At 45.1% G+C, this 57,671-nt stretch carries 47 protein-coding genes and 2 pseudogenes (1 of these 49 running past the window's edge); 26 read left to right on the top strand and 23 right to left on the bottom strand.

What is annotated here, in order from left to right; genetic code table 11:
• Positions 1-250: 250 nt before the first annotated feature.
• Both HPS56_RS08195 and HPS56_RS08200 read left to right on the top strand, forming a co-directional pair.
• Positions 251-826, top strand: a complete 576-nt coding sequence (locus tag HPS56_RS08195) for a phage integrase SAM-like domain-containing protein (protein WP_172275669.1) — start codon at positions 251-253, stop codon at positions 824-826.
• Positions 827-873: 47 nt separating this feature from the next.
• On the top strand, positions 874-1,410 hold the full coding sequence (locus HPS56_RS08200) for a site-specific integrase (protein WP_172275670.1): 537 nt from the start codon (positions 874-876) through the stop codon (positions 1,408-1,410).
• A 169-nt stretch (positions 1,411-1,579) separates the two neighbouring features.
• On the opposite strand, the gene HPS56_RS08205 is transcribed toward HPS56_RS08200, so the two are convergent.
• Entirely contained in the window at positions 1,580-1,828 is a 249-nt protein-coding gene (locus HPS56_RS08205) for a hypothetical protein (protein WP_172275671.1), read from the bottom strand.
• Between the two features lie 62 nt (positions 1,829-1,890).
• Positions 1,891-2,124, bottom strand: a complete 234-nt coding sequence (locus tag HPS56_RS08210; RefSeq protein ID WP_172275672.1) for an antA/AntB antirepressor family protein — start codon at positions 2,122-2,124, stop codon at positions 1,891-1,893.
• Between the two features lie 326 nt (positions 2,125-2,450).
• On the opposite strand from HPS56_RS08210, the gene HPS56_RS08215 reads away from it, so the two are divergent.
• The 4 genes and pseudogenes from HPS56_RS08215 (at position 2,451) to HPS56_RS08230 (ending at position 3,849) form a co-directional block, all read left to right on the top strand.
• Positions 2,451-2,777 (top strand): type II toxin-antitoxin system RelE/ParE family toxin, encoded by a 327-nt coding sequence (locus HPS56_RS08215; RefSeq protein ID WP_172275673.1) that lies wholly within the window; start codon positions 2,451-2,453, stop codon positions 2,775-2,777.
• Complete coding sequence (locus HPS56_RS08220; protein ID WP_172275674.1) at positions 2,764-3,069, top strand: helix-turn-helix domain-containing protein; 306 nt, start codon at positions 2,764-2,766, stop codon at positions 3,067-3,069. The genes HPS56_RS08215 and HPS56_RS08220 overlap by 14 nt, the downstream gene beginning before the upstream one ends.
• Before the next feature lie 158 nt (positions 3,070-3,227).
• Positions 3,228-3,557 (top strand): type II toxin-antitoxin system RelE/ParE family toxin, encoded by a 330-nt coding sequence (locus tag HPS56_RS08225; RefSeq protein ID WP_369800290.1) that lies wholly within the window; start codon positions 3,228-3,230, stop codon positions 3,555-3,557.
• 2 nt (positions 3,558-3,559) lie between these two features.
• Positions 3,560-3,849, top strand: a pseudogene (locus tag HPS56_RS08230) (helix-turn-helix domain-containing protein).
• Positions 3,850-4,175: 326 nt separating this feature from the next.
• Here the strand turns inward: HPS56_RS08230 and HPS56_RS08235 are convergent.
• Positions 4,176-4,979 (bottom strand): hypothetical protein, encoded by an 804-nt coding sequence (locus HPS56_RS08235; protein ID WP_172275675.1) that lies wholly within the window; start codon positions 4,977-4,979, stop codon positions 4,176-4,178.
• 60 nt (positions 4,980-5,039) lie between these two features.
• On the bottom strand, positions 5,040-5,375 hold the full coding sequence (locus HPS56_RS08240; protein ID WP_172275676.1) for a hypothetical protein: 336 nt from the start codon (positions 5,373-5,375) through the stop codon (positions 5,040-5,042).
• Between the two features lie 1,194 nt (positions 5,376-6,569).
• On the opposite strand from HPS56_RS08240, the gene HPS56_RS08245 reads away from it, so the two are divergent.
• The 3 genes from HPS56_RS08245 to HPS56_RS08255 all read left to right on the top strand — a co-directional run bounded on the left by HPS56_RS08245 (position 6,570) and on the right by HPS56_RS08255 (position 10,491).
• Positions 6,570-8,273 carry a sigma-70 family RNA polymerase sigma factor gene (locus HPS56_RS08245; protein ID WP_172275677.1) on the top strand — a complete coding sequence of 568 codons (1,704 nt, stop codon included), beginning with the start codon at positions 6,570-6,572 and terminating at the stop codon, positions 8,271-8,273.
• A 74-nt stretch (positions 8,274-8,347) separates the two neighbouring features.
• Complete coding sequence (locus HPS56_RS08250; protein WP_172275678.1) at positions 8,348-9,412, top strand: radical SAM/SPASM domain-containing protein; 1,065 nt, start codon at positions 8,348-8,350, stop codon at positions 9,410-9,412.
• Positions 9,413-9,432: 20 nt separating this feature from the next.
• A complete protein-coding gene (locus HPS56_RS08255) occupies positions 9,433-10,491 on the top strand; it encodes a Gfo/Idh/MocA family protein (RefSeq protein ID WP_253952424.1) in 1,059 nt (352 codons plus the stop codon).
• Between the two features lie 515 nt (positions 10,492-11,006).
• Here the strand turns inward: HPS56_RS08255 and HPS56_RS08260 are convergent.
• Complete coding sequence (locus HPS56_RS08260) at positions 11,007-13,574, bottom strand: ATP-dependent Clp protease ATP-binding subunit (RefSeq protein WP_172275680.1); 2,568 nt, start codon at positions 13,572-13,574, stop codon at positions 11,007-11,009.
• A 242-nt stretch (positions 13,575-13,816) separates the two neighbouring features.
• Here HPS56_RS08260 and pheT point away from each other — a divergent pair, with 242 nt between their 5' ends.
• Together pheT and HPS56_RS08270 are read left to right on the top strand one after the other, a co-directional pair.
• A complete protein-coding gene (gene pheT, locus HPS56_RS08265) occupies positions 13,817-16,279 on the top strand; it encodes a phenylalanine--tRNA ligase subunit beta (RefSeq protein WP_172275681.1) in 2,463 nt (820 codons plus the stop codon).
• Positions 16,280-16,291: 12 nt separating this feature from the next.
• The gene (locus HPS56_RS08270) at positions 16,292-17,023 is read left to right on the top strand and encodes a YebC/PmpR family DNA-binding transcriptional regulator (RefSeq protein ID WP_172275682.1); all 732 of its coding nucleotides are present in this window, start codon (positions 16,292-16,294) and stop codon (positions 17,021-17,023) included.
• 82 nt (positions 17,024-17,105) lie between these two features.
• Here HPS56_RS08270 and HPS56_RS08275 read toward each other — a convergent pair whose 3' ends face one another.
• The 4 genes from HPS56_RS08275 to HPS56_RS08290 all read right to left on the bottom strand — a co-directional run bounded on the left by HPS56_RS08275 (position 17,106) and on the right by HPS56_RS08290 (position 22,309).
• Positions 17,106-17,783, bottom strand: a complete 678-nt coding sequence (locus HPS56_RS08275) for an endonuclease/exonuclease/phosphatase family protein (protein ID WP_172275683.1) — start codon at positions 17,781-17,783, stop codon at positions 17,106-17,108.
• A 205-nt stretch (positions 17,784-17,988) separates the two neighbouring features.
• A complete protein-coding gene (locus HPS56_RS08280) occupies positions 17,989-19,347 on the bottom strand; it encodes a DUF4419 domain-containing protein (RefSeq protein WP_172275684.1) in 1,359 nt (452 codons plus the stop codon).
• 32 nt (positions 19,348-19,379) lie between these two features.
• Entirely contained in the window at positions 19,380-19,637 is a 258-nt protein-coding gene (locus tag HPS56_RS08285; protein WP_172275685.1) for a TIGR03905 family TSCPD domain-containing protein, read from the bottom strand.
• Between the two features lie 32 nt (positions 19,638-19,669).
• A complete protein-coding gene (locus HPS56_RS08290) occupies positions 19,670-22,309 on the bottom strand; it encodes a valine--tRNA ligase (protein WP_172275686.1) in 2,640 nt (879 codons plus the stop codon).
• 99 nt (positions 22,310-22,408) lie between these two features.
• Here HPS56_RS08290 and mazG point away from each other — a divergent pair, with 99 nt between their 5' ends.
• The 8 genes from mazG to HPS56_RS08330 all read left to right on the top strand — a co-directional run bounded on the left by mazG (position 22,409) and on the right by HPS56_RS08330 (position 30,534).
• Entirely contained in the window at positions 22,409-23,266 is an 858-nt protein-coding gene (mazG, locus tag HPS56_RS08295) for a nucleoside triphosphate pyrophosphohydrolase (protein WP_172275687.1), read from the top strand.
• Positions 23,253-23,918, top strand: coding sequence for a lipocalin family protein (locus tag HPS56_RS08300; RefSeq protein WP_172275688.1), 666 nt, complete (start codon positions 23,253-23,255; stop codon positions 23,916-23,918). The genes mazG and HPS56_RS08300 overlap by 14 nt, the downstream gene beginning before the upstream one ends.
• A 42-nt stretch (positions 23,919-23,960) precedes the next feature.
• Positions 23,961-24,878 (top strand): ribonuclease Z, encoded by a 918-nt coding sequence (locus HPS56_RS08305; RefSeq protein ID WP_172275689.1) that lies wholly within the window; start codon positions 23,961-23,963, stop codon positions 24,876-24,878.
• 167 nt (positions 24,879-25,045) lie between these two features.
• On the top strand, positions 25,046-26,140 hold the full coding sequence (locus HPS56_RS08310; RefSeq protein ID WP_172275690.1) for a UDP-N-acetyl glucosamine 2-epimerase: 1,095 nt from the start codon (positions 25,046-25,048) through the stop codon (positions 26,138-26,140).
• 43 nt (positions 26,141-26,183) lie between these two features.
• Complete coding sequence (locus tag HPS56_RS08315; protein WP_253952425.1) at positions 26,184-27,350, top strand: ABC transporter substrate-binding protein; 1,167 nt, start codon at positions 26,184-26,186, stop codon at positions 27,348-27,350.
• Positions 27,351-27,367: 17 nt separating this feature from the next.
• The gene (locus tag HPS56_RS08320; protein ID WP_172275763.1) at positions 27,368-28,378 is read left to right on the top strand and encodes an iron chelate uptake ABC transporter family permease subunit; all 1,011 of its coding nucleotides are present in this window, start codon (positions 27,368-27,370) and stop codon (positions 28,376-28,378) included.
• Between the two features lie 21 nt (positions 28,379-28,399).
• Positions 28,400-29,089: a two-component system response regulator PhoB gene (gene phoB, locus HPS56_RS08325; protein WP_172275691.1), complete on the top strand. Its 690-nt coding sequence runs from the start codon at positions 28,400-28,402 to the stop codon at positions 29,087-29,089.
• Positions 29,090-29,094: 5 nt separating this feature from the next.
• Positions 29,095-30,534 (top strand): sensor histidine kinase, encoded by a 1,440-nt coding sequence (locus HPS56_RS08330; protein ID WP_172275692.1) that lies wholly within the window; start codon positions 29,095-29,097, stop codon positions 30,532-30,534.
• 630 nt (positions 30,535-31,164) lie between these two features.
• Here the strand turns inward: HPS56_RS08330 and HPS56_RS08335 are convergent.
• Entirely contained in the window at positions 31,165-33,423 is a 2,259-nt protein-coding gene (locus HPS56_RS08335) for an inorganic phosphate transporter (protein ID WP_172275693.1), read from the bottom strand.
• A 388-nt stretch (positions 33,424-33,811) separates the two neighbouring features.
• Complete coding sequence (locus HPS56_RS08340; RefSeq protein WP_172275694.1) at positions 33,812-34,402, bottom strand: HdeD family acid-resistance protein; 591 nt, start codon at positions 34,400-34,402, stop codon at positions 33,812-33,814.
• Positions 34,403-34,536: 134 nt separating this feature from the next.
• Here HPS56_RS08340 and HPS56_RS08345 point away from each other — a divergent pair, with 134 nt between their 5' ends.
• On the top strand, positions 34,537-35,043 hold the full coding sequence (locus tag HPS56_RS08345; RefSeq protein WP_172275695.1) for a histidine phosphatase family protein: 507 nt from the start codon (positions 34,537-34,539) through the stop codon (positions 35,041-35,043).
• Positions 35,044-35,134: 91 nt separating this feature from the next.
• Here HPS56_RS08345 and HPS56_RS08350 read toward each other — a convergent pair whose 3' ends face one another.
• The 4 genes and pseudogenes from HPS56_RS08350 to HPS56_RS08360 form a co-directional block, all read right to left on the bottom strand.
• Positions 35,135-36,235 carry a hypothetical protein gene (locus tag HPS56_RS08350; RefSeq protein WP_216655780.1) on the bottom strand — a complete coding sequence of 367 codons (1,101 nt, stop codon included), beginning with the start codon at positions 36,233-36,235 and terminating at the stop codon, positions 35,135-35,137.
• Positions 36,236-36,447: 212 nt separating this feature from the next.
• Positions 36,448-36,717 carry a DUF4982 domain-containing protein gene (locus tag HPS56_RS13480; RefSeq protein WP_349665785.1) on the bottom strand — a complete coding sequence of 90 codons (270 nt, stop codon included), beginning with the start codon at positions 36,715-36,717 and terminating at the stop codon, positions 36,448-36,450.
• A 42-nt stretch (positions 36,718-36,759) separates the two neighbouring features.
• Positions 36,760-38,514, bottom strand: a pseudogene (locus HPS56_RS13365) (glycoside hydrolase family 2 protein); the annotation flags it as partial.
• Positions 38,515-38,525: 11 nt separating this feature from the next.
• Positions 38,526-39,752 carry a glycoside hydrolase family 28 protein gene (locus tag HPS56_RS08360; protein WP_253952428.1) on the bottom strand — a complete coding sequence of 409 codons (1,227 nt, stop codon included), beginning with the start codon at positions 39,750-39,752 and terminating at the stop codon, positions 38,526-38,528.
• Positions 39,753-40,135: 383 nt separating this feature from the next.
• On the opposite strand from HPS56_RS08360, the gene HPS56_RS08365 reads away from it, so the two are divergent.
• Positions 40,136-41,725, top strand: a complete 1,590-nt coding sequence (locus HPS56_RS08365) for a capsule assembly Wzi family protein (RefSeq protein WP_172275764.1) — start codon at positions 40,136-40,138, stop codon at positions 41,723-41,725.
• Complete coding sequence (locus tag HPS56_RS08370) at positions 41,722-42,153, top strand: lipocalin-like domain-containing protein (RefSeq protein ID WP_172275697.1); 432 nt, start codon at positions 41,722-41,724, stop codon at positions 42,151-42,153. Before HPS56_RS08365 ends, HPS56_RS08370 begins: the two co-directional genes overlap by 4 nt.
• Positions 42,154-42,207: 54 nt before the next feature.
• Here HPS56_RS08370 and HPS56_RS08375 read toward each other — a convergent pair whose 3' ends face one another.
• Positions 42,208-42,789 (bottom strand): sugar transferase, encoded by a 582-nt coding sequence (locus HPS56_RS08375; protein WP_172275698.1) that lies wholly within the window; start codon positions 42,787-42,789, stop codon positions 42,208-42,210.
• Positions 42,790-42,803: 14 nt separating this feature from the next.
• Positions 42,804-43,937 carry an MraY family glycosyltransferase gene (locus HPS56_RS08380; RefSeq protein ID WP_172275699.1) on the bottom strand — a complete coding sequence of 378 codons (1,134 nt, stop codon included), beginning with the start codon at positions 43,935-43,937 and terminating at the stop codon, positions 42,804-42,806.
• A 294-nt stretch (positions 43,938-44,231) separates the two neighbouring features.
• Here HPS56_RS08380 and HPS56_RS08385 point away from each other — a divergent pair, with 294 nt between their 5' ends.
• A complete protein-coding gene (locus HPS56_RS08385; RefSeq protein WP_172275700.1) occupies positions 44,232-45,383 on the top strand; it encodes an OmpA family protein in 1,152 nt (383 codons plus the stop codon).
• A gap of 163 nt (positions 45,384-45,546) precedes the next feature.
• Here the strand turns inward: HPS56_RS08385 and HPS56_RS08390 are convergent, their stop codons facing one another.
• The 5 genes from HPS56_RS08390 to HPS56_RS08410 all read right to left on the bottom strand — a co-directional run bounded on the left by HPS56_RS08390 (position 45,547) and on the right by HPS56_RS08410 (position 52,198).
• Positions 45,547-46,341, bottom strand: a complete 795-nt coding sequence (locus tag HPS56_RS08390; protein WP_172275701.1) for a prephenate dehydrogenase/arogenate dehydrogenase family protein — start codon at positions 46,339-46,341, stop codon at positions 45,547-45,549.
• Positions 46,342-46,354: 13 nt separating this feature from the next.
• Positions 46,355-47,419 carry a bifunctional 3-deoxy-7-phosphoheptulonate synthase/chorismate mutase type II gene (locus tag HPS56_RS08395; RefSeq protein WP_172275702.1) on the bottom strand — a complete coding sequence of 355 codons (1,065 nt, stop codon included), beginning with the start codon at positions 47,417-47,419 and terminating at the stop codon, positions 46,355-46,357.
• A gap of 53 nt (positions 47,420-47,472) precedes the next feature.
• Positions 47,473-48,663 carry a pyridoxal phosphate-dependent aminotransferase gene (locus tag HPS56_RS08400; protein ID WP_172275703.1) on the bottom strand — a complete coding sequence of 397 codons (1,191 nt, stop codon included), beginning with the start codon at positions 48,661-48,663 and terminating at the stop codon, positions 47,473-47,475.
• Complete coding sequence (locus HPS56_RS08405) at positions 48,644-49,486, bottom strand: prephenate dehydratase (RefSeq protein ID WP_172275704.1); 843 nt, start codon at positions 49,484-49,486, stop codon at positions 48,644-48,646. Before HPS56_RS08405 ends, HPS56_RS08400 begins: the two co-directional genes overlap by 20 nt.
• Before the next feature lie 303 nt (positions 49,487-49,789).
• A complete protein-coding gene (locus HPS56_RS08410) occupies positions 49,790-52,198 on the bottom strand; it encodes a glycoside hydrolase family 2 TIM barrel-domain containing protein (protein ID WP_172275705.1) in 2,409 nt (802 codons plus the stop codon).
• A gap of 450 nt (positions 52,199-52,648) precedes the next feature.
• Between HPS56_RS08410 and HPS56_RS08415 the strand changes: the two genes are divergently transcribed.
• Both HPS56_RS08415 and HPS56_RS08420 read left to right on the top strand, forming a co-directional pair.
• On the top strand, positions 52,649-53,356 hold the full coding sequence (locus tag HPS56_RS08415) for a hypothetical protein (protein ID WP_172275706.1): 708 nt from the start codon (positions 52,649-52,651) through the stop codon (positions 53,354-53,356).
• 135 nt (positions 53,357-53,491) lie between these two features.
• Positions 53,492-54,238 (top strand): polyprenol monophosphomannose synthase, encoded by a 747-nt coding sequence (locus HPS56_RS08420; RefSeq protein WP_172275707.1) that lies wholly within the window; start codon positions 53,492-53,494, stop codon positions 54,236-54,238.
• Between the two features lie 76 nt (positions 54,239-54,314).
• Here HPS56_RS08420 and HPS56_RS08425 read toward each other — a convergent pair whose 3' ends face one another.
• Positions 54,315-54,530, bottom strand: a complete 216-nt coding sequence (locus HPS56_RS08425) for a hypothetical protein (protein ID WP_172275708.1) — start codon at positions 54,528-54,530, stop codon at positions 54,315-54,317.
• Between the two features lie 236 nt (positions 54,531-54,766).
• On the opposite strand from HPS56_RS08425, the gene mfd reads away from it, so the two are divergent.
• A protein-coding gene (gene mfd, locus HPS56_RS08430; RefSeq protein WP_172275709.1) for a transcription-repair coupling factor crosses the window boundary here: on the top strand, positions 54,767-57,671 show its 5' portion. It continues 503 nt past the right edge of the window; 2,905 of the gene's 3,408 nt are visible here — the first part of the coding sequence; its start codon is at positions 54,767-54,769; its stop codon lies off the right edge, out of view.

The following is a 57,671-nucleotide window of genomic DNA, read 5'->3' on the forward strand; positions in this document are numbered from 1 at the left end:
TTCAAAATTCGAAAGTATTTCAGATGGCAGAATTAATTGTGCCAATGCCAATAGTCCTTGAGTGTTCATGATGCAAAGGTAGCACTTTTCGGATAAATAAAAGAAACTCCCCCATGGTTTGTCGGGTGAGCCGACTTTATTGCTGTTTGTGTAGTATCGCATTTTCCTTAATATTAATGTTTTTTAACCCGTTTTTATGCGGTTTTATACCAATATGTGATACCAACGTGTGATACCAAAAACAAACGTTATGATCAAGTACCCTACAACAAGAATCGTCTTCGACAGGAAGAAAACCGCGACACAGTCAAAAACAGGGCTCGTACAGGTAGAGATAATGTTCGAACGGAAGAGGAAATACATATCTTCCGGAGTAAAGGTTTTCAAGGGACAGTGGAACGAAAGGGGCGGAGTTTGCAACAGAATAGACATGCTGGCACTGAACTCACGGATAAACGCTGTGAAGGAGAAGGTGGATGGCTATATAAGAAGTCTGATTGAGAAAAATGTCGCCTTCGATTGGAAGGGCTTTGGAAGATACATCTCCTTTTCTGACAAGGATACTATCAGTTTCGTTGAATGGCTGGAAGAAAGGATAAACAGCCGTACGGATATCCGGGAGACGACACGCAGAGTGCACCGGAAGCTTATATATGCAATGCACGACTTTAGAAAGATAAGTTTTTTTGGGGATTTGACTAAAGCCAATGTCATGGCCTTTGATGACTATCTTCATGCGAGAGGACAGAGGCAGACAACTGTATATTCATATCATAAGATGTTAAAGACATATATTTATGACGCGCAATGCGCAGAGATTTGTTGAGGGACAATCCTTATAAAAGTCTCCGTTTCAAGCGTGGGGAAAGCAAAATGGGAAGATTCTTGACTGAAGATGAGATTAAAATGATAGAAGAGGCCACTATGCCGACTGACAGTATCAACAAAGTTCGTGATCTTTTCCTTTTGCAGTGTTTTACCGGCATGGCTTATGGAGACCTCATGGATTTTGACTTTAAAAAAGTTGTGGAAAGTAAGTCTCAGTATATCCTTTATGGGAAGAGAAGAAAAACTGGAGTTGATTTTGTTGTGGTGCTCCTTCCCAAGGCTATGGAAATTCTGAAGAAATATGACTACAAGCTTCCGCGCATCACAAATGAACAATATAATATGTGGCTAAAAATAGTTGCTGATGCATCCGGAGTAAACAAGCCCATTGCATCGCACTATGAACGTAGGACATGTGGAATGTATCTTCTCAATCACGGATTCCCGATAGAGGTTGTCGTCAAAGTGCTTAGGCACGCATCAATGAAGACAACAGAGTCCGTATACGCAAAATCATGGGTAAGACTGTTGAGGATGCTTTCAGCAAGCTTATCGGGGATGTCAAAGAAAAGTGAAATATGAGAACTGAAGCGTCTCAAAAGAATCTGCTGACGATTCTGTTCCAGCAGATTCTTTTTTTATGATATACCATTTTGGCGTCATTCCTTTATTATCTCATTGAAGTGCCTGCCCACGTATATGCCCATGATGTAGGCCGCAAGGGTGGATATTATCATTATCACCGTCATAATCATTCCGTTTCAACAATGTATGTCAACACCTCACTATAAAATGAAATGGCGTCAAAATACTCCCTGAACTGCCTGTTCGCGTCCGGGTCGTTCAGGTTGGACAGCTCGCAGGATATCTGTGTCAGTATCTCGAGGAAGATTCTCTCGTGCGAGGTGCCTTCCTTTGCCATTTCCCTCAATGCCTGTATTCTTCTCTGCGCCTTGTCACTCAGTGTTATGGCTGGTGCTATATTGTCGTTCGTTGTCATGTCTTTTTGTTTTAAGTTTGTTATTTGTTTGATTTTGTTATTGTTGTCAAGGTTATCAGGGTTTAATAATTGACTCTCCTGCGCCTTAGTTCCGCTTCAATGGCCTCTCTTATAATTTTAATGTCATTTTTGCTGTTGTACACGTCCTTTTCCAAATTTTCAATAAACTCGTACTTGTAAATACGGTCTTTAATCCAATTAGAAAAATCTCTTTTGCTTCCAAGGAAAGCGTGTAGGTCTCTTGCGTTAACGGCTTTCTTACCGTTCTTCTCGCAGATTGGGATTAGTTCATTCATATCTGTAGCATTTAAAGATATGTTATAGGCAAATAAAAAGCGGTCGCCATATACGCTGCTACAGATAATGGTTCCACTCAGCAGAGCGAAAAATCTACGTATAGGCAACCGCCAAATATCTTTAAAGTGTGAGCACAAAAAATGCTCAACTTTTATTGAGCAATTAATCGCTGCCCCACGTGACATTAAAGTTTGTCGAACTGTTAGCGTTGCAAGGTTACGAATGTTTTTCATACAAGCAAAGAAAAACGTAGAGAAAGTTGTCACAAAAAGAAATTTTCCCATTATTAGTTGTTATATAAAGAAACTTTTATTATCTTTGCATCATGAAACGTAAGATAAGAACGTATGGTGGGTATTTTGAAGCGTTTATAGCGACCTTGACGAAGAAAGAGCAAGAAAAGGTGCAATATGGTTTGCTTCTACTAAAGACCCAAGACAGACTTCCCACGAAGTTTGTAAAACTGATTAGGGATGGGTTGTACGAGTTGAGGACAGAATACAATGGAAACATTTACCGTGTGTTCTTCATCTTTGATGACGGGGCGATAGTGGTATTATTCAACGGATTTCAAAAGAAAACACAAAAGACACCAACGTCAGAAATAGAAAAAGCATTAAAAATAATGGAGGCATATTATGGAGACAAATAATCATCAGATTGTGGACTATGATGCAGTATTGGACGCAAAATTCGGAAAAGAGGGAACTCCCGAACGTGCGAAAGCTGAAAACGAGGCATACGTTTTCTATACCAGCCAAATACTTGTCGAAGCGAGGAAGATTGCGAAAATGACGCAAGGTGAACTTGCGAAGAAAGTGGGAACGAACAAGTCCTATATATCAAAGATTGAACATGGACTAATCGAGCCAGGAGTAGGGCTGTTCATGCGCATCATTAATGCATTAGGTCTAAAAATCGACATCGTAAATCCTATAATGTAAAAAGTCGCGCTACGTGTTGTCTAAGGTTTGTTATGCAAAACCTCTGTGGACATTTCTGCTTCACGACACGGCGTAGTATTTTGATAAATACTTTTCTCGTAAGTTGGTAGGTACAATAAACGCATCCTATTAAGGTGCGGCATCATATCGCATAACAAATTTTAGACGTTACTTTCATAGATTTTGTGAAGTCGCTTTCCGAAAAGATGCAGGATAAGGTAGTGAAAACCATACAATATGTAGAAACGCTTCAGATTGTCCAGGAGAAATACTTGAAGCATATTGAAGATACAAGGGGGCTTTATGAAATTAGAGTGAAATTCGTAAGTGACATAATACGTGTTTTTTGCTTCTTTGATGGTGAAAAAATGGTTATCCTATTGAGCGGCTTTCAAAAGAAAACGCAAAAGACACCGAAAAACAAGATAGATCGGGCTGTCAGGCTCATGCAAGAATATTTTAACGAAAAGGAAAAAGAAAGGAAATAATTATGGAAACTTACACTATAGAAGATATAAAGAATGAAGTTTATGGAAAAACCGGCACTCCGCGTCGAGACAAAATTGAAACCGAGCTTTCCAATCTTCGTGTCGGGCTTCAGATACGCAATGCCCGTGAAGCAAGGAAAATGACCCAAAACGAACTTGCTGGAAAGATAGGGAAAGAACGCTTTTTATCTCTAAAGTTGAAAGGGAAGGAAGCAATCTTACTCTTTCCACGCTTTATGACATTGTAACAAAAGGGCTGGGAGGAAAGCTTGACATACAGGTTCAACTTTAATTATGTATCTTTGCAGTAAAACCTGCGGATTTTCTAAAGTGGTCAAATTTGACCACTTTAGAATTTGGGTTATCCATCATTTTAAAGGCGTCGGTCAATCTAAAAAGACCCTTATTCCTGCCATTCCTTTAGGATGTCCTTACATAACCACGTTTGACATTATATCATTTATACTACTTATCAACAGTGTTTGTGCCTGCAATTCTTTCAATATTGGTGTATTATCACTTACAGGTATATTCAATGCACTTCCAAGACGCTTCATAAGCAATGATCTTATGGCAGATATGTCTGATGTCTGCTGTGAGACAAAGAATCTTATACTATTAAGCAGGGCCTCCAAAGCATTTGCCGTCTGCTCTGTAATTCCTTGTATTCCTTGTTGAAGTTTCGACAGGCTGGTGTTTGCATCGCGCCCCATCTTGAAGTTGCTCTGCAATCTGCTTCATGGTTTCATTAAACAACTCTAAAGTTTCAGGCGCGTCTTCCCTTATCTTTTCCAAAGCTTCTCCTATACTGTCTAAATTTGCAGAAGTTCCGTCTTTATTTATTAGAGCGGTTTCAAGCGGTTTCAATAAATTTCCAATAATCATGTCTCCGACCCGCAATGAAATTTGTTTTTTCAACATTGTATCAAACAAATCGTCAAGTTGTTCCTGTAGTGCCTGAAGAGTATTGCTGCCTTGATTAAAAGCGACCCAAGCGTCTGCAAAAGCCTGTGCGGCTGTTTTATAATTGCTTTCAGAACCGAAGCAGCCAAGAGATTCAAGAAACTCTTCTTCAAGTGCTTTTATGACCTTGTTGTTCTCTTGTATTTGGTTTTCCCATTGTCGTATTTGGCCGTCATTGGAATTTTTCTTGTCACGTTCTGCTGCTATCGATGCTTGTAAGGCTGCATTTTGAGCTTTTAGATTCGCTATTGATTCATTTTTGAATTTCTCCAAATTGGCTATATCCCAAGCGTCATCCATTGATTGCTTCAAGTTTTCGCATGCTATTTGTAGATTCTCTATATGACGTTGATGATTTTCTATTTCTCTTTGCAGTTTTTTGTCTTTATTTCCAAATCCAAAGATTGAACCAATAGTATTTCCTATTCCTGCAAGTGTCTTCATTCTTCCTGCCAGCATGCCAACAGGGTCTTTTTAAGCATACGCATCCATAAACTGCGACGCTCCTTCAAATCCTTGTTAAAGACCGTTTAATGCTCCGCTGACTTTTTCAAGTCCATCTGTATTTATGCCGAGATTACCAAGCATTCCATACAGTTCAGAAAAGCCGGAGTTCAAATCCCCTATCTTCTGTGCTATTCGGTCTAATGATTCTCCGAGTTTGGTAATAGCTTTTGCCTTATCATCAGGATTCTCAGCATTGACCAGTTCTTTCCATGACCTTAAAAAGGCTTTTATTGGATTCCTATCCCAAAGTTCTTTGTCAAGAGTTTCCATTTGCCGTACAATCTCCTTTAGCTGTTCCGGTGACAGTCTTTTTAAGGATGAACGAAGCTCAGAAAGCCTGTCTCTCATTTTTTCAAGGGTAACATTAGAAGTATAGTCAAGGTTTTCAAATATTCTGATATAACAGTCAGAATATTTGAATTCTTTACATTTCAACTCAATATATGTTCTCTGAAATACTGATACAAAAACCGAATGGGAAAAGTTATGCGGTAATGTTTCTACTAAGCCATAAAGCCGGTAGGGAAATAGACCATAAAAAAACAGGGTAAACGAATTACCCTGTAAAAGTCCCGGAAAGCCCGGGCGTAATATCGGAATATATCACCGATGCTTAAAAACGTTTCTGTATGGTTTTACTTCTTGTAATATTCGTATGGCGGCTACATCGTAATTTAATCGATTAAAGCCGTGTGGTGTTGGTGCCTGCCACATCAACACCGCAAAACGTTTTTATTAAGTGTAAATATAACGCTATTCTTTTGATGTTGATTACTTTGTTAACATCATTTAGGAAAATAGCGTTATAAGCCCGCAACGAGCTACATTGTAGCAGCGTAACCTGTGGTGCAATTCCATGGCGGGCACTATTATTGACAATTAAATTATGAACTATGAAATCATTTAAAACAGTGCAAGGCGCATTTAACCACATTAAGAATAATGCGCAAACAGGAGAAGAAAATTGTCTTAACAGGGTATTAATGTTCGGTATGGGTATATATACATGTTCAGACGTTGCAACATATTCAGGCGTAAAGAATTATAGCGCTTCAAGCGAATGTATGTATCACTTTGCTAATGACAACGAAGTAATATGTTTTGTCGAATGGCTACAAAAAAACTGACAGTTATTTGATTGTTGAATAAAAAAGGATGTTTTGTCGGACATACCGCTACAATGAATATGGATAAGTTACCGTTATTTTCGGAATTTGTCAAGTAATAAAAGCGGCAAAGCCTTTGAAGTTAAGCATTATATCACGTTTGTACCGTGGCAAAGGCACAAATTAATTAATAACTTAAATAAAGTAGATATGAAGCAATTTATATCATGATTTCCGGTGACTGGAATAAGGCATCCGTTTGAATCATATTTTTGTTAAACATCCGTTTTTTATATGTCGCCAATTGGAAATATGGATATTGTTGACAGAATACACCTTAATATTATAATGAGTTAAGATTGTTTAACAAAAGGCTATGCAGTGTTTCCGGTGCGGTCTTATCATTATGAAATAAAGTAAAAGCTATAGGAAAGAAATGGATTTGAAAGAGCTTGTGGAAAAGGCCGTTGACGGTGATGCCGGTGCATTTGGAGAGCTGTATAAACGCTATGCTCCCCAGATGAGGTATATCTGCAGCGGTATCCTGAAAAATGACAGAGATGCTGTGGATGACATTGTTCATGATGCCTTCATCCTGGCCTTTGCCTCTCTTAAGAACCTGAGGAATCCGGATCGTTTTCCGCTATGGATGTCTGCCATCATAAAGAATGCGTCGTTGAAATATCTGAGGATGAAGAAATCCTCTCCTGTATCTTTGTCGTTATTGCCGGATGATTGTCTTTGTGATATTGAAACACCGAATGTCTGCGATAACGAGTTGCTGCGCGCGGATATATTTTCGGCTATAGAAAGCCTTCCGGAGGGCTATGGGAAAGTGTTCCGTCTTTCCGTCATGGAAGGGTTTTCGCATAAAGAGATTTCAGAAATTCTTGGAATCGAGCCTCATAGCTCGTCTTCCCAGTTGTCGAGGGCGAAGGCGATGCTCAGAAAGAAACTTTATGTGTACAGAGCGTTGGCGATGGTCTTTCTTGCTTTTGTGGCCGGTCCGTTATACCGGTTTCTTGTCACGGGGGATCAACGCTGTGCGGAAAAGCGTTTTCCGGGCATGAGGCATTATGGCATGATTTCACTTGCGGATACAGCAAAGACGGACACCGTGAATGTGGGTTCCGATGGCAGGACTATCTCTTCAGCGTGTGAGAACCTTATCGCCGGGACAAAGAAAGAATATGATGATACGTGTATCGTGTCTGTTTCAGACACATTGTATATGGCTGATAGCAGTGTCTCTTTTTCCGATACGATTGATGCCGTTTTGGCAGATTACGATTCAGTCTTGATGACAGATGTCTTTATTCCTGACACATTCCTTTCCTCTGACATTCCTGTGCGGAACAGCGTTGCGACGGATGTGAGGCCGAAGAAACCGATGTGGAAAATGGTGCTTGCCGGCTCTGTCGGTCCGGCATTGGCCCGGAATGTATATAAATTGTTGGCTACCGGTGCGGATATGACAGAGCCTGACGGTCCGGATCAGCCGTCTTTCATTCCGAAATATGTCGGAACGTGGGAGGAATACTATTCATATCTTTCAGAAAACAACAGCGGCATGTCACCGGATACGCTGACACTGATGGACATAGCCAAGAACAATACGGGACCGATAACCGAATATGAGCGTCATGAGAAGCCTCTCACTGTGGGACTGTCGTTCTCAAGACGGCTTTCCGGTAGATGGAGTATAGAGACAGGATTGCAGTATTCTGTTCTTAAATCCGTGTTTTCCATGGGAGGCAGTTCCGATAATATAAGGCGTACTCAGAAAATACATTATGCGGGACTGCCGTTGCGCATGTCGTATAATATCGTTTCAGGCGATAAACTGTCCCTATACGGCTCGGCCGGTGTTGTTATGAACATTCCTGTATACGGAAGTTCCGACAGATACCTTGTTACCGATTCAGTGCCCGTGCGTTTCGACAGCAAGCATGTGGGAATGCCCCTGCAGTGGTCGGTGAACATAGGCACAGGTCTGCAGTATAAGCTGTCAGGCGGTGTCGGACTATACCTCGAGCCTACATTAAACTGGCATATCCCGTCAGGCGGACGTTCCCATACCGTATGGACAGAGCATCCGTTTACCTTCACCGTACCTTTCGGTGTACGGTTTACGTGGTAGAAAACGATTTTTCTCATGCAGTCTTTCCGATGTTGCGGTATCTGTATCGGCAGAAACCATAAAAAAAAGGAAAGATGTATAGTATTGGCGATTACATCCGCAACGGATGTGTTTATCTTAATAATATTGTCAGGCCGCGGCATAAGACGCTTGGCTCGCTGATGATATATTCTACGACACGCTGCCAGTCGAGATGCAGGCATTGTTCTATATGGAAGAAAAGGGAAGAGAACCTCAGTCTTGACGATATAAAGCGGATAATGCGCAGCAAGTGTGTGACGTCAGGGACCGTTGTCGGGCTTGAAGGCGGTGAGTTCGTGCTTCATCCTCAGATGGAAGAGATAATGGATTGGTTTATGAGGCATCATCCCAACTATACTCTTCTCTCAAACTGTCTTGCTCCGAAAAAGGTGATAGATGTTGTAAGGAAATACCGTCCGGCTCATCTTTATGTGTCACTTGACGGTGGCAGGGACACATATAAGTATATGCGCGGAAGAGACGGGTATGACAAGGTGATAGAGGTCGTGGAGGCCGTCAGGGATATTGTGCCGGTGTCGCTGATGTTCTGTCTGTCGCCATGGAACACTTTCGCCGACATGGAGTTTGTCATCAATGTCGCCGGACGCTACGGTGTGGACGTGCGTATCGGCATTTACGGCACAATGGAATACTTTGATGTCAGCGAAGGGATGCTTGCCACCGATAAGGGGGACTATGTCCGGCAGATACCGGCCAATATTCATGGCACGGACGAGAACTATGATTTTGTGGCGCTTTATGACGAATGGCGTAACGGCAATCTCGTGCTCCCGTGCCACAGTATATTCAGTGAGCTTGTGATACATGCTGACGGCAATGTGCCGTTATGTCAGAATCTGGATGTGATATTGGGAAACATTCATGACAGGTCTCTCGACGAGATATTCAACTCACCGGAGGCCTGCCGGATGCAATGCCGTTATTCGAAGCGGTGCAACGGGTGCTGGATAAACTTCCACAGAAAGTATGACATAATTCTTTTGCGCAACATGGAGAGGGTGCTGCCGAAGAAAGCCGTAGAATGGTTTTTCGGCAAGTATCAATGGTCGTCGGATACCGGCGGGACATACAGACAATACTTTAATAAAATCAAATAAAAAACGGAATGTGGAATAATATGAACAACCTGATCAGACGTTATAAGGATATAAGGAACCGGAAACGGCTTGGCAATGTATATGACGGAGAGTATGCCTTTGTCGGGATAGGGGGACACAGCCTGGATAACCTCTATCCTGTTCTCGGCTATCTTAATGTGAGGTTAAAGTATATCTGTTGTAAGTCACCGGACAAGATTCCTGTGATCGAGAATAAATACATGGGTGTCAGGGCCACTGCCGACATCGGTGATATACTGGGAGACGATAATATAAGAGGGGTGTTTGTCTCTGCGGCTCCTGCCTCGCATTTCGGCATAGCGGTGGAAATATTAAGGAGCGGAAAGTCTCTTTTTATAGAAAAGCCTCCGTGTGCGTCGTTGGAAGAGCTTTGCCGGCTCATTGATATGGAAAAGATGTATGGCTCTCCTGTGGTGGTTGCCGGTCTGCAGAAGCGTTATTCTCCTGCCGTATCGGTTCTCAGGAAAAAGCTCAGAGGCTGCTGCAAGGCAACAGGATACAGCCTGAAATATCTTACCGGACTCTATCCGGAGGGTGATGCGCTGACAGATCTGTTTATTCATCCGTTGGACTTGGTCTGTTTCCTTTTCGGACCGCCGTCAATACAGGGGATTGACATTATAAGAAGCAAAGACGGAGGACAGACCTTTATGCTTATACTTAAACATCCGCAGGTCACGGGAATGCTTGAGCTTTCCACGTCATATACATGGGCCGATGGCTGCGAGACGATTACGGTGAACACCGAAAAGGGAGTGTTTGTATTGACACAGATGAGGAATCTTGTTTTCAAACCCAGGTATGGATCCGTATTCGGGGTGCCGGTCGAGAAAATAGTACGGTGCAGTCCGTCGGCGGTTACACTGTTCTCTGAAAACGGCTTTGTTCCGACAATCGCAAACAATCAGCTTTACACTCATGGATATTTTAATGAGCTGAAGACCTTTGTCGATTCCGTTGAGGGCAGGCGTTCCGAAAACATGTCAGGGCTAAGTTCGTTGACAGACACGTACAGACTGCTTGGCGATATATGTCGTGCAGATAAGAGGGGAATGTGAAGATGTAAATAATTAATATGGATTGCAAAATGTGCTTATGCTATTCATGAAGTGTATGTAGCCTACATACACTCTGTATTTAGCCTACATACACTCTGTATTTAGGCTACATACACTCTGTATTTAGGCTACATACACTTTTAACATTTGCAATCCGTTTTTTAGTTGTAATATACTCTTATTCACTAAAGCCTTCAGGGATAAATCACCGTAGCCCTATTTATTCTTTCATTTTTCATATTTGCCTCTGTCATTGCTATGGAAATGCCATGTTTTATATCCGGCAACTTCATCCATACTGGCTTTATTCGACCCATATCGGAGTTTTAATACAGGCTATATAGTAATAAGAAAGATGTACCGTAAAGAATGGGTTTGCTGCATTCATCCTCCATGTAGGGACGTGCCTTTGGCACGTGTCATTGGTATTTGAATATCAGGCCTTTTTATGCATCGCATAGCGATGCCCCTGCTTGGTCCATTCGTTTCACTGCGACCGGTCGTAAAACAGTTCTTTATTCTTCATGGGCAGGCATGCCTCTGTCTGTCCTGAATGTCAGTTTGGCGGTGGTCTCGTCTTTGTCCACGTATACGCTGTCGCCCGGTTTGAGCTCTTCGTTTATGATTTTCTCGCACAACACATCTTCTATGTATTTCTGTATTGCACGTTTCAGAGGACGGGCACCGAACTGCACGTCGTATCCCTTTGTGGCAATCAGTTCCTTTGCGTTTTCTGATAATGTCAGTGTATATCCGAGCGGCTCTATGCGTTTGCATAGGGCGTTCGTTTCGAGATTCACAATCTTCTTTACTGCATCGAGGTCGAGCTGGTCGAAAGTGATTATCTCGTCGAGACGGTTGAGAAATTCAGGTGCAAACTGTTTGCTGAGGGCTTTCTGTATGACGCTCCTTGCATACTCCTTGTCTTTCTCGTTGAGTGCCATTCCCCCTCTGCCTGCATTGAATCCCACTCCGCGTGAAAACTCTTTCAGCTGACGCGTTCCGGTGTTGCTCGTCATTATTATCACGGTGTTGCGGAAATCAATGTTCCTTCCGTTGCCGTCGGTGAGCCGTCCTTCGTCGAGCACTTGGAGCAGAAGGTTGTATATGCTGCTGTGAGCCTTTTCAATCTCATCGAGAAGCACAATGGAGTAGGGATGTGTGCGCACTTTTTCCGTAAGCTGTCCGCCTTCGTCATATCCTACGTATCCGGGAGGGGCTCCAATCATGCGTGACGCGTTGAACTGTTCCGAATACTCACTCATGTCAATCCTTATAAGCGCATCGGATGAGCCGAACATAAACTCGGCAAGTTTCTTTGCGAGATATGTCTTTCCCACACCGGTCGGACCGAGAAACATGAACGCTCCGATTGGATGGTTCGGTGAGTTGAGGCCCACACGGTTGCGTTGTATTGCCTTTACTGTCATTTCAATGGCCTTGTCCTGCGCAATCACGGCATTCTTCAGTTTTTCTGCCATTCCCTTAAGGCGTATGCCCTCGTTTTCCGCTATCCGGCTTACGGGAACTCCGGCCATCACTGACACAACTTCTGCCACGTTGTCTTCTGTGACTTCCTGTCGTCTGCTGTTCTCGCTGATGCTCCAATCCCTCCTGAGCATGGTTATTTCTGCTTCCAGATGCGTCTGTTTGTCGCGGAAGGCAGCGGCAAGTTCGAAGTTCTGGTTGCGCACCGCGTTTTGCTTTTTCTCTTTCACCGCTTCAAGTTTTTTCTCCTTCTCTTCTATTTCCGGAGGTACGGCGGCTGTTGAGAAATGGACTTTCGAGCCTGCTTCATCAAGTGCGTCTATGGCCTTGTCGGGGAAGTTGCGGTCGGTGATGTATCTGTCCGTAAGGCTCACGCATGCGGCTATGGCCTCAGGAGTATAGCTTACATGGTGATGCTGTTCGTAACGGTCTTTGATGTTGTTGAGTATTATCAGCGTGTCTTCCTTTGTGGTAGGCTCGACGGTAATTTTTTGGAAGCGGCGTTCCAAAGCCCCGTCTTTTTCTATATTCTTGCGGTATTCGTCTATGGTTGTTGCGCCTATACACTGTATGGTGCCTCGGGCGAGGGCCGGCTTCAGGATGTTTGCCGCATCCATAGTGCCCGGGGTGGAACCGGCTCCTATGATAGTGTGTATCTCATCGATAAATACAATGATGTCGGGATTGGCTTCCAATTCCTTTATCAGTGCAAGTATACGCTCCTCAAACTGTCCGCGATATTTCGTTCCTGCCACAATGGCAGTCATATTGAGGCTTACCAGCTTTTTGCCGGTCATCACCGGTGATATTCGTTTGGCGATAATGTCGGCAAGTCCTTCGACGATTGCACTTTTGCCTACGCCCGGCTCACCTATTAATATAGGGTTGTTTTTCTTGCGGCGGCCAAGGATTTCCATGACACGGTTTATTTCCTTTTTCCTGCCTACGACTCTGTCAAGCTTTCCGTCAAGGGCAGCTTTAGTCAGGTCTGTGCTGAAATTGTCGAGCACGGGTGTTTTAGACTGTACGGCCTGTGTATGTGTTCTATACTGGCTGTTTTGCTGCTGATTGCCTTTTTGCGGTTCAAGGTCGTCAAGCATATCATCGAAATTATCTGCCGAAAGTCCTGAATTTGTAGCCGGAGCCGTAGATGCATTGTCCTGTGATTGCAGGAGGGTCTTTACGTCTTCATAGATTATCCCGTTGTCATACAGCACGTTCTTTGCCCCATTGTTTACCCGGTCGTGCAGTATGGCCAGAAGCAGATGTGCCTCATCCACTCTTTGTGTATGCTGTATGCGTGCTTCGAGTACTGCAAGTTTGAGTATGTTGTTTGCTTTCTCGTTGAGCACAGGCTCCTTTGTGTCTATAGGTCTGTTTATGTCGTTGTCCATTACCTGTCTTTCAAGTTCAGACTTTATGGTTGGTATATCGATTCTCAGTCTTGTGAAAACGTCTGTCACAGGACTTTTGCCGAGCCGCAGCATTCCGAGAAGCAGATGCTCCGGTCCTACGGACGTGCTTGCAAGCCGTGCGGCCTCTTCCCGGCTGAGAGCCAGGATTTTTGATACTATCGGTGAAAATTGACTGGTCATATCTTATTATCCTTTCTTTTCTTTTGAATAATCTTTAGATGTGGACTAAAGATGTATATTGAATATGCAAAGGGTGTGCCACATTTATCGGATAGTTTCTGACAGGGTTGAAAAGTTTTTTATAATGTATTGTGTCAAAGGCCTGCATGATGTGTCTGCAATTATTTATTGATAAATTTGTATAAGTGATGGAAAAATAGTACTTTTGCGGTTAAATTCGAATATAATAAAGACTCATTATAATGAATATATCTTACAAATGGCTTAAAGAGTATGTCGATTTCGACCTTACGCCGCAGGCTGTGTGCGATGCCCTTACGTCTACAGGGCTTGAAGTCGGCTCTCTTGAGGAAGTTCAGAGTATTAAAGGCGGTTTGAAAGGACTGTATGTGGGAAAGGTCCTTACGTGCGATGTTCATCCCAATTCCGACCATCTTCATGTCACTACAGTAGATTTAGGGCATGAAAATCCTTCACAGATTGTTTGCGGTGCTCCCAATGTTGCCGCAGGACAGAAGGTTATCGTTGCCGACCTTGGCTGTGTGCTGTATGACGGTGATAAGGAATTTGTCATAAAAAAATCCAAACTTAGGGGGGTGGAGAGTAACGGAATGATTTGTGCGGAGGATGAAATAGGCGTCGGCACAAGTCATGACGGTATCATTGTGTTGCCGGAGGATGCTGTGGTCGGCACTCCTGCCGCTGAATACTATAATCTTGAAAGCGACTGGCTTATTGAGGTTGACATTACGGCCAACCGTGCCGATGCCCTCTCTCATTGGGGCGTGGCCCGTGACTTGTATGCATGGCTGAAGCGCAACGGCTATCAGACCTCGCTTCACCGTCCTGACTGTTCGGCCTTTTCTGTGGACAACGAGGACTTGCCGATAGATGTCGAGATAGAGAATACCGAGGCCTGCAAACGTTATGCGTGTGTGAGCATTACGGGATGTGAGGTAAGGGAAAGTCCGGAGTGGCTTCAGAACAAGTTGAAGGTGATAGGCCTGCGTCCTATCAATAATATTGTGGACATAACAAACTATGTTATGATGGCATACGGCCAGCCGATGCACTGTTTTGATGCCGATATGGTGGAAGGCCGTAAAATCGTTGTCCGCACCCAGCCGGAAGGAACTAAGTTTGTAACTCTTGACGGTGAGGAGCATACCCTTGGACTTCATGACCTGAGCATTTGTAATGCTGTTGCCCCGATGTGTATTGCCGGAATTTTCGGCGGCAAGGGTAGCGGCACTTATGAGACAACCGTCAATGTGGTGCTTGAGAGTGCGTATTTCCATCCCACATGGATACGCAAGAGCGCGCGCCGTCACGGCCTGAGCACAGACGCCTCGTTCCGCTTTGAGCGCGGTATAGACCCTAACGGAATTGTATATGCCTTGAAGCAGGCTGCGATAATGTGTAGGGAACTGGCCGGAGGAAAAGTGTCGATGCATATAAAGGATGTTTATCCCGAACCGGTGGAAAATGCAGAAGTGCGGCTTGAATACGGTTATGTGAGAAGTATCATAGGCAAGGATATTGAAAGCGAAATGATAAAATCCATCTGCGAGAGCCTGGAAATGAAAGTTACAGGCGAGACAGAGGCGTGGGTGGATTTGGAGATTCCTGCATATCGTGTGGATGTTCAGCGTCCGTGTGATGTAGTGGAGGACATACTACGTATCTACGGATATAATAATGTGGAGATACCCACTCAGTTGAAAGGCTGTCTTGTGGTTAAGGGCGATGAGGATAAGAAGCATAAGCTCGGGAATCTTGTAAGCGAACAGCTTGTAGGATGCGGCTTCAACGAGATACTCAACAATTCGCTTACAAAGGGCGCATACTATAGCGCACACAACGCATATCCGGAGGAAAACTGTGTGAGGATAATGAATCCGCTCAGTTCTGACCTGAATGTGATGCGGCAGACATTGCTGTTCGGAGGACTCGAGAGCATTGAGCACAACTCAAAGCGCAAGAACCAGAATCTGCGTTTCTTTGAATTCGGAAACGTATATCATCTTAGTCCGGAAAAGCGGAATCATGACAATCCGATGATGGCATATACGGAAAATTGTCATCTTGGTATATGGGTGACGGGAAAGCGTGTTGAAGGCAGCTGGGCCCATGCCGATGAGGACAGCAGCTATTATGAGCTTGAGGCATACGTGCAGAACATCCTCACCCGTATAGGGGTGAAGCCGGGAATGACAGTCCGAAAGAAGAGCATTAACGATGTGTTTGCCGAAGGAGTGATGATAGAGAACCGCGGTGGAAAGAAGCTCATAGAGATGGGTATATTAAGCAAGAAGACTCTCAAGGCTGCCGATATAGACAGTCCGGTATACTATGCGGAGTTGAACTGGACGGCACTTATGAAGATGGTGCGCAAGAACACCGTGCTTTATACCGAGATAAGCAAGTATCCGGCTGTGAGCCGCGACCTTGCCCTGCTGATTGATAAAGGCGTTGAGTTTGCCGCTATAGAGGAGATTGCCCGTCAGACAGAGAAGAAGTTGCTTAAGAAGGTGGAACTGTTTGACGTATATGAAGGTAAGAATCTGCCGGAAGGCAAGAAGAGCTATGCCGTAAACTTTATTCTTCAGGATGAGACAAAGACCCTTAACGACAAGCAGATTGAGGCGATAATGAACAAACTGATTACAAATTTAAAAAATAAATTGGGAGCGGAGCTCCGTTAATATTAAACTTCTATGGGAAGAGCATTTGAATATCGTAAAGCAGCAAAGCTGAAGAGATGGGGGCACATGGCCCGTACATTTACAAAGATTGGTAAACAGATTGCTATCGCGGTAAAGGCCGGCGGACCGGATCCTGAGAACAACCCTCACTTGCGTGCCATCATGCAGACGGCAAAGCGTGAGAATATGCCTAATGCCAATGTCGAGCGTGCCATAAAGAACGCAATGGGTAAGGATCAGAAGGATTTTAAGGAAATTACCTATGAGGGATATGGCCCTCACGGAATTGCTATCTTTGTCGATGCGGCTACAGACAATAACACCCGTACGGTGGCAAACGTGCGTGCCGTATTCAACAAGTTCAGCGGAAACATGGGTACACAGGGATCGCTTTCATTCCTCTTTGACCACAAGTGTGTGTTCACTTTCAAGAAAAAAGACGGTGTCGACATGGACGACCTTATACTCGAGCTTATAGACCTCGGTGTAGACGACGAGTTTGACGAGGACGAGGAAAGCGGAGAGATTACTCTTTACGGAGAGCCTACAAGTTTCAGCGAGATACAGAAATATCTCGAAGGCAATGGCTTTGAGGTGACAGGTGCGGAGTTTACACGTATCCCCAATGACCTGAAAGAGGTTACCCAGGAACAGCGTGAGACAATCGAGAAGATGGTCGACCTGCTTGAGGATGACGAGGACGTACAGAACGTTTATACGAACATGAAGCCGGCTGAGGATTAACCTTTTTCCGGATTGACAGTATACGATTCAGGAGGTTGTGCCAATCAGGCACAACCTTTTTTATGCGCAAATTCCAGATTCACTATAAAACAATCATTTGAGGACAATGGTCACTCATTTCTTTATTCCATCTGCCTAATTCGTACGCAAATGTTTGGATATTGGTGAAAGCGAAGTCTATAAAAAAAGGTTTGTCTTCTTTGAAAAGATGATAGTATGTAGCCTTGCTTTCCTTGCCAAACTCTTCTCCGTTACGTTCGTGATACAGACTGAATAGTCTTTTTTCCTGAAGGAATTCTATACATTGTTCAAATGTTCCGGTCTTCTTGCTTACACCAGACTGCCCTATGAAACAATTGAAGTCACCGCAAATCAAAGTAGGATAAGTTACAATATACTTTTCATACTCTTTAAGAGCGCTAAGCAGAATTTGAGGATATGTATTCTTTCTTGTAGGTATAATAGTTGGCCATGTAGCAAACAACAAAAAACTTCTGTCAACGATAAGAGGAAGTATGTATTTATGTTCATTATTATACCAGGGGGCAATGACAACTTCATGTTGATTACGCCATATTACCCCAAGACCTTTCCAAAGTACGGAGTTGTTGCCAATCCATTCCATGGAAACCCCTTTTGGAAGTTTGATTTGGTCGTATCTTGCACACTCTGGAAGAACCATTATATCTGCATCCATAGAAAGAACATAATCAATCTTCTTTTGCGTGCATTTGTTTATATTATAAGAAAGTATCTTCATAATCAGATGACACTTTTGAAGTAATCTTAATAGCTATCGATGGCAAAGAAGTAGTCTGAGGCAATGCGACAGACCGCTTCCCATGTTCCTTTGGCAAGTATCAGGGCTTTTAGTGTAAACTGTTATACGTCTGTGTGATGTTCAGTTTTTAGTAAGTAATAAAAAGGATTTTGCGCACATTCTTGTCATGTAAGCCGCATACATATTATGGTGTAATCAAAGCGTCAGGGAAACGCTTCTTTATCTCTATCTTTTCTTTTGCAGAAACCTTGCCCCTGATAATGAGCTCCCCAATGTTAATATTGTCCATCCATGAAGGAAGGCTTACTTCATCTATAAAACGAAGTTCCAGCCTTTTGATTTCTTTCAGCTTGGACAAAACCTGAGGTACTTCCTTTATGCGTATTGAGATGCCTTTTTTAGACATTTCGGTCATGTTTTTCAACATCTTCTCTTCTTTGTTTGTGTCGGTCATGCACACTGCCCATCCTATTTTCGGTGTGAGTGCATGTGTGGTTGCGTCTTCTTCAATACCGATGAATCCGGCCTGTAGCCCCATGGGCAATTCTTTTGTCCCGGTGCTTTTTGCAATGATATACCTGAAGCTTACTTTCACCATTTCCGGCAGCATCTTTGTAATATTATGTTCCACCTTCTTTATGCGTTTGCCGTATTTGTCGTATGGAAACAGTTTCAGAAACCATCCGTCCAGTACAGTGGGCTTTTCGCAGATTCCCCCACGTAGCCTGTCAGGGCGGTCCTTCATGACAATGTCTTTCCAGAATTGTCTGTTTGGCCTGCCTTCCGATGCCTTGATGAATTCGTGAAGAACCGGTTTCAGATCCTTTATCCACTGGTCCATGCCATATCCTTCCAGAGCCGTGGTCTTTTCCATAACCTTCTTCCAGTCATCGGGCGTTCCTGTAAGTGTTATTTCGGGAATTCCACATCCTATTAGTATTACCACATATTCGAAATAAGGTTCCATTGTTTTCATAAGTGTGATGCCGGATGCTATACGTTCGTTCACACCGGTTGTGCTGAAGTCTGCCGTGATGGTTTTGGCTATGTTGCCTTTTGTGTTACGGTCTATCTGATTTATGAAGCTGTCCATGATTTGAGGCCAGTCGGCATTTTCAGACAACAGTTCTTTTTCCGAGCTCACAACGAGGCTTATTTTTCCATCATGGCCGACAAACTTGTCACGCATTGTTTTTGCATCCGTACTTATGTGATGTCCGAATACCTGGCAAATGTCAAGCCATATCATGTCCGGTGACAGAACCAGCGGCTTATGCTCGGCATACGCCTTGATCATGCACCTGAACAAAACATCCTGGCCGATATCCTGCAGCGAGTCGTTAGCGAAACTTGATGCAATATATCTGCTGTCTGCTTTTATTATCTTCTTATTCTTGTTTTCGGGAGACGGTAGATTCTCGTCAACGGCAAACGTTATGCCTTTATCTGTCTTCCTTATGATGCCATAATCGGTTTTCTGTGCATGTATATGGATTGTGGACGATATCACCATATACAATAATAGTATAACAGCATGTTTCATGGCTTGTGGATTTTTATTAAACATTTTCTTTCTTATTTCTTCTCTTTCAGTATTTTGAGAGCTTCTGAAAGTTGGTCAGGACAGCTTGTAGACTTATATCCGCATGTTATGCCTGACACTTTGTCTATCACATCGTCAATATTCCTGCCTGTTATAAGCGATGCTATGCCTTTAAGATTGCCGTTGCATCCGCCTTCAAAATACACTTCCCTTATGATGTTGTCGTCATCTGCAGCCACATGTATCATGCGGCTGCAGGTTCCGGTTGTCTGATAGTCAATGGTTTTCATTGTTGTTTATGTTTCTCTCTTGAGGATATACGTTATTTCCCCTTCAGTGCGGCGATACTCTCTTTCAGTGCGGCGATTTTCTCTTCACTGTCGCTCTGTTTCTTACGCTCGAGTGCCACAACAGCCTCAGGTGCGTTGGCAACAAATTTCTCGTTGGAAAGTTTTTTGTTTATGCCTGCAAGGAAACCTTCGAGATGCTTCAGCTGTGCCTCCTGCTTTTCAATCTCAGCCTGAACGTCAATCTTGTCACCGAGAGGCACTGCAAACTCGTCTGTGCCGACCATGAATGCGGACGCTGATGAATCCTTGCTTTCAACGGTATTGACAGCACTGAGGTTTGCCATCTTGACGATGACGCTTGTGAACCCGGAGTAATTGTTCGTGCCTACGGTCTGAAGTTCAAGCGCGTCTTTCTGTGCTATGTTCTTCTGGTTGCGTATCATTCGCACACTGCTTACAATCTGCTTGACGTTTTCCATCGCGTCTGTCAGTTTCTCATCCTCTTCTGTCGCGGCAGGAATATCCAGTCTGTCGCGCATGATTGACTCGCCTTTGTTGCGGTCGTAGATGTGCTGCCACAGCTCTTCCGTGATAAACGGCATGAACGGATGCAACATTTTGAGCAATGTCTCAAAGAATCCTAATGTGGCATTGTATGTGGTGCTGTCGATAGGCTGTCCGTATGCAGGCTTTATCATTTCGAGATACCAGCTTGAGAATTCGTCCCAAAACAGCTTGTAGACAGTCATCAATGCTTCGGATATGCGGTATTTTCTGAATAGCCCGTTGATTTCTCCGTTTGCCTTACGCAGTTTTGCGTCGAGCCATTCCGTTGCGATTCTGCTTGTCTCCGGCTGCGGGACATCGGCTGTCTGCCATCCTTTCACGAGGCGGAAGGCGTTCCATATCTTGTTGTTGAATGCACGTCCCTGCTCGCAGAGTGCCTCATCAAACAGGATGTCGTTTCCGGCCGGTGCGGCGAGCATCATGCCCATACGCACTCCGTCGGCTCCGTATCTGTCTATGAGCAGAAGTGGGTCGGGGGAGTTGCCGAGGCTCTTTGACATTTTGCGGCCGAGCTTGTCGCGGACGATACCCGTGAAGTATACATGCTTGAAAGGCATCTTGCCGCGATATTCGTATCCTGCCATAATCATTCGTGCCACCCAGAAGAAGATGATATCTGGACCGGTAACGAGGTCGCTTGTAGGATAGTAGTAGTTTATCTCTTCATTGTCGGGGTTGTTCACACCGTCGAATACAGAGATCGGCCATAGCCAGCTTGAGAACCATGTATCGAGGCAGTCGCTGTCCTGTTCCATATCCTCGGCTGTTATACCGGGGGCGTTCTTTTTTGCCAGTTCAAGAGCTTCTTCCTGTGTTTCGGCAACGACAAAGTCTTTTTTGCCTTCGGCTGTTGTATAGTAGTATGCAGGAATGCGGTGACCCCACCATAGCTGACGGCTGATACACCAGTCTTTGATGTTCTCGAGCCAGTGGCGGTAGGTGTTCTTGTATTTAGATGGGTAGAACATGATGTCGTCATCCATAACGGGAGCCAGTGCTATATCGGCAAAATGTTTCATGGATAGGAACCACTGTGTTGACAGTTTTGGCTCGATAGGCACGCTGGTACGTTCGGAGTATCCCACCTTATTGGTGTAGTCCTCGACTTTCTCCATCAGTCCGGCGTCAGTGAGGTCTTTCTCTATCTGCTTGCGCACTTCCATTCTGTCCATGCCGACATACATTCCGGCAGCCTCGCTCAGGGTGCCGTCGTCATTGAAAATGTCAATGGTCTCAAGGCCGTGCTTCAGTCCGAGTGCATGGTCGTTGATGTCGTGTGCGGGAGTCACCTTCAGGCATCCTGTTCCGAATTCAATGTCGACGTATTCGTCCTCGATTACCGGTATTTCGCGTCCTACGAGCGGCACTATCACGTGCTTTCCGCGCAGCCATGCGTTCTTTGGGTCGTTAGGATTTATACACATTGCGGTGTCACCCATGATTGTCTCGGGGCGTGTGGTTGCAACAACGGCATATTTTCCAGGCTCTTCAACGACCATATAGCGCAGGTGGTAGAGTTTTGAATGCTCCTCCTTATATATCACTTCCTCGTCTGAAAGGGCTGTCTTGGCTTTAGGATCCCAATTAACCATTCTTACGCCGCGGTATATGAGTCCCTTGTTGTAAAGGTCGCAGAAGACTTTCAATACCCCTTTGGAGCGTGTTTCGTCCATAGTGAATGCCGTGCGGTCCCAATCGCAGCTTGCCCCGAGTCTGCGCAGCTGTTTAAGAATAATGCCTCCGTGTTCGTTTGTCCAGTCCCATGCGTGCCTGAGGAACTCGTCGCGAGTGAGATCGGTTTTCTGTATGCCCTGTTGTGCAAGTCTGTTTACGACTTTAGCTTCCGTGGCTATTGACGCATGGTCTGTACCCGGAACCCAACATGCGTTCTTGCCTTCCATGCGTGCCCTGCGCACGAGAATGTCCTGGATGGTGTTGTTTAGCATGTGCCCCATGTGCAGCACACCGGTCACGTTAGGCGGAGGGATGACAATTGTGTAAGGTTCACGGCCGTCGGGCTTGCTGCTGAACAGTTTATTGTCAAGCCAGTACTGATACCATTTTGATTCCACTGCTTGCGGGTCGTATTTGCTTGCTAATTCCATATACTTGTATTTATTATATTTAATTTCTTTATAAAACGGTGCAAAATTACTAAAAATCCGTGGAATTTTATTACTTTTGCATAATTAAAATAATTTACCATGCATACAAAACAAGAAAAAATGGAGGCTTTCGGACGTCTGCTTGATGTGCTGGATACACTCAGGGATAAATGTCCGTGGGACAGAAAGCAGACAAATCAAAGTCTGCGTCCCAACACTATAGAGGAGACATACGAGCTTTGCGATGCGCTTATGAAAGATGACGTACATGACATTTGCAAAGAACTTGGCGATGTGCTGCTGCATGTTTGTTTTTATGCGAAGATAGGAGCCGAGAAAGGACAGTTCGATATTGCGGATGTTTACAACGGTCTTGTGGACAAACTCATATTCCGCCATCCTCATGTCTATCATCCTTCACAGGTTGGCGCGCCTGCACCAAGACCTCTTCCATACGGGGAAAAGGCGGAAAATGACGTGGCATTGCAGGATGTGAGGACCGCAAAGGACGTAATAGAGAATTGGGAGCAGATAAAACTTAAGGAGAAAGACGGAAATAAAAGCGTGCTTTCGGGAGTACCTTCTGCACTGCCGTCGCTTATCAAGGCTTATCGGATACAGGACAAGGCACGTAATGTGGGCTTTGACTGGGAGGACAGGCAAGACGTATGGGGAAAAGTGAGGGAAGAGCTTTCGGAACTTGAGACCGAACTCGGAAAAGGTGACAAGGAACGCTCGCTTGAGGAATTCGGTGATTTTATTTTCAGCATAATCAACGCCGGACGTCTTTATCACATAAATCCCGATACGGCTCTTGAGAGGACAAATGAAAAGTTTATCAGGCGTTTCAATTATATAGAGGAACATAGTATAAAGGCAGGCAAGCCTTTAAAGGACATGACGCTACAGGAGATGGACGACCTGTGGAATGAGGCAAAGAAAAATGAAAAGAAATAGTTTTATGTGCCGTAACAGATTATTTATATTGTCAATGACTTTCTCCTCGCTGTTTTTATTTACATGCTGCAACAGGCATTTTACGGGAGAAAGTACGGAAGAAGAAAAAGATACCGCACAGGTGAGCTTAACGGTCTTTGGAACCTGCGGTGACGGATCTTCGATGAATACCCTCGAGTTTATTACGGATGACAGCGACACGCTTAATCTGGAACTTGTCGATGCTTATGATACAGGCAAGGTGTTTGGCGGATATGCCGTAGGCGACCGCATGGCGGTAGTACTGAATCCTGACAGTACGAAGGCGTTGCTCGTCATAAACGAAACTACTATGGCCGGAACTTGGATGCTTGCCGGAAACGGAAAAGCAACAGTTCGGATAGACAGAGACGGGAGTATGACTTCCTGTGGAATGCCAGTTAATTACAGTTCATGGAGCATAGTAAACGGAAAACTTGTTCTGGAGAGAGACTCGACCGATAATGATGCCGCTGTTTCTGTAAATATCCGAAAAACATCCGGAGGCCAGACGGCCGCATCTATAAACTGTCGGCGTTGTGTTTTTGAAATACTGAAGCTTGATGCCGACTCGTTTGTGTATTCGGATACGGATGACACGACGCGCATATACAGATATGTGAGAAAAATGTGACGGTCTTTTGATTTACGTTTGCTTGTTAATAAACCTTATTTTATGCAGCCGTTCAGAATACATGTGCTTGGGTGTGGAAGCGCCCTTCCGACATTGCGCCATAATCCCACATCGCAGATTGTTGAGTTGCGTGGAAAGATGTTTATGATAGACTGTGGTGAGGGAACGCAGTTGCAGTTAAGACGTTCAAGGATAAGATTTACAAAACTTGGTCATGTGTTTCTTTCACATCTTCACGGTGACCATTGTTTCGGACTTATCGGTATGATCTCAACGTTCGGCATGCTTGGCCGCACCGCACCGCTTCATATATATGCGCATCATGATTTTGAGCCGGTGTTGCGTTCAATGATGGATTTCTTCTGTACAGGGTTGGAATATGAGGTCGTTTTCCATCCGACAGACTGTGGACGCGAGGAAATTATTTATGAAGACAGAAGCATGACAGTCACCGCCTTTCCGCTCGACCACAGGATTCCGTGTTGCGGATTCCTGTTCAGGGAAAAGCCGTCAAGGCGTCATATAAACAGAAATATGATAGATTTCTATAAGGTGCCATTGAGTCAGATAAACAACATACGCGAAGGAATGGATTGGGTGATGCCTGATGGAACCGTCATTCCTAATGAAAGGCTTACGCTGCCTCCTGATCCTGTCCGGTCGTATGCTTATTGCAGTGACACGAGGTATATGCCTGAGCTTCATAATATTGTGAATGGAGTGAGTATGCTGTATCATGAGAGTACATACGGTGATGATAATGAAGCCAACGCCTGCAAGTACTATCATTCCACTGCGGCACAGGCTGCGCGTGTTGCCTGCGAAGCCAAGGTAGGCAAGCTTCTTTTGGGACATTATTCGGCAAGATACGACAACGAGAATCTTCTGCTGAAAGAGGCGCGGGCTGTGTTTCCCGATACGCAGTTGGCCATGGAGAACAATATTTACGATATAGTATAGCCGGAGTACTTTATACGGCAACGGAAACAATCATGCAAAGCATTACCCTGTATTATTGTAATTTGAAGCAATACTTCCTATTCTTATTAATGGGTAATCGGTTTCTTGATTATATTAAAGCAGTAAAAAACATGTAAGGCTGATTTATGACATTGAATAGAATTTATATGAAAAACATTTGTATTGTTGTGGGTGCCCGTCCTAACTTCATGAAGGTGGCCCCGCTTGTACGCGCTATTATAAATGCAAGGGAAAAAGGAGAGCCGGTGGACTATAGACTTGTGTATACCGGCAAGGAAGACGACCCTACGCTTGAACCCACGCTTTATGATGATTTGGGCATAAAGCGTCCGGATGCTTTTCTTGGTGTTGACTGTGTGAGCCTTAATGAACTTACAGGTCAGGTGATGGGTGCTTTTGAACGTTATCTTGCCGCCAATCAGACCGATATAGTCATTGTTGTAGACGATCTTGCTTCTACTATGGCTGTATCCATAGTGACAAAGAAGGCCGGTGTCAGACTTGCGCATCTTGTTGCCGGCACGCGTTCATTCGATATAAACATGCCGAAAGAAATAAACCGCCTCGTCATAGACGGTCTCAGTGACATGCTGTTTACGGCAGGAGCCGGTTCGAGCAGTGTGGCCACACGCGCGGGGGCGGAGCTTTCACGTATATATATGGTAGGAAACATTCTTATGGACACGCTTCGCTACAACCATGGCAGGCTGTGTCGTCCGGCATTGTGGGATTCAATGGGACTCGAGAAAGGAAAATACATGCTGTTCACATTGAACCGCCGTGCGCTTATGGATAATGAGGATAATTTGAGAGCCATGCTTCGCAGCATGGCGGAAGCCTCTGCCGGCATGATGATTCTGGCTCCGCTGAGAGGGCGTGCGCGTGAGACGGTGGAGAGGCTTATGCCGGAAGATTTGTGTATACGCTTGATAGAACCGTTGAAATATCTTGAGTTCGGATACCTGGCGGCCAATGCTGTTGGAGTCGTAACGGATTCGGGCAACGTTGCTGAGGAAGCGACGTTCAACAATGTTCCGTGTATCACTCTTAACAGCTATACCGAGCATGTGGAGACTGTCAAGACCGGTACGAACGTACTTGTGGGCGAGAATGCCGCCATGCTTTTCGATGCTGTGAAAAAGATGCTTTCCGGAGAGTGGAAACACGGAACTCTTCCCGACCGATGGGACGGGCGTACCGCGGAACGTATTCTACATTGTCTGTTGGTTGAGGAGAAATAGTGTTGAAAGAGAAAAGATGAAAGTGTTTGGTTGACGACAGATTATGGCTTGTGTAAAGAAGATAAATGGAAGAGGTATGGCGGTTGCCGTGGTGTGCTGTATGGCAGCTTCGGTGCTGTCGTTGTTCTTTATGGAGTCGTGCGGGCGGTCCGGTGCTGCGTTTGCGCTCACGGATGGCGATACTGTCAGGATGAAGTATTCGCGGTTGTTGACCGTGATACGGCATGAGGCTTTCACCCAAGTGGATATTGCCGACCCTTGGCATAAAGGAAAGACACTGCATAAATATGTGCTTGTGCCTGAAGGTAGCCGGGTGGAGGATTTTCCAGAAGGAACGGTGATACGGATACCTTTGAGGCGTTGCGTCCCCTTTTCCACTGTGCATACAAGCCTTATAGCTGAACTCGGGCGCATAGGGGCTATAGCCGGAGTGGCAGACAGGAAATATATTAAGCTCGGGTCTTTACAGCAGTTGTGTAAGGAGGGAAAGGTGGCGGATGTCGGTGACGGCTATTCTCCGGATATAGAGCGGATTATAGATATAAGTCCCGATGCTATGCTTGTTTCTCCGTTTGAGAACAGTGGTGGTTATGGCAAGATAGACGAACTCGGAGTGCCTCTGATAGAATGTGCCGATTATATGGAGCCGACAGCACTCGGCCGTGCCGAGTGGATTCGGTTTTACGGTATGCTTTTCGGATGCGGTTCTAAGGCCGACTCCATATTCAATTCCGTTGACAGAAACTACAACAGGCTGAAAGATGCGGTTGCAAAGTCTGTTGCGAGACCATCCGCTGTTATAGATCGGCGTACGGGTTCTGTTTGGTATATGCCCGGAGGAAAGAGTACTCTTGGCTCGATGATAAGTGATGCCGGCATATCATACGCTTTTTCTGATGACAGCCGCTCCGGCAGCCTTGCCCTGCCTTTCGAGACGGTGCTTGACAAATGCGGTGATGCCGATGTATGGATATTCCGTTACAGTCTCGACCGCGACATAACCTATACGGATATACTTTCAGAATTTGAGGGTTATGGGCAATTGAAAGCCGTGCGCAACCGCAACTGTTACGGATGTAATCTTGAGCGGACTATGTTTTTTGAGGAGACACCGTTCCATCCCGACCATTTCCTCTCCGACCTTGTAATGATATTCCATCCGGAAATACGGTTAGCCGGAAATCTCAGATACTTTAAGCCTGTAAGATGAAGTATTCCTGTATTTTTATAAAACGTTCCATTCTTTTCATATTGTTGCTTTCGGTATTGCTTGCCGGATTGTTTCTTGCAAACCTTTTATACGGTTCGGCAGATATTCCCTTTGATGCCGTATGGGCGGTGCTTACGGGAGACGATACCGTCAGGGAGAGCTGGCGTTTCATTATAATGAATTCACGTTTGCCTCAGGCTCTGACAGCCTTGCTTGCCGGAGGCTCGCTTGCTGTCAGCGGAATGATGCTTCAGACGGCTTTCCGCAATCCTCTTGCCGATCCGTCGGTATTCGGTATAAGCAGCGGGGCGGCATTGGGGGCGGCCGTTGTCATATTGCTCATGGGAGGTGGACTTTCGGCCACAGTGTTCTCTTTTTCCGGGATGGCGGCGGTGCTTGTCGCTGCATTGGCTGGTGCTATGGGTATTACGGCCGTAATATTCTTCTTCTCACTTTTTGTCAGGAGCAATGTGATGCTTCTTATCATAGGCATAATGATAGGCTATTTGTCGTCATCGGTTATCTCGTTGCTTAATTTTTTTGCCACTCAGGACGGGGTGAAATCGTACGTTATATGGGGAATGGGGAATTTCGGTGATGTTTCGCTGGGCACTATGCCGGTGTTTGCCGCGTTGCTTCTTGCCGGACTAACAGCCTCGGTATTTCTGATAAAGCCTCTTGACGCCCTGTTGTTAGGTGACAGGTATGCGGAAAATCTTGGTTATAATATTCCGATGATACGTAATTCGCTGCTTGTGATAACAGGTGTTCTCACAGCTGTGGTTACGTCATTTTGCGGTCCTGTATCGTTCATAGGTCTCGCCGTGCCGCATATCGCACGCATGATTATGCACACCGACAGGCATATAGTGCTTATGCCTTTTACAATACTTACAGGTGCGGCCGTTGCCATGCTGTGCAATCTCGTCAGTGTGATGCCTAGCGGAAACGGTATCATACCGCTGAATGCCATTACACCTATAATAGGTGCGCCTGTAGTCATTTATGTAATACTGAGAAAACGTTAAAGAACGAAACACATACTGTCTATGGATGAATACAGGATATTGGTCGTTGAAGACGAAGAGACACTTTGCGAGGCCCTTCAGTTAAATCTCGAACTTGAGGGGTATGCGGTGGATGTGGCAAACAGTGCCGAAGAGGCTCTCGGCATGGATATAACAAGATATTCGCTGATATTGCTCGATGTGATGATGGGCGAAATGAACGGTTTCAAGATGGCGAGGATCTTGAAAGGGCGTCCGGAAACGGCAGGCATACCGGTAATCTTCTGTACGGCCAGAGACAGTGAGGATGATATGGTGGCTGGTTTCAATATAGGTGCCGATGACTATATCTCCAAGCCTTATTCCATAAGGAACGTGCTTGTGAGGGTGAAGGCTGTTCTGAAGCGCGTTTATTGTTCCGCAGACAAAGGAAATGACAAGAATTTAATGGCTTATGAAGGACTTTCTCTTGATTTGTCGTTGAAGCGTTGCACTGTTGACGGCAACGAGGTAAGGCTCACAAAGAAAGAGTTTGAATTGCTTTGTATGCTTTTGACAAATAGGGGAAGGATATTCTCGCGCAGTGAGATACTCTCGAAGGTGTGGCCGAGCGAGGTCGTTGTTGTCGACAGGGTTGTCGATGTGAATATCACCCGTTTGCGTTCAAAGGTAGGCCGTTACGGAAACCATATCGTGACGCGTGTGGGATACGGATATGGATTTAAAGGCTGAATTGTATGGTAAACGGTTTGAAACTTTCATACCATGCGCGTCTGTTCCTGATTCTTTTGGGACTGTCGTGGGTGTTGGTGTTGTGTTTTCTTGCATTTCAGTATGATCGTGAGAAACGGTTTAAGGTGGAGATGTTCAACGCGCAGCTTCAGCTTTATAACAATCATATTCTTGATGCAATCTCGGCCGGTGACACGATAACGGATATCCTGCAGAAATCTGTCAAGCCTATCGGCGGACTGCGTGTTACGGTTGTTGATATGGAGGGAAATGTAGTGTTTGACAATTCTCTCGACAAGTTGCCGACAGAAAATCATCTCAGCCGTTCAGAAGTGTCAGAGGCAGTAAGAAAAGGCAGCGGCTATACTATACGGCGTCACTCCCACAGTACCAATGACACATATTTCTATTCAGCTACGAAAGGCGATGTCGGCATAGTCCGGTCGGCGGTGCCATACTCTGTTTCGCTTCAGGATGTGTTGAAAGCCGACGGGTCGTTTCTGTGGTTCATGCTTGCCGTGACGTTAGGCATAAGCATTGTGGGATATTTTGCCACGCGCCGCATCGGCAGGACGATAAGCCGTCTTAACGGATTTGCCGAGCGGGCTGAGCGTGGCGAGAGGATCTATGACAACGAACCGTTTCCCCATGACGAACTTGGCAGTATTTCCCGACATATAATACGTCTGTATGCACGTCTGCAGCGCACAACGGCAGAGCTTGACCGTGAACACAGGATTGCAATGCATGAAGAGCAGGAGAAGATACGGATAAAGAAACAGCTTACCAACAATATCAATCATGAGTTGAAGACTCCTGTCGCGTCTATCAAGGTTTGTCTGGAGACACTTATAGACCATCCGGAACTAGAAGAGGCACGCAGAAAAGATTTTCTGAAACGTTGTCATGCCAATACGGAACGTCTCGGAAGGCTGCTTGATGATGTATCGGTGATAACGCGCATGGATGACGGAACACGGTTAATAGAGAAGACAATGCTTGACGTGAACGGGATTGTGGATGATATCTGCGATGACATAGCGGGCGGGCTTCATAATAAGAATATGACCGTGAGGATTATGTTGCCTCCTGGAATAATGGTCAAAGGCAATGCGATGTTGATAAGCTCCATATTCCGTAATCTGGCTGATAATGCGATTGCATATTCCGGTGGTACCGAGCTTGTTGTCTCGTTGGTGGGAGAGACATCTTTGCAGTATACCTTTTCTGTCTACGATGATGGCGTCGGTGTTCCTGAGGAGCATCTTCCACGTATTTTCGAACGTTTCTATCGTATAGACAAAGGGCGTTCACGACTTATGGGGGGCACAGGCCTCGGTCTTTCCATCGTGAAAAACGCCGTTATCATACATGGCGGCACGATTTCCGTTGAAAACAGAAAGGAAGGCGGACTTATGTTTGTTTTCTCGATAATGAAAGAATAGTGTTGCGCTCAGGTAACGCGTACTGTTAATTTATTAAAAAAACACGATTCTTTTGAAAATTTTGAAATATATTTACTCTTTTGGTGCATGTAGAATTCTCTTCCGATGAATAGCCTGTTCATGCTCAATGAATGGCATGTTCATCGGCCGTGAATGGCCTATTCATCAAGCATGAACAGGCCATTCATTTTTGGCATACTTTTTGTTTGTAGATAACGTCTTGTATCTCAATATGTTATAAGTTTCACAAAAGTCTAAAAAACGGGGTGAAATCGTTTCCTGAATTTTTATTACAAAAGAAAGCGTTTTGGCGTATTGTCTGTCAACACATCTGATCCGACTTACCGAAAACATTGGATTTCATTACAATCATCCAATATGCATGTACGTGCCTTCTGCGTATTATATGCATTGTCATTAACGTATGATTAAACATTGTACACATCGCAAAGCGATGTCCCTACTTGTGGCAGGGTCCTGCATCTCCATCAGATGCTTCCATATAGTCTTCCTTTCTCTCCACTTTTGGGGTCTGAGGGTCTTCTTCTTTTTAGTAAGCCGTTTGTTGCTTTCATCCTCCATGTATGGGACGTGCCTTTGGCACGTGTCAAGCGGAACAACACCGCTCAATCATATTTGGGCAACGGTGTTCTGGCGAAGCTTATAAGTGGCTCTCATGAGTTTGCGCAATGCCGACATCATTTCCTGTGTTTCCTGCAGCAGGTTGAGATATACGTACGTGACGGCAAGATTGCCTGCATCGCCTCCATGCAGTTGGCCGAAGATGCTCTGGCAGATGACGGATATGCGGTCTTTCACGTTGTCGCATCGTTTACGTATGGATGTTATTGTCTCGAGACTGCCGTGTTCTATGGCATCGCATGCATCGTCCATTATTGATACTGTTTCGGAATATACGGGTGTGAAGTCTTTGAGGAATGCTTTTGGAAGAGGCCTGAAATTGTTCTCGACATGTTCTTTGCATACCTCATTCATGCGTCGCAGGTTGTATGTCATCGACATGCACGAGTTGTTCATCAGATAAAACCATGCGCTTTTTTCTATTGCCGTCTCCTTATTGACAAGTCTGAGGCACAGTGTTTCCTTTCTACGCTCGTTTTTAAGCACAGCTTTTTCCTTTGTGAGGATCTTCTCCGATAGTTCCAATGGTTTTATGTCGTCATTAGTGAATCCGGAGGCGATGCTTTTATAATTGTCCAATGCCTGGGTAATGAATTTTTTTTTGTGTTCGGTCATGTATATTAGCAGGAGTTCCCATGCCTGAGTCTTGTCCTCTGTGGTTATGATGGTCTGGAAGAGTGTTCCGTCCTGTTCTTTCTCCGTCTTTTGCCTGAATTTTCTGTTGTTTCTTATCAACAGGACAATTGCGGCTATGGCGGCAAGTGTCATGGCAGGAAATCCTCCCCAGTACATCACCAGGACGATTATTCCGGCTCCTATGAATGCGGCTCCGGCGGTAATGAACCATCCTCCGATGACGGATATCACTCCTGTGATGCGGAAGACTGCGCTTTCGCGACCCCATGCACGGTCGGCAAGCGATGTTCCCATTGCCACCATAAAGGTTACAAATGTCGTTGATAGAGGCAGCTTGAGCGATGTTCCCACAGCTATAAGCATTCCTGCGAGAGTGAGGTTTATCGATCCGCGTACAAGGTCGAATGCAGCTCCGTCTTCTACTATGGTCTGCGATGTGTCAAAGCGTCTGTTTATCCATGTTCTTACCCTGACGGGCACGTATTGTTTTAGACGGCTGTGTGTAGAGATCACCATGCGCACGAGTTTCCTTGCCACACGTGACGAGCCGAACATCTCGTCGCCTCCGCCTTGGCTCCCGAGACCTATTTCTGTCTTCGATACGTTTTGTGTTTTCTTTGATGTGGCGAGTGCCGTCACCATTATCACTCCTGCTGCGAACAGGAAATATACCGGAGTGTCTGCCGGTCCGTTGAGTGAGTCCATCATGAATGTGTGCGGGTTGCCGGCGCCGTTGGCCGTATAGTCGGTGTATGACGACAGACCGCTTAAAGGCACTCCGATGAAGTTTACAAGGTCATTGCCGGCAAAGGCCATGGCGAGTGAGAATGTGCCCATCAGTACAATCAGCTTCAGCACGTTTATCTTGCAGATATGCAGAATCTGCATTATGGCGGTGGACAGGACCATGCTGCCGGTGAGAATCAAGACGGTATTGTCGTCTATCCATTCCTTGGCTCCGGCTGTCATAAAGGCCATGTCTTTCACTCCTTTCAGGAGCAGGAAGTATATCAGTGCCGTGGTAGCCAAACCTCCGAAGATTCCGATTTTCCATTTCATCTTGTTCTTGTAGTCGAACGAGAAGTACATTCGTGTGAGAAACTGAACGATGGTTCCGAAGAAGAAGGCAATGGCCACCGAGAGGAATATTCCTACAATGACGGAAAGTGCTTTCTCGGTGTTAAGCAGGTCGTTTACGGATAGTGTGCCGGTGTCTGCGATAATCTTCACCATTGCCACGGCAAAGGTCGCACCGAGAAGCTCAAACACCATTGATACGGTGGTAGAGGTAGGCATGCCGAGGGAGTTGAAGATATCGAGAAGTATTATGTCTGTCACCATCACAGCCATGAAGATGCACATAAGTTCGTAGAATGAAAAGTGTTCCGGCCTGAATATGCCATGGCGTGCGATGTCCATCATTCCGTTGCTCATTACGGCTCCTATGAACACTCCTGTGGCAGCGATGATTAAGATTCGTTTGAACGGTGCTGCCTTGGAGCCTATGGCAGAGTTGAGGAAGTTGACAGCATCGTTGCTTACTCCTACTGACAGGTCGAATATTGCCAGTAAGAACAGAAAGACGATGATTCCAAAGAATAGTATTTCCATAATATTACGTTGTTTTGTAAAACTTGGGACAAAGTTATTTATCTGTTGTTACAAAAATATTTCATAAGTGTTATTATTGTGTGAAATAACATACTAATGCGTGTTTTTACAGCGATACCTTCGAGATATGGCCAAAGACACGTCACTGCTTTTGGGGATAGATGTCTGGTTTTGTATTAGTGTATATTCACAGGTGCTTTGGCATATCTATATCGTGTTTGCTATCCTGTAGCTTGATCCCCACGGATTTTCTGCCGGGCCGACAATTCGGTTGAAACATAAGTCAATGACAACAGCAGGTGAGGAGCCTGACGGTAAGTTTTTCCGACTGATTCCCCACGCTTCGTTTTTTAGGGCTGATAGAAATATTTTTTAAGCCTGACGCTTTTTATTCAATAGGGTCTTGTCCTGAATCGAGCTTTTTGGTAATCCGGTTTATGTTTATGTAGTTTATGATTTCCGTTACCCCATATAGAAGGTTGCACCATCCAAGTATAATCATAGGCAGTGCGGCGCTTTCCATAGGTTTTATTACCACATACAGCCCTACGATAAGAAGCAGCGACGGACATACCCACAACATCCATGGCACACGGGCTATCCGTCTTGCACCCGAGAGGCTGAAAAACTGGCTTAGGGCACCGATGATGACAACGGCTCCCATTATATACATTAGTGCCTTGATGAATATTCCGGGGGTTAGCGCGAGCATGAGACCGAGTATCATGCATCCTATTCCGACAATGGGGAACATCGGTTTTCTGCTTATTATATTTCCTGTGGCATCGGTAATTGTATAATCGTTTGTATCGCGGCGCGAATTTAAATATGATATACACGATATCACACCCGACAGGAAAAACAGAATGCCTATTGCCATTGTTATCCAAACTACGGTATTGTCAGGATACTTGATGAGCAGGCAGCCTGTGATTATGGCGCATATTGCACGGAAAACGGAACTTTGAATAAACTTCATACGCTTTTGAATTTAATGGTTATGTTCGCAAATGTATGAAAAAGTAATCTGAAAACAAAATATTTTCATTACTTTTGTAAGTATTATAATGACTTTTATATAAAAATCATAAAAATAGGGAATACAGGGTTAATATGACAAAACTTTATTTGGCAAGACATGGCCAGACCGCGGATAATGCTGCCCGCATAATGCAGGGGCAGACTCACGGACGGCTGACGGATATGGGTAAGGCACAGGCTGTAGCCCTGTGCGGGAGCCTCTCGGGTGTGCATATAGACGCTTTTGTCGCAAGTGATTTGAAGCGTGCCGTGGATACTGCGGAGATTATCGCCTCTCGGCGTAATATGTCCGTTGAGACAACACCGTTGTTGCGTGAGCGTGACTGGGGAAGTTTCACGGGGCGTTTCATTCCGTCGCTTGCGGGAGAAGAGTGGCCGGATGACATAGAGACGGCAGATGCCTTGAGGGAAAGGGCGGGGAGTTTTCTTGAGTATATAAGAGAGCGGTATCCTGGCATGACGGTTCTTGCCGTTGGACACGGGATAATAAACAAGGCCGTACAGGCCGTATATTACAATAAAGACATGAAGGATATAGAAAGGATGGATAATGCGGAGGTGAGGGTGTTGATGATTTAGGTAAAAAAAGGATGTGGCAGAACGGGTCTGCCACATCCCAACGGAAATATTAAAGTACTCAACTATAAAGAATGTCTGCATAAATCAGTTTTCATGTCTTCTGTGCCCTGAATGAAGAGGTGTTGTTTCTTGAACCTCCGAATCCGCGGCTGTTTTTTCCGGGCGAGCCGAACGACCTGTTGCCGCTGTTGCCCTTTGGAGCACTGAATGAACTGCCGTTACCTCTGTTTGATGGGCTTCCGAATGATTTGTTGCCTCTGCTTTGGGTAGAAGGCTTTCTTTCCATATTGTTTCTTGAGCCTCCGAATCCTCTGTTTGACGGCTGTGATGTGCTCTTGTTCACAGAAGGTTGCCTGTCATTGCGGATACTGTTCGGTTCGAAATGCTTTCTTGAAATGCTTTCAGACCTTTTGTCTACAGTCCTTACATCCTCTTTTTTCTGCATCACGTCATTGCCCGAATTTATTCTTTCAAGTTTGAAACCGTTGTTTTCCGTTCTTTTCGGACGTATTGTGCCGCTTCCGCCTTTATGTTCTGTGCCTTTGTCATTACGGTTGTTGCCGAAATGTCCGTTCTTTCTGTTGCCACCGAATCCTCCGTTGTTTCCCGGAGTGTTTCCGTTTTTATTGTTTACAGTCACGTGTGTTGAACTGTTATGGCTGCCTTTGAAATCTCCACGGTTCCATTTGTCTCTCATACCGAAGTGACCGTTTTTCTTAGGGCGCAGCTGGTGGCGTTTGCCGTAATAATATCCCTTTCCTCCATGGTGTCTCCAGCTGTGGCCGCCTCTGTACGATACGTATACCGTGGGACGTCCGAAGTAGAAATAGTTTCTGTGAGGATAACGTGCATAAATGCCGAAATGCCAAAATCCGGCGCTCCAGTACAGAGGGCGGTAGAAGTATGTTGCGGCCTGAAACGCTTTCCATTGCCAGTCAAGCAATATATAGCTTATGTCGAGATTTCTGCGTGTCCAGTATGTACCGTATACGTTGTCGCGGCCCGTAACGCCCATCAGATAGTCAAGATTTATCTCGTATGCCGCGTCATACTGTGCATCTGAAAGATTGAGCTCGTATGCCATCTTGTCTGTGAGAAACAGAGCCTCGTTGCGTGCCTGCTCATAACTCATCGCGTTTGCTGATACTGCTATCGTCAGTATTGCCGCTATTGTCAATATAATCCGTTTCATGGTCGTGTTTCTATTAATTGTTATACTTCATGTTTCTTATTCTGTTGCAAAGATAACAGGAAAGAATTTTTCATGCAAAGGATTTTCCCTAAGTTGTTTGGGGAAAATCCCTATAGGTGAGTGTATGTGATATGACAAGGACGGACACACGGTGATATGCCAGGTGTGTCCGTCCTTGAAAGCGGCTTTAGTATAGTGTTATGACGTTTTTTTTATTTTAAAACCCATAAGGTTTCCTCCTGTAGACCTCCGTTGGCTGTTACCCTTATACTGTTGGAGCCTTTTCTCAGAGTGATATTCCATGTTACCCTATGCATACTGTCGGCCTTTTGAGTGGAGATTTTCTTTCCGTTGACAAAAAGTGTGGCTTCTTTGCAGGTGGTGTATGCCTTTACTTCCGTTTCAGGATGTATTCTTTCTTTAAAGCGTTTGGAACATAAGTGCAACATTGGCGTCTTTTTTCCTTTACCTGCTTCCGGCATGCAACTCCAGTTTGCCTTATAGAAATAATAGGCGTCTTTTTTTGTTTCACGATTGTAGGTCACCAGTCCCTTGTCGTTTTGTCCGGGAGTGTCACCTTCGTTTTTGATGCACGACATCATGTCTGAGAACTGCCATATTGTTTTAATCCACAGCCATGGGCGTATTGCCAATGCCTTCCAATAGTTCTCATGACAAATCGCCTGATATTCTTCCGGATGATAATTTGACGGGAACTTGTCTTTTTTATACATTGTCGGTTCTCCGTGCTGCCACGGACTTCCGCCGCTTCCGTATTCAGACACTCCTACCGGATATCCGTTTGCATCAGCTTTTGCCTTGTCGAAAAATTCCGCACTGTTTGTTTCCGCAGATTTCCAAGAGAAGTATTTGTTCCATGCCATGAGGTCCGATATACCGAAAAATTCTCTATGGTCTACACATGTCGCAAAGCATGTGAGGCGTGACGGATCTGTCTGGTGAGCTGTCGCATTCAATTCTTTGAGTAACGGGCGAGGGTCATCGTATTGCCTGAACCTCTTTCCATCGTTGATAAGAAGTTCGTTGAACAGTCCCCAGAACATCACCGACGGATGGTTCATTTTCTAATATATCATTTCTTTCAGTGTCTGTATGGCATTGTCTCTCACATCGTTTACGAATCCTGTGAAGAGATATCCTCCCGGGCCGCATAAAGGAATCTCCGTCCATAAGATGACACCGGCGGAGTCGCTAAGGTTGTATATCGGTTCACCGTGAGGGTAGTGGGCAAGGCGCACGACTGTGGCGTATGATTCTTTGATTAGTTCAATGTCTCGGAGATATTCTTTCATGGTCAGTGCCGAACCTGTGCCGTAGAAGTCATCGTGACGGTTGAAACCGTGTAGGTCGTAAGGCTTTCCGTTAAGGAAAAATCCCTTGTCTGCACTGATAGAAAAATACCTTATTCCGAGCGGCTGTTCAATCATGTCTATTACTTTGCCGTTTTTTAAAAGCTCAACTCTCACCTTATATAAATAAGGGTCGTGGAGTCCGTTCCATAGATGTGGTTTGGGAATGTTTATTTTTGATATGCAGAATGAATGCTTTTTGCTTTCTGTTGTTTTCAGGTTCTCCGTATGGATTCCTTTCTGGTTGTTGTCGCGGTCATATACGGTAGAACGGACAGAATAACTGCCGGATACCTCATTTATAGAAAGAATCGTTTTTATGTCTAATGTCGCGTTGCGCTCATTCACATCGCTTTGGGTGATAAGAATGCCTGGTGAGGCATGGAAGTCGGGAGCTATGCAATCCTGTGAAGTGATGATGAGCCGTACTGGTCTGTGGATTCCGCCTTGCACATTGAAGTCACCGCTTATCGGCAACACATCGGTACGGAACGCATTGCCGGCCCATACTTCCAGTTGGTTGCTTCCGACATGCACCAAATCGGTAATTTCTATGCAGAAAGCGGTATATCCTCCTTTGTGGGAACCTGCTGAAGTATAGTTGACGAAAACATTGGCAACAGAGTTCACGCCTTCGAAATACAAAAACAGACGTTTGCCTTCTTTCATCTTGTCTGTGACGCTAAGCTCGCGCTGATATACCATTGTCTCACGGTTGTAGTTTGTCCCGTTGGTATACTTATTGTTCCACGTATGAGGCAATGTCACTGCTTCTGATTTTGCATTACGTTGTGATGCGGATATCGGTTTTATTGTCCATCCGTCGTTCAACGTAATATATTCTCTATAATGCGCCTTGCATATAAGGCTATAGCCTATAGCTATTAATATGGTGATAAATGTTCTCATTATTATTTATACTATTCATTGAAACTTATCTCAAACTTACCTGTGTCGTGCATGCTTATTGTCTTACAGTTAGATTTTATACCTTTTATAATCAGGTTTTCTATAGGGCTTTCCGGAAGTCCTTTTGCCTTTAAGAGTGTTTTACAGCTGTTGATCTCAAAATCGTTTATGAATATGTTTCGGAAACAAGGAGTCAGTTTATTTACTTCTCTTTCGGGCATACGTCTTCCAAGCTCACCGACAAATCTTTCTGACCCTAACATGTCTATGTTTATGGCAGCAGATCTTGACTTATTGACTGTTATGTTTTTTATCCATATATTCTCACCTCCTCCTCCACGCGGACGTCTTGTCTTTATGTATATGGCATGCACCGGGTTATCCATTATTATGTTTTCTGCATATATGTTGCGTACCATACCGGCTGTTTCGCTACCTATGGTTATTCCACCTGTTCCGCGTTTTATATGACAGTTTCTTATTACTACGTTTTCTGTTGGGATTCCTAAATCTACGGCTTCCTCGCCACGTCCTGATTTAAGCGTGAAACAGTCGTCGCCACAGTCGAGCGTGGAATTCTCTATCAGTACATCTTGGCTCGAGTCTATGTCTATGCCGTCTGTACGTCCATGCCCGTGGCTGCTTACTGTTATGTTTCTTATTATTATATTTTTGCTGTATACAGGAACAATGTTCCAGAATATGGAACGTTTCAAAGTAACGCCTTCTATGAGAATATTGCTGCATTTCACCGGACCTATGAATGTTGGCATGAATACCCGGCCGTTAGAACCGTCGGATAACTTATCTGTTTTCAGTTTTTGTTCCATATCCAGCGTAACGCCACCGTTCTGTTTTTTGCTTATCTCACAGTCGTAGTCTGGTGCAAGCAACGTTCCGTTTCCTGTTACTGCAATGTTTTCTTCGTTGTATGCATATATCATTGCACCGAGTGACATAATGTCCGCACCCTCATTTCGTGTTGCCACTACAGGCAGATAGTCTTTTATGTGGCCGGAAAATTCCAGCACAGCCCCTTCCTCTATGCAAAGATTTGTGTTGCTTTTTAATATGAGGCGTCCCGTGAGCCAATGCCCTTTGGGAACCGTTATTGTCCCTCCGCCTTGTCTGGCTATTCTGTCTATTGCTTTTTGTATTGCATCGGTTGATATTTTTCCTTCTACTGCTCCTGTCTTTTTAATGTTTATCTGGCGTGATGGAAATACAGGTGCTTGCATATTTGTTATTATGTCAACGAATGCAGGGTTTTGTGCACTTGTCTGTAGTGTAAATAGTAGTGTAAGTATCAAGAGAATCCTTTTCATTAGTTTTTTTTTATTATTTTTAATGCAAAGTTATATAATAGGATATGGTTGTATATGTTATAATCGTTCATTTTATGTTATTATTGTACATATCGTAATTAAAAATGTTTCTTTGTGTTCTTTATGTGTTATATATTGTACTTGTTATAATGGCAAAGTGTTTTTTATGCTTTCAGTCAACATCAAGATGATTTGTATGATTATCATGCTATAAAAATGACCTATAGATGATATGATTTAAAATGTTTTGACTATTTTTGCAGTGAAAAAGTTTTGTATGAAAATAAGAATTGATGATGGCAAATAGAATATTGTTGCATGTCGTGGTGGTTTCTGTATTGTCTGCATCGTCGGCAAATGCAGATGAAAAGGATAACAGGCAGTCAGAACAGTTGCATTATAAGGTGGAAATGCAGGGTTCGGGCACGTTTGGTGACAATACGCCTTTGTGGTTGAATGCAAACAAATACGGATTGAGTTCTCTTGATACGGAGAACGGCTATATTAGAGCCTCGTTGGAGAAACCCGTGTCGGCCGAAACCGATAAACGTTTTGATTTTGGCGGTACGGTGGATGTCGTTGCTGCATGGAATTATACAAGCAGGATGATAGTGCAGCAGGCGTTTCTTGAAGGACGCTGGCTGAAAGGAGTGCTCACCGTGGGAAGCAAGCATTATCCGATGGAAATGAAAAACCAGGAGTTGAGTTCCGGTTCACAGACGCTTGGTATCAATGCGCGTCCTGTTCCTCAGGTACGTATGTCTTTGCCGGAATATTGGGCGTTGCCGTTTACAAACGGATGGGTAAGTTTGAAGGGGCATGTCGCTTTCGGAAAGACTACAGATGACAACTGGCAGAAGGATTTCACCGGCAAACGTACAAAGTATACTCAGGGAGCGTATTATCATAGCAAGGCGGGATATATAAAGATAGGCAATGAATACAGGTTTCTGCCGGTGTCGCTTGAGCTCGGGCTTGAAATGGCAGCACAGTTTGGCGGCAAATCATATAATGTTGGTGCCGATGGCGAGAATTATGATGTTGTTGACAACGGCGGTGGTTTCAAGTCTTTTTGGAATGCTCTTATCCCGGGTGGATTTGAGTCAGTTGAAGGAAAGTATCAGAATATTGCGGGAAACCAGCTGGGCAGTTGGCTCATAAGATTGAATTTCGATTACGAATCGTGGTATCTCGGACTTTATGCCGACCATTTCTTTGAAGACCAGTCATCGATGTTCTTCCTTGATTATGACGGTTATGGCCAGGGCATGGAATGGAATGAGAAAAAACGCAGCCGTTATCTTATGTATTCGATGAAAGACATGATGCTCGGTGCGGAACTGAAACTGAAGAATGCGGCATGGATAAACAATATCGTGTTTGAGTATATATATACAAAGTATCAGAGCGGTCCTATATATCATGACCATACGGAAAACATTTCCGACCATATAGGCGGCAACGACAATTATTATAATCATTATGTGTTTACAGGCTTCCAGCATTGGGGGCAGGTGATGGGGAATCCTCTTTATCTCTCACCTTTATATAATGATGACGGCATGATAATGGTGAAGGACAACCGTTTTTGGGCTTTCCATCTTGGATTTGGCGGTGCTCCTTCTTATTATCTGAAGTATAGGGTTCTCGGTACATACCGCAAGGGTTTCGGCACTTATTCTTTGCCTTACGACAATCCTGAAGGCTCTTTCAATATGCTTGCTGAGGCTGTTTATGCCTTTCCGGAGTATACGGCTCTGGACGGATGGAGCATCAAGGGTGCTTTCGGTGTGGATTTGGGCAATGTTTATGGCGACAACTACGGACTACAGCTGACAGTGGCAAAGGAGGGAATATTCAATATAAAGAAGAACAGAAAGAAATGAAACGCTTATTTTATTCGTTGATGGCGGCTGTCCTGCTTGTATCGTGTGAGATACAGACATCGTCAAACGGCAATCTGGACGGCTTTTGGCAGTTGCGTTCTTTGGACACTCTTGCTACGGGCTGTTCTACTGACATGCGTGGCTCAGGTATTTATTGGGCAGTACAGAAAAGACTGTTGGAAGTTCAGGATAAGAAAGGTATGAATGCCTGTGTCTTTTTCCGGTTCAGTCATACGGGTGATTCTCTGCTGCTATATGAGCCGTATATTGACGACAGAATGTCGTCGGATACAAAGGTCGAGGATGTGGAACTGCTTCGCCCGTTTGGAGTCAACAGCCTTGATGAGGGTTTCCATGTAGAAATGTTGGACGGCGGCAGTATGGTACTGCGTTCTGATAAAGTAAGGCTTTGGTTCAGAAAATACTGATTACGCTACACGGTGGCGGGAAATACAAATTGTTCTTTCTTCCCGCCGTGTGGTTTATATTTTCTTTCCTAACATAACGCCAAGGATAGTATACGTTATTATCTTGGCATCTAAGAAAAGTGTGCGGTGGTGAAGATAGTCAAGATCCATGTCAAGCCGTTTTATCATTTTTTCCATCGTGCTTGTATATCCGTTGTACAATGTGGCCATTGATGTAATACCGGGGCGTATGGCATACAACTCCGCGTAGTCGGGACGGTGTTCCATGATTTTGTTTATGAAATATTGGCGTTCCGGGCGATGACCGACGAATGACATGTCGCCGATAAGTACGTTCCATAGCTGTGGAAGTTCGTCAAGGTGATGTTCACGAAGAAACTTTCCTGTTTTTGTAAGTCTGCCGTCATTTATTTCTGCCAGTTGGGGGATTCCGTCAAGTTCGTTGTTGACAATCATTGTTCGGAATTTGAAAATATAGAAAGGGCGTCCTCCGAGCCCGACTCTTTCCTGTTTGAAGATGGCCGGTCCTTTGGTCGTGAGTTTCAGGCATATATATATGATAATGAGAAAGGGCGACAAAACGACAAGTCCTGTCACGGAAAATATAATGTCCAGTATTCTTTTTATTCTATCCATTGAGTGTTTGTCCTTTACTGTTCTGTCATCGTTTCAGCCTCGATAAGAAATTCTTTTTTGCCGTTCTTTCTTATGAAGTGGTTTATAACAGTCTGGAACAGCATCCAGACTATTATATCTGTTATGACAATATAGTTGAAGTTTATAAACTTTGAGAGGCAAATATTAAGCATGATGAATATGATCTCCATACCGAGAATACTTCTCAAGGCTCCGTGTTGTGTAAGTCCCGCACGCATCATCTTGTGGTGTATGTGGTTCTTGTCGGCATCGAATATAGGCTTTCTGTGCCTGCTTCTGACAATTATTACCCGGCATACGTCAAACACCGGTACTATGAGTAATGTACATGCCATTATCAGCCTGTCGTTTTTGACCGGCATGACGACAGTGTTCATCATGGAATACTTGATGAGCATTACTCCAAGAATGAACCCGATGGTGAGGCTTCCTGAGTCGCCCATGAATATTTTTGTTCCCTTATCGGATTTTCCGAATATATTAAAATACATGAAAGCAAGGATCACTCCCATCAGTCCGGCTATGAGTACACAATAGACGAACATTCCCTCAAGGGCAAAGAAAACGAGAAATCCTCCGAGAGAAATAAATGACAATCCGGCCGACAGTCCGTCTATACCGTCGATGAGGTTCATGGCATTTACAATGAATACTATTACAAATACGGTCAGCGGTGCCCCGATCCAATATGGTATGGTATATATTCCTAACAGCCCGTAAAGATTGTTTATGTAAAGGTTTGCGGCCGGAAGTATGGATGCGGATATTATCTGTACAATGAATTTTGTCTTTGCTCCAAGTCCCACAAGGTCGTCTATCAGTCCTACGCTGTAAATCATCAGAAGACTGATAATGAAATATGCGGCCCATAGATTAAGCTGAATCTTGTTTCCCACGGATGATGTGGCATTGAATACTATAAGGGCCAGTATTGCCGCAAACAGCATGTTGGGTGCAAAGCATATTCCTCCTAATCGTGGTATGCCGCGTTTATGTACTTTTCTGGCATTTGGCAAATCATACAGATTGTTAGCCCTACAAAATCGGATAATCAGCGGTATGAGGATAAAGCCGCAGGCCATGCTGACAACAAATGATACCAATATATATAATAGATATAGAGTCATTTCTGTATGTTTGTTTTCTCGTATTTTTATTATATAACTGAATCATCCGTTAAATATTGCATCAATGCGGATAAAAGTAATGAAGAGATTGGAATCCACATCGGTTTTATGGTGATGAATGCGTGTGTCTTGTGCGTCTGATTGTGATAAAAATAAAACATATTGTTTTGAAATTGTGGAATAAATCCCCAATTTGTATATTAATCGCAATTGTTCTTGTCAGATTGTTGCCTTTTGGCTTACTTTGCACATGTATTCAGAAAACAAGTTTCTAATTTTAAATTATCAACAGTTATGAAAAAATTATTTATGATGCTCGCTGTCGCAGCTTTGTCGGCGGAAACAGCAAATGCCCAGAGTATTAAGGAGAGCAAATTAACAGACAATTGGTATGTAGGTGTGAATGGTGGTGCAAATGTAAAGACTACACATACATCATTGTTTAGGAACATTAATCCATCGGCAGGTCTTCGTATAGGCCGGAACATTACTCCCGTTTTCGGATTCGCTTTTGAGGGTGAGGTTTACTTTGACAATAAAGGAAGCAATATGCGTCCGCTCGGAACTTTTGTGAAAGGACTTAACACATCTGTGTTGGGAACGACAAATTTCACAAACCTGTTTGGCGGTTATAACGGTCAGCCGAGAGTTTTTGAGCTGATTGGTGTTTACGGTCTTGGTTGGGGACATGTGTTCAGCAATAGCGGTGCAAATGTCGACACCCGTAATATAGCGACATCAAAGCTTGGTCTTGACTTTGCATTCAATCTTGGAGCCAAGCGTGCATGGCAGTTGTATGTGGAGCCTAATATCACCTACGGTCTTGGTCCTCACGGAGATGAAATCAAGATGAATTCAAATAATTCCGCGCTTGGTGTGCTCGTTGGTGTCAACTATAAGTTCGGCAACAGCAACGGTACTCATAATTTCCAGAATGCCGTCGAGAGAGACCAATATGAGATTGACGCATTGAACGACAGGATCAATGAACTTCGTGTTCTTAACACAGAGAAAGACAACGCGCTCAGTGGAAACGCAGAAGAGATTGCACGTCTTGAAAAGCAGCTTGCAGAAGCAAAGAAGTACAAGCCGGCACCTGTAATAGTTAATAAGGAACATAACATCCTCCAGCCTACCGTTATCTTCAGACAGGGAAAGAGTGTTATTGATGCGGCACAGTATGCAAGTATATCAATGATTGCCCAGTATATGAAGAAACATAAGGACCACAAGATTTTAGTAAAGGGTTATGCTTCTCCGGAAGGCAGTTACGAGATAAACGAGAAACTTTCCAAGGCACGTGCGGAAGCTGTTAAGAAAGCTCTTGTCACACGTTACAAGATTTCTTCAGACCGTATCACTGCAGAAGGAATGGGAGCTACAGACAAACTGTTCGAGGAGGTTGACTTCAACCGTGTAGTGACATTCATAGATATAACTAAATAAAGTAAGCCGCGTTTAGTCGCATTTTGATAAACGGACTGTGCGTCATCCTTGTAGGGAAGGGCACAGTCCGTTTTTTTATTTCTGTTTATAGAATCAGGAATAATGATATGATTTTATAAGATAAGTCAAAAACCGGTATATCCGTTAAAAGTAGCGGGCGTGTTTATTTTAATCCGTCGATATCTCTTTTTACATTGTTTCTTATCTTATCAAGATAACCTTTCATTCTTTTGGAGTCTTTGCTGTCTATAATGTCGAGCAATTCTTTCAGTTCGGTACGTATTTGCGCCACTTGTCCGTTTGTGTATGGATTGAACAGTATTTCCTGCAGCAGATATTCATCCTCGCTCAATACCCCCTTTGCAATTCTAAGATGACGTTTGAATGTGGTGCCCGGAGCGTCCTGATGCTTCATTACTGCGGCAAATACGAATGTACTGACAAAAGGAATGCTAAGAGAGTAGGCCACTGTGCGGTCGTGCTCATCGAAAGAATACTCATAAATGTTCAGGTCCAGCCGGCTGTAAAGGTCCTTGAAGAATATGCGTCCCATATAGTTGCCCTTGTTTATTATTATGGCGTTCTCCTCGCTGAGTTGGTTCAGGTTTGCAAAGGTCGGTCCGAACATGGGGTGTGTGCTTACGTATGGGTGGCCGCTTTGCTCATAGAACTCCTTAAGTCCGGTTTTTACGGATGCGATGTCGCTTATGATACATTCATCGGGTATATATGGCAATATTTCCTTGAATGCGGATATTGTATATTTCACCGTTACGGCATTGATTACCAGTTCCGGTTTGAAGGCCTTGATGTCGTCAACCGATGCAAATCTTTGGCAGTTGTATGTGAACCGCATGCGTTTCGGGTCTTTTTCGTATACGGCCGTTTCATGGTCGAAACTTAGCAAGTCGAGGAAGAAACTTCCCATCTTGCCTGCTCCCATAACTAATATTCTCATGTAAGGAATGCGTTTATTTGTTTATAATCTCCATTTGTTGTCTTACAGACTCTTCGTGAATGCCTTCAAATACTTTCACAATAAAGTCGGCGTCCATTCCGCATAATACGCCTTGCGCTCCGCGCTTTTCCATAATCTCTTTGTAGCGTGCTGTCTGCAGTACAGTCAGGTTGTGCTCTTTTTTATACTGTCCTATCTCGCGGCATACACGCATACGCTTTGCCAATATCTCCATTATCTGGTTGTCAAGCTCGTCGATCTGCCGCCGCAAGAGAGTTATCCCTTCAGTTGTGTGGGTTTCGCTTCTTACGACAATAAGTGAAAGGATATAGTCGAGCACATCCGGTGTCACCTGTTGTTTGGCATCGCTCCATGCCTTGTCCGGGTCGTTGTGGCTTTCCACTATCAGACCGTCGAATCCGAGATCCATAGCCTGTTGGCATAAAGGGGCGATAAGTTCGCGTCTTCCGCCTATATGGCTTGGATCGCATATTATCGGCAGGTCCGGGATTCTTCTGTGAAGTTCGATAGGTATCTGCCACATAGGCAGGTTGCGGTAAATCTTCTTGTCATAGCTTGAGAATCCGCGGTGTATGGCACCAAGTTTCTTTACTCCGGCCTGGTTTATCCTTTCCATGGCTCCTATCCACAGCTCGAGGTCCGGATTCACAGGGTTTTTGACAAGCACAGGAATGTCAATGCCTTTCATAGCATCGGCCAGTGCCTGCATGGCGAACGGGTTGGCGGTGGTACGTGCTCCGACCCAGAGAATGTCCATTCCGTATTTCATTGCCAGTTCCACATGCTCAGGAGTGGCCACCTCGGTGGATATGAGCATGCCTGTTTCCTCCTTCACTTTTTTCATCCATGGCAGTGCGGTCTCGCCGTTGCCTTCGAATCCTCCCGGCTTTGTACGTGGTTTCCATACACCCGCACGAAATATATGGCATCCTTTTTGAGCCAGTTGTCTGGCTGTTTCCATCACCTGCTTTTCCGATTCGGCAGAACATGGGCCTGCTATTACAAACGGCCGTTTGTTGTCACTTGGCAATATAAGCGGTTCTAATATCAATTCCATAATATACTGTTTTTTATTGTTTCTGAAGTGTTATATATAATAATTGATGTTTCTCACAATTTGTCTTTGTTCTGTGATATGCGGTGCAGTGCTTCACTGATTTTCTCTTCTTTGGCACAGAGTGATATTCTGATATATCTTTTCCCGTTAGATCCGAATATGAATCCGGGCGTTATGAATACTCTTGCGTTGTGAAGCACATTCTCTGTAAGTTCCTCGGCATCGGCATATTTGTCGGGTATTCTTCCCCAGAGAAACATTCCTGTTTGCGCTTTGTCGTATGTGCATCCGAGTGTGTCCATAATCTTTTCGGCATGTCGTCTTCTGTTGGCGTATGTCTCTATGTTTGCCTTGCGGTGCCATTCGTCATCGTTCCCGTATGCTTCTGCGGCAGCGAGCTGCAATCCTCGGAACGTGCCGCTGTCGATGTTGCTTTTAATTTTGAGAATCCATTTGATGAATGTTGGGTTTGAGGCGCATAGTCCCACCCGCCATCCCGGCATGTTGTGGCTTTTGCTCATGGAGTTGAACTCAATGCAGCATTCTTTTGCCCCGGGCACTTGCAGCAGTGATATAGGTTTGTCGTTCAGAATCATCGAGTATGGATTGTCGTTTACAATAACGATATTGTGGCGGTGTGCGAAATCTGTCAGTTTTCTGTATGTTTCCGTCATGGCGTTTCCTCCGGTGGGCATATTGGGATAGTTCGTCCACATCAGTTTTACTCGGCTGAGGTCCGTCTTTTCCAGTTCGTCAAAGTCCGGTTGCCATTTGTTTTTCTCCAATAGGTTATAGTTTACAACGTTCACACCGAGTATACGGCTCAGCGAAGTATAAGTAGGATATCCAGGATTGGGTACGAGCACTTCCTCTCCCGGGTTTACAAAGGCGAGTGTTACGTGCAGTATTCCTTCCTTTGAGCCTATTAGCGGAAGTATTTCTGTTTCCGGGTCGAGTTCCACGTCATACCATCGTTTATAGAATCCGGCCATGGCGTTGCGAAGCTCCGGTGTTCCCATTGTAGGCTGATATCCGTGTGTATCCGGGCGTTGTGCCACCTCACATAGTTTCCTCACGGTGTTTTCCGATGGCGGCATGTCAGGACTTCCTATGGCCAGGCTTATAATGTCTTTGCCCATGGCATTCAGTTTCGCCACTTCCTTCAGTTTGCGGCTGAAGTAGTATTCGCTTACCATGCCGATACGCTCGGCCGGCATTATGTTTTTATTCACATTGTTTTCCATCTTTATATTCTCCTAATATTTTCAGTTCTTTTGTAAGCGGAGTTATCGCATCGATGCTTTGTCGGTATCGTGTCAGGCTACCGTATGTCACGTCCACGTAGAACAGATATTCCCATTCGTGTCCTATTATAGGCAGCGACTGTATCTTTGTCATGTTTATCTTGTAGAACGAGAGTATGCTTAGCACTTGTGACAGCGAGCCTTCCTCATGAGGCAGTGAGAATACAAGGCTTGCCTTGTTCGATTCCTCCAGCGAGCGCATGAAGTCGGCTTTGCCTGGATTGCATGTTATGAGAAACCTTGTGAAATTGTGTTTGTTGTCCTCTATATGGTCTTCCAGTATTTTCAATCCATACATTTCCGCTGCCGCCGCACTGCATATCGCTGCCACTCCATGGCTGTTGTTTTCCGAAATGTTTCTTGCAGAGCCTGCCGTATCATCGTCTTCCACCATTTTCAGGCTTGAATGCCTTGCCAGGAATTTCCGGCATTGCATCAGTGCCACGGGGTGGGAGTGCACTTCCGTTATTGTGTCCCATGAATCGTCGTTCAGGCAGCAGATGCAGTGTGATATGTGCAGTTTATGCTCGCCGACCACTGTCGTACCAGAATCTCTCAGCAATTCATAGTTGTGCAGCAGGCTTCCTGCGATGGTGTTTTCTATGGCGCTTATGCCAATCACAGTGGGGTCTTTATTGATATTCTCGAATACTTCCTCAAAAGTGTCGCAACAGATCAGTTGAATCTGTTCACCCTCAAAATATTGATGTGCGGCAATGTCGTGGAAAGAGCCTGGCATGCCCTGGATCGCAATTCGTTTCATTCTGTTCTATTCTTGTTTGGGTCTCTGTTATAAAAAACAAGTCCCGCCTTATAAAATGAAGGCGGGACTTGAATGAGAAACTTTATTATGTTTATCTGTCATAAGTTGAAATCTACACGCAACTTCCCGCTTCACAAATCCTTGTAAAGTAAAAGTAATAAAAAGATGCGCTAAATCGACTCATGCTGTTTTTTCTTTTTTGTTTATTATGCTGCAAAAGTATAATATTTTTATGAACTATACAAATAAATCCTTATATTTTTTAATTGTAATGTTGTTTTGTATTATAATGCAGATATTATGCTATATCGTTTTCAGTTCTATTGTTTCCGACAGCCTGAGCTTTTTGTCTGTGACGGTGAGGCGAAGCTTTCCTGCATTCTTTGTGCTTCTCACCACCACCACAAGCTGTCCGTTAAAGAGTCTCATCTGTGGTTGGGTGAACGGCTCGAGCGATGTGGCGTCACCGTTGCATGCAGCCTGGAATGTTCCGTCGCCTGTCACTTCGAATGATAGGCTGTTGTCTGCGGTCGGACAGTGGATGCCGTCTTTGTCGGTCATGGATACGGTGATGAATGCCATGTCATTGCCGTCGGCCTTAAGCTGCATGTCTGTATTGTCAGGGCATTCGGCACTAAGTTTGATTGCGGCAGGTTTTCCGGCTGTTCTCCTGACATCCTCTCCGATCTTATTGCCTTTACCGTCGTAAGCAACGACTTTTATTTCTCCCGGTTCATATTTCACTTCATTCCAGCGCAGGCGGAAACGGTCGAGTCGTGAATCCTTGTTCTTCTTTATACGTCCCTGACTCTTGCCGTTAACGAACAGTTCGGCCTCCTCTCCGTCGGTGTAGCAGTATACCGGTGTGATCTTTCCCTTACGGTCGTTCCACGTCCAGTGTGGTAGCAGGTGAATGGTGTGCTCTTTCTTGTTCCAGTGGCTGCGATAGAGAAAATATCTGTCTTTGGGAAGTCCTGCCAGGTCGCATATTCCGAAGTAGCTGCTGCGGCTTGGCCAGTAGTTGTCGTATGGAGTAGGCTCGCCGAGATAGTCGTATCCTGTCCATACAAACTCACCTATGACCCAAGAGTTGTCCTCCTGCCATTTCCAGTCGTCATCAGGCAGATTGCTCCATGAGCAGTATTCAGTGTCGTATCCGTTGCACTGTCCGTCGGTATATGTGTTTTTGTCAGATACGGTGACCGGGAATTTGTATACCCCCCGGCTGCTTACCGTAGATGCCGTTTCCGAACCGAGCAGAAAGCCTTGCGGCAGAGTCTCTATGCCCTTTTGGTATTTATGGAGGCGATAGTTGAATCCCGGCACGTCCATGGCTTGTGCCACGCCTGATTTCAGGGCTGCGTCAACACGGTCGAGACCCTGTGTCACCGGACGTGATGGGTCGAGTTTATGGCAGAGGTCCTGAAGCCGCTTCGATATGGCCAGTCCGTCTTTTCCTCCCTGCTCCGGTATCTCGTTGCCTATGCTCCACATCACTATGCTCGGATGGTTTCTGTGGTGCAGCACAAGATTCTCGATGTCTTTTTCGCCCCATTCCTTGAAGAATCTCGCATAGCCGTTCTTGCACTTGGGGTAAATCCACATGTCGAAGCTTTCTGCCATGACCATCATGCCAAGGGAGTCACAGATGTCCATCTGCATTTCCGACGGAACGTTGTGGGCTGTGCGTATGGCATCACATCCCATGGCTTTCATCATCTTTATCTGTCTTATCAGTGCAGCCTTGTTCTCAGCCGTGCCAAGCGGTCCGAGGTCATGATGCAGGCATACTCCCTTTATCTTGCGTGTCTTGCCGTTGAGCATGAATCCGCCTTCTTTTGATACTTCAACCGTGCGCACCCCCACGTTTATAGCCTGTCTGTCGAGCACTTTTCTGTCCTGTTTGTGTGTCAGCACAAGCTTATATAAATAAGGTGTCTCGGGAGACCACAGTTTTGGCTTGTTGAAATCGAGCACTGTATGGATATTTCCCTCTGCATCAGCGTTGCAGTGACTTGCGGCCACAATCATTCCGCGGTCATCATAAAGTTCCACCTCCGTGCCGGACGGTTTCGTAATGTCAGCTCCGAGAATCTTTGTATCAATGCTTATGAATGCTTTTTTCTTGTCTGCTTTAATGGTCCTTACGTATGTTCCCCATGTATCAAACCTTGTCTCGCCTGTGAGTACAAGCTTCACCGGACGGTATATTCCGCCTCCTGGATACCACCTGCTGCTCTCCTCCACATTATTGAGAGATACTTTCAGGTGGTTTTCACCAGGTTTTACAAGGTCTGTAATATCCATGCGGAAAGCGTTGTATCCGTAGGCCCAGTATCCGGCCTTATGGCCGTTCACCGTTACTGTTGGCTCGCTCATGGCTCCGTCGAATATCAGTTCCGCCCGGCAGCGGTGGTTGGGCATGTTGAATGTTTTTGAGTAATATCCCTTGCCAATCCAAGGCAAAGCACCTGAGCGTCCCGACTTTTCTGACTTTTCTTTCTCTCCGTTCTGCTCTATTGCCACAGTCTGCAAGTCCCATTTCTTGTCGAATGGTCCGCTGATAGCCCAGTCGTGCGGAATGTTCACACGTTCCCAATTCTCATTATCGCGTGAGAACATCCAGTCTTCGTTGAGGCTAATCTCTTTACGCTGCTGGGCCATTGCCGATGCCGCCAGGGCAAAGGCGATAAATAATAGGTTTATTTTCATTGGTATTATAAAATTGTTCTGTAAATGTTGATTTGTGTAGACTATCTGTTGCAAATTTATACAAAAATAGTGGAATACATGCCTGTTTGGATAAAAAAGTGATATTGGAGGAATGATAATCAGGGAGTGAAACAAGGTGGTTTCAATGAATACTGGATATAAAAGGGCATTCCTTTTCCTTAAGAATGGGGTGAGTGTCTCCACATCGTCACACGAAATGAACAGCTTCCTCACTCCGATAAGCAAAAAATATATAAGATGGCGGATAGGTGTTTCCATGTTTAATATTCTGTTGCTTTATGGCACCGACAGATTTTCATGCCGGTGCATACTCCGGTTAACGTTTTATTTTTGCAGTCGGAAAACTGATTTCAGCTTTTTTATATATATTATTCTTGTTTTTATATGTTGTAGTCTGTATATTTGCATAACGAAATAAAACCGCGTTTTATGATAAGAGAATTGTTTGTCGCGTTTGTTGCCGTTTTCCTGAACCTGCCTTTGTGTGCCCAGGAGGACGTTACACGCGTTATCCATGGCAGTAATGATATAGAGGCTTGCAGTGCAGTGGTGGAAAACTGTGTCGCCGACAGTATGGAGGCGGTCGTCACACCGTCCGGACTTCATCTTCCGGAGATTGATTCGTATGGTCGTGTGTTGCCGTCTGGACTGTGGTCTATGTCTTATCCCGGATGGGGCCTTTGGGAACTGCATCCCGGTTTGAATGTGAGTCTGGGTGCGGCGGTTACAGTGGCTTTCGGCAAACATTCGTATGGCGGCACGGGGTTCTGCCAGAATATATCTGCAATGTATGCCGTTCCGCTCACACCGAAATTGTCTTTTGCTTTAGGTGGGAGTTTCGACAATATAAAATGGGCGGACGCCAGCCACCGCAATGCCGGTATTACGGCCGTGCTCGGCTATAAGTTCGACGAGCATTGGGAGGGATATCTCTATGCCCAGAAGTCGGTGTCCGGCAGCAGGCGCATGCCGTATGACCTTTATTATATGGGTGATATTTCCGACCGTATAGGTGCGTCGGTTAAATACAATTTCAATCCTACGTTCAGTATTCAGGTTTCTATAGAGAGCCGTAAGGTCCCGGTTGCCTGTCCCGTGTCGTATCCGGCATTTCCGTCTTCAGGATTTATGGAGTGACGTCATATTATATTAATGTGGCGGTGTGATAGAGCCAAATATACGGATATGGCATGTCATTTATATATTTTTTAAGTATATTTCTTAAGTATATTCTTTGAAAAAGTTTATCTTTGCATTAAAATAACAAGATTTATGCACGACAGCGACAGTATTGTAATAATACCGACATATAATGAGAAAGAGAACATCGAAAAGATTATCCGTGCGGTGTTTTCATTGGACAAGTGTTTCCATATACTTGTGATAGATGACGGTTCGCCTGACGGTACGGCAGACATAGTGAAGCGTCTTATGTCAGAGGAGTTTTCCGGACGCCTGTTTATTCTTGAGCGTAAGGGCAAGCTCGGGCTCGGTACGGCTTATATCACAGGTTTCAGATGGGCATTGGAGCATGAGTATGAATATATCTTTGAGATGGATGCCGATTTCAGCCACGACCCCAATGATTTGCCCCGCCTGTATTCCGCCTGTCATGACGAAGGCTATGATGTTGCCATCGGTTCGCGTTATGTTTCCGGGGTGAATGTTGTAAATTGGCCCATCGGCCGTGTGCTGATGAGCTATTTCGCCTCAAAATATGTGCGTATGGTCACGGGGTTCAAGGTCAACGACACCACAGCCGGCTTCAAGTGCTACAGGCGTCGTGTGCTTGAGACCATCGAGCTTGACAAGATTCGTTTCAAGGGCTATGCTTTCCAGATAGAGATGAAGTTCACGGCCTATAAGATTGGTTTCAAGATAAAGGAGGTGCCTGTGATATTTGTAAACCGCCGCGAGGGAGTTTCCAAGATGAGCGGAGGGATATTCTCCGAGGCGTTCTTTGGCGTGATGCGCCTTCGCTGGGACGGATGGACGAGAAAATACCCGTGTCCGGCATAGTATGCATGTTGTTTTGAATAAACGCTCCGCCTCAGAATAATCAAAATAAATTTTGCCTCAGCATTTGGTTTGCAGTTTATTTTATATCATTTATTATAGGTGAGACAGGTATGGATATGGAAGCCATGTATTTGTGTGTTTTCCATTTCACTGCCTGTCTTTTTATTATGCGGATAGCTAAAAATGAAACGGTAGATGCAATCCGGTATGTCTGCCGGCAACCGGCTTGTTCGGGAGCGTCTTCTTTGTGGCTCACCCGGACCAATATGGCTGTAAAGTCTGAATCTGCCATCCGTTTTCCGTGAAGTACAGGTTCGTAAGCCAGTCGACTTAAGTCGAACGATCTTCCGACTGTAGTCGAAACATCTGTCGGCTTAAGCCGACAGATTTGCTGACTTAAGTCGACAGATAAGAGGACGGCCGCTTTTCGGTTTGAGAATGGCCTGTTTCTTGTTTGTGCATAGCCATTTTTCATTCTTTTTGTTTTGTATTTTTGCCGACTTGCTGTAATTTTGCATTCACATTGCAATGGATATACAGGATTTAAAGGATTTATATGCCATGTCGCCTCAGGTTGGGGCCTTGGCGAAGATAGTGGAGGACGAGTCTGTAAGGACTGTTTTTCTCAAGGGCTTATTGGCTTCTTCGGCACCGATGCTGTTTGCCGGTCTTGCGTCAAAGCTATGCCGCACGGTGTTATTTATACTTCAGGATGCCGAGGAAGCCGGTTATTTTTATCATGACCTTACCCAGATATTGGGTGAGTCAGGCGTATTGTTTTTCCCGTCGTCATACCGTAGGGCCGTAAAATATGGCCAACGCGATGCGGCCAGCGAGATACTCAGGACCGAGGCGTTGGCCGCGCTTGCGGCAGCCACCGGCGACAGTCTCCTTTATGTCGTAACATATCCCGAGGCCGTGGCGGAGCTTGTGGTGTCGCAAAAGAAGATGGATTCGCGCATGCTTGTACTGAAGACAGAACAGACTGTGGATGTGTCAGACATTGCGCGCACTTTGCGCGATTTCGGATTCCGCGAGGTTGACTATGTGTATGAGCCCGGACAGTTTGCCCGTCGTGGCAGTATATTGGATGTGTTCTCATATAGCTGCGAGTTGCCGTTCCGCATAGACATGTTCGGTGATGAAATAGACTCTATACGTACGTTTGAGGTCGAAAGCCAGTTGTCGAAGGAGATAAGAAGTGAAGTGCGTATCGTGCCGGAGCTTGCCGGCATTGTCGAAGACCGTGTGCCGTTGATGTCTTTTATGCCTGACGGTACTGTCGTGGTGACGAAAGATTTGCTTTATGTGCGTGAGACGATAGATGCGGTTTATCGTGAGGGCTTCTCGGCACAGGCCATTGCCGAGCGTATGGAGGGAGCGACGGAAATGCGGCAGAAGGAGATTCTTGAAGAGATGCGTAAGGAGGTTCAACTTTCAGACGGTGCCACGTTCATGCGCGATGCACTTTCTTTCCGCATGATGGAGATAGGCCACAGGCCGTCTCGTGAGCCGCAGGCGGAGATTTGCTTCGACATGACTCCACAGCCGCTGTTCCATAAGAATTTTGATTTGCTGTTCCAGTCGCTTGAAGACTATGTGCTGAAAGGCTATAAGCTGTATATCCTTGCCGACAGTGCCAAGCAGAACGAGCGGCTGAAGGAGATTTTCGCTTTGCGATCATCGTTCGGGTTTGTTCCGGTCAACAAGACCCTGCATGAGGGATTTGCGGACAATATCCTGAAGATGTGCGTGTTTACAGATCATCAGATATTTGACCGTTTCCATAAGTACAACCTGAAATCAGACAAGGCCCGCAATGGAAAGGTGGCCCTTACGCTTAAGGAGATCAGGCAGTTTGAGGTCGGTGACTATGTGGTGCATGTCGACCACGGAATAGGCCGTTTCGGAGGTCTTGTGCGTATGCCTCAGGGTGACGGCTATCAGGAGATGATAAAGATACAGTATCAGAAGAACGACTCTATTTACGTATCAATACATTCCTTATATAAGGTTTCAAAATACAAGGCGCAGGACAACGGCGAGCCCCCGCGCCTGAGCCATCTCGGCACGGGACAGTGGGAACGGCTCAAGGAGCGCACCAAGTCGAAGATAAAGGATATCGCCCGCGACCTTATCAGGTTGTATTCCATGCGCAGGCACGAGAAAGGCTATGCTTTCAGTGCCGACTCGTTCATGCAGCACGAACTGGAGGCGAGCTTCCTTTACGAGGACACTCCCGACCAGCTTAAGGCGACCAACGACGTCAAGGCCGATATGGAGCGCGACAGGCCTATGGACCGTCTTGTGTGTGGCGACGTGGGGTTCGGCAAGACCGAGGTGGCTGTGCGTGCGGCATTCAAGGCCGCGTGCGATTCAAAGCAGGTGGCCGTGCTTGTGCCGACGACAGTGCTCGCCTACCAGCATTACCAGACATTCAGGAAAAGGCTGAGGGACTTGCCTGTCAGGGTGGAATATCTTTCGAGGGCAAGGAGCGCAAAGCAGACAAAAGAAGTGCTGAAAGACCTTGAGGACGGAAAGATAGACATACTTATAGGCACTCATAAGCTTATCGGCAAGTCGGTGAAGTTCAAGGATCTCGGACTCCTTATAATAGATGAGGAACAGAAATTCGGCGTGGCCACGAAAGAAAAGTTGCGCCAGATGAAGATAAACGTCGACACGCTGACTATGTCGGCCACGCCCATACCGCGCACACTGCAGTTCTCGCTTGTGGGCGCGCGCGACATGAGTGTTATCCAGACCCCTCCGCCCAACCGCTATCCCATACAGACGGAGATACACGTTTTCAGTCCGGAGATAATCGCAGATGCCGTCAACTTCGAGATGAGCCGCAACGGACAGGTGTATTTTGTAAACAACAGGATAAGCAATCTGCCGCAGATTGCCGAAATAATACACAAGTATATACCAGATGCGCGTATTGCCATCGGACATGGAAGGATGAAACCCGAAGAGCTTGAGAACATCATAATGGACTTCTCAAACTATGAATATGACGTTCTTCTTTCCACCACTATTGTGGAGAACGGCATAGACATCCCAAATGCCAACACCATAATAATAAACGCCGCACACAATTTCGGTCTCAGCGACCTGCATCAGATGCGGGGGCGTGTGGGCCGGGGCAACCGTAAGGCGTTCTGCTATCTGCTTGCCCCACCGCTGTCGGCCCTTAATCATGAGTCGCGCCGCCGTCTTGAGGCGTTGGAGAACTTCTCTGAACTGGGTTCGGGCATAAACATAGCAATGCAGGATCTTGACATACGCGGTGCAGGCAATCTTCTCGGTGCGGAACAGAGCGGGTTCATTGCCGACCTTGGCTATGAGACATACCAGAAGATACTCAATCAGGCCGTTACAGAGCTTAAAAACGAAGAGTTTTCAGACCTTTATGCTGACGAGGCTGTGA

Source organism: Xylanibacter muris (genome assembly GCF_013166605.1).
Lineage (GTDB): Bacteria > Bacteroidota > Bacteroidia > Bacteroidales > Bacteroidaceae > Prevotella > Prevotella muris.

Bases quoted from the DNA above. Each gene is read 5' to 3' on its own strand.
- HPS56_RS08195 (WP_172275669.1), top strand. From the start codon at position 251: ATGATCAAGTACCCTACAACAAGAATCGTCTTCGACAGGAAGAAAACC.
- HPS56_RS08200 (WP_172275670.1), top strand. From the start codon at position 874: ATGGGAAGATTCTTGACTGAAGATGAGATTAAAATGATAGAAGAGGCC.
- HPS56_RS08205 (WP_172275671.1), bottom strand. From the start codon at position 1,828: ATGACAACGAACGACAATATAGCACCAGCCATAACACTGAGTGACAAG.
- HPS56_RS08210 (WP_172275672.1), bottom strand. From the start codon at position 2,124: ATGAATGAACTAATCCCAATCTGCGAGAAGAACGGTAAGAAAGCCGTT.
- HPS56_RS08215 (WP_172275673.1), top strand. From the start codon at position 2,451: ATGAAACGTAAGATAAGAACGTATGGTGGGTATTTTGAAGCGTTTATA.
- HPS56_RS08220 (WP_172275674.1), top strand. From the start codon at position 2,764: ATGGAGACAAATAATCATCAGATTGTGGACTATGATGCAGTATTGGAC.
- HPS56_RS08235 (WP_172275675.1), bottom strand. From the start codon at position 4,979: ATGCTGGCAGGAAGAATGAAGACACTTGCAGGAATAGGAAATACTATT.
- HPS56_RS08240 (WP_172275676.1), bottom strand. From the start codon at position 5,375: ATGAGAGACAGGCTTTCTGAGCTTCGTTCATCCTTAAAAAGACTGTCA.
- HPS56_RS08245 (WP_172275677.1), top strand. From the start codon at position 6,570: ATGGATTTGAAAGAGCTTGTGGAAAAGGCCGTTGACGGTGATGCCGGT.
- HPS56_RS08250 (WP_172275678.1), top strand. From the start codon at position 8,348: ATGTATAGTATTGGCGATTACATCCGCAACGGATGTGTTTATCTTAAT.
- HPS56_RS08255 (WP_253952424.1), top strand. From the start codon at position 9,433: ATGAACAACCTGATCAGACGTTATAAGGATATAAGGAACCGGAAACGG.
- HPS56_RS08260 (WP_172275680.1), bottom strand. From the start codon at position 13,574: ATGACCAGTCAATTTTCACCGATAGTATCAAAAATCCTGGCTCTCAGC.
- pheT (WP_172275681.1), top strand. From the start codon at position 13,817: ATGAATATATCTTACAAATGGCTTAAAGAGTATGTCGATTTCGACCTT.
- HPS56_RS08270 (WP_172275682.1), top strand. From the start codon at position 16,292: ATGGGAAGAGCATTTGAATATCGTAAAGCAGCAAAGCTGAAGAGATGG.
- HPS56_RS08275 (WP_172275683.1), bottom strand. From the start codon at position 17,783: ATGAAGATACTTTCTTATAATATAAACAAATGCACGCAAAAGAAGATT.
- HPS56_RS08280 (WP_172275684.1), bottom strand. From the start codon at position 19,347: ATGAAACATGCTGTTATACTATTATTGTATATGGTGATATCGTCCACA.
- HPS56_RS08285 (WP_172275685.1), bottom strand. From the start codon at position 19,637: ATGAAAACCATTGACTATCAGACAACCGGAACCTGCAGCCGCATGATA.
- HPS56_RS08290 (WP_172275686.1), bottom strand. From the start codon at position 22,309: ATGGAATTAGCAAGCAAATACGACCCGCAAGCAGTGGAATCAAAATGG.
- mazG (WP_172275687.1), top strand. From the start codon at position 22,409: ATGCATACAAAACAAGAAAAAATGGAGGCTTTCGGACGTCTGCTTGAT.
- HPS56_RS08300 (WP_172275688.1), top strand. From the start codon at position 23,253: ATGAAAAGAAATAGTTTTATGTGCCGTAACAGATTATTTATATTGTCA.
- HPS56_RS08305 (WP_172275689.1), top strand. From the start codon at position 23,961: ATGCAGCCGTTCAGAATACATGTGCTTGGGTGTGGAAGCGCCCTTCCG.
- HPS56_RS08310 (WP_172275690.1), top strand. From the start codon at position 25,046: ATGAAAAACATTTGTATTGTTGTGGGTGCCCGTCCTAACTTCATGAAG.
- HPS56_RS08315 (WP_253952425.1), top strand. From the start codon at position 26,184: ATGGCTTGTGTAAAGAAGATAAATGGAAGAGGTATGGCGGTTGCCGTG.
- phoB (WP_172275691.1), top strand. From the start codon at position 28,400: ATGGATGAATACAGGATATTGGTCGTTGAAGACGAAGAGACACTTTGC.
- HPS56_RS08330 (WP_172275692.1), top strand. From the start codon at position 29,095: ATGGTAAACGGTTTGAAACTTTCATACCATGCGCGTCTGTTCCTGATT.
- HPS56_RS08335 (WP_172275693.1), bottom strand. From the start codon at position 33,423: ATGGAAATACTATTCTTTGGAATCATCGTCTTTCTGTTCTTACTGGCA.
- HPS56_RS08340 (WP_172275694.1), bottom strand. From the start codon at position 34,402: ATGAAGTTTATTCAAAGTTCCGTTTTCCGTGCAATATGCGCCATAATC.
- HPS56_RS08345 (WP_172275695.1), top strand. From the start codon at position 34,537: ATGACAAAACTTTATTTGGCAAGACATGGCCAGACCGCGGATAATGCT.
- HPS56_RS08350 (WP_216655780.1), bottom strand. From the start codon at position 36,235: ATGAAACGGATTATATTGACAATAGCGGCAATACTGACGATAGCAGTA.
- HPS56_RS13480 (WP_349665785.1), bottom strand. From the start codon at position 36,717: ATGCCGGAAGCAGGTAAAGGAAAAAAGACGCCAATGTTGCACTTATGT.
- HPS56_RS08360 (WP_253952428.1), bottom strand. From the start codon at position 39,752: ATGCAAGCACCTGTATTTCCATCACGCCAGATAAACATTAAAAAGACA.
- HPS56_RS08365 (WP_172275764.1), top strand. From the start codon at position 40,136: ATGGCAAATAGAATATTGTTGCATGTCGTGGTGGTTTCTGTATTGTCT.
- HPS56_RS08370 (WP_172275697.1), top strand. From the start codon at position 41,722: ATGAAACGCTTATTTTATTCGTTGATGGCGGCTGTCCTGCTTGTATCG.
- HPS56_RS08375 (WP_172275698.1), bottom strand. From the start codon at position 42,789: ATGGATAGAATAAAAAGAATACTGGACATTATATTTTCCGTGACAGGA.
- HPS56_RS08380 (WP_172275699.1), bottom strand. From the start codon at position 43,937: ATGACTCTATATCTATTATATATATTGGTATCATTTGTTGTCAGCATG.
- HPS56_RS08385 (WP_172275700.1), top strand. From the start codon at position 44,232: ATGAAAAAATTATTTATGATGCTCGCTGTCGCAGCTTTGTCGGCGGAA.
- HPS56_RS08390 (WP_172275701.1), bottom strand. From the start codon at position 46,341: ATGAGAATATTAGTTATGGGAGCAGGCAAGATGGGAAGTTTCTTCCTC.
- HPS56_RS08395 (WP_172275702.1), bottom strand. From the start codon at position 47,419: ATGGAATTGATATTAGAACCGCTTATATTGCCAAGTGACAACAAACGG.
- HPS56_RS08400 (WP_172275703.1), bottom strand. From the start codon at position 48,663: ATGGAAAACAATGTGAATAAAAACATAATGCCGGCCGAGCGTATCGGC.
- HPS56_RS08405 (WP_172275704.1), bottom strand. From the start codon at position 49,486: ATGAAACGAATTGCGATCCAGGGCATGCCAGGCTCTTTCCACGACATT.
- HPS56_RS08410 (WP_172275705.1), bottom strand. From the start codon at position 52,198: ATGAAAATAAACCTATTATTTATCGCCTTTGCCCTGGCGGCATCGGCA.
- HPS56_RS08415 (WP_172275706.1), top strand. From the start codon at position 52,649: ATGATAAGAGAATTGTTTGTCGCGTTTGTTGCCGTTTTCCTGAACCTG.
- HPS56_RS08420 (WP_172275707.1), top strand. From the start codon at position 53,492: ATGCACGACAGCGACAGTATTGTAATAATACCGACATATAATGAGAAA.
- HPS56_RS08425 (WP_172275708.1), bottom strand. From the start codon at position 54,530: ATGGCAGATTCAGACTTTACAGCCATATTGGTCCGGGTGAGCCACAAA.